The 50,000-nt window shown below is 63.8% G+C and carries 45 protein-coding genes, 2 tRNA genes and 2 rRNA genes (1 of these 49 cut by a window edge); 21 read left to right on the top strand and 28 right to left on the bottom strand.

What is annotated here, in order from left to right:
* The 6 genes from MXAZACID_RS14420 to MXAZACID_RS18855 all read left to right on the top strand — a co-directional run.
* Positions 1–354 (top strand): lysylphosphatidylglycerol synthase domain-containing protein (locus tag MXAZACID_RS14420; protein WP_008495203.1); only part of this gene is annotated, 354 nt, incomplete at its 5' end.
* A 4-nt stretch (positions 355–358) separates the two neighbouring features.
* The gene (locus MXAZACID_RS14425) at positions 359–1,216 is read left to right on the top strand and encodes an AI-2E family transporter (RefSeq protein ID WP_008495205.1); all 858 of its coding nucleotides are present in this window, start codon (positions 359–361) and stop codon (positions 1,214–1,216) included.
* Between the two features lie 345 nt (positions 1,217–1,561).
* Entirely contained in the window at positions 1,562–2,281 is a 720-nt protein-coding gene (locus MXAZACID_RS14430; protein WP_008495206.1) for a GntR family transcriptional regulator, read from the top strand.
* A 47-nt stretch (positions 2,282–2,328) separates the two neighbouring features.
* Positions 2,329–3,567 (top strand): MFS transporter, encoded by a 1,239-nt coding sequence (locus MXAZACID_RS14435; protein ID WP_039885414.1) that lies wholly within the window; start codon positions 2,329–2,331, stop codon positions 3,565–3,567.
* A 17-nt stretch (positions 3,568–3,584) separates the two neighbouring features.
* Positions 3,585–4,406 carry an amidohydrolase gene (locus MXAZACID_RS14440; RefSeq protein WP_168118444.1) on the top strand — a complete coding sequence of 274 codons (822 nt, stop codon included), beginning with the start codon at positions 3,585–3,587 and terminating at the stop codon, positions 4,404–4,406.
* 319 nt (positions 4,407–4,725) lie between these two features.
* Positions 4,726–4,986 (top strand): hypothetical protein, encoded by a 261-nt coding sequence (locus MXAZACID_RS18855; RefSeq protein ID WP_144052813.1) that lies wholly within the window; start codon positions 4,726–4,728, stop codon positions 4,984–4,986.
* Between the two features lie 5 nt (positions 4,987–4,991).
* Here the strand turns inward: MXAZACID_RS18855 and MXAZACID_RS14445 are convergent, their stop codons facing one another.
* The 4 genes from MXAZACID_RS14445 to MXAZACID_RS14460 are packed head-to-tail and all read right to left on the bottom strand — an operon-like array spanning position 4,992 to position 7,341.
* Positions 4,992–5,474 (bottom strand): DoxX family protein, encoded by a 483-nt coding sequence (locus tag MXAZACID_RS14445; protein ID WP_008495209.1) that lies wholly within the window; start codon positions 5,472–5,474, stop codon positions 4,992–4,994.
* Between the two features lie 20 nt (positions 5,475–5,494).
* Positions 5,495–6,205 carry a DNA-binding domain-containing protein gene (locus MXAZACID_RS17980; protein ID WP_168118445.1) on the bottom strand — a complete coding sequence of 237 codons (711 nt, stop codon included), beginning with the start codon at positions 6,203–6,205 and terminating at the stop codon, positions 5,495–5,497.
* Positions 6,189–7,034 carry a DUF692 domain-containing protein gene (locus MXAZACID_RS14455; protein WP_008495211.1) on the bottom strand — a complete coding sequence of 282 codons (846 nt, stop codon included), beginning with the start codon at positions 7,032–7,034 and terminating at the stop codon, positions 6,189–6,191. Before MXAZACID_RS14455 ends, MXAZACID_RS17980 begins: the two co-directional genes overlap by 17 nt.
* Before the next feature lies 1 nt (position 7,035).
* Entirely contained in the window at positions 7,036–7,341 is a 306-nt protein-coding gene (locus MXAZACID_RS14460) for a DUF2282 domain-containing protein (RefSeq protein ID WP_008495212.1), read from the bottom strand.
* Here MXAZACID_RS14460 and MXAZACID_RS18860 point away from each other — a divergent pair.
* The 3 genes from MXAZACID_RS18860 (at position 7,340) to MXAZACID_RS14475 (ending at position 8,934) form a co-directional block, all read left to right on the top strand.
* A complete protein-coding gene (locus tag MXAZACID_RS18860) occupies positions 7,340–7,669 on the top strand; it encodes a hypothetical protein (protein ID WP_144052814.1) in 330 nt (109 codons plus the stop codon). The two genes, MXAZACID_RS14460 and MXAZACID_RS18860, sit on opposite strands and share 2 nt — an antisense overlap.
* Before the next feature lie 61 nt (positions 7,670–7,730).
* On the top strand, positions 7,731–8,300 hold the full coding sequence (locus MXAZACID_RS14470; protein WP_039885417.1) for an RNA polymerase sigma factor: 570 nt from the start codon (positions 7,731–7,733) through the stop codon (positions 8,298–8,300).
* Positions 8,290–8,934, top strand: a complete 645-nt coding sequence (locus MXAZACID_RS14475) for an NrsF family protein (RefSeq protein WP_039885418.1) — start codon at positions 8,290–8,292, stop codon at positions 8,932–8,934. The genes MXAZACID_RS14470 and MXAZACID_RS14475 overlap by 11 nt, the downstream gene beginning before the upstream one ends.
* 144 nt (positions 8,935–9,078) lie before the next feature.
* Here MXAZACID_RS14475 and secA read toward each other — a convergent pair whose 3' ends face one another.
* Both secA and MXAZACID_RS14485 read right to left on the bottom strand, forming a co-directional pair.
* The gene (secA, locus tag MXAZACID_RS14480; RefSeq protein ID WP_008495215.1) at positions 9,079–11,760 is read right to left on the bottom strand and encodes a preprotein translocase subunit SecA; all 2,682 of its coding nucleotides are present in this window, start codon (positions 11,758–11,760) and stop codon (positions 9,079–9,081) included.
* An 84-nt stretch (positions 11,761–11,844) separates the two neighbouring features.
* Positions 11,845–12,696 carry a bestrophin family protein gene (locus MXAZACID_RS14485; protein ID WP_008495216.1) on the bottom strand — a complete coding sequence of 284 codons (852 nt, stop codon included), beginning with the start codon at positions 12,694–12,696 and terminating at the stop codon, positions 11,845–11,847.
* A gap of 98 nt (positions 12,697–12,794) precedes the next feature.
* On the opposite strand from MXAZACID_RS14485, the gene MXAZACID_RS14490 reads away from it, so the two are divergent.
* Positions 12,795–13,706 carry a peptidylprolyl isomerase gene (locus MXAZACID_RS14490; protein ID WP_008495217.1) on the top strand — a complete coding sequence of 304 codons (912 nt, stop codon included), beginning with the start codon at positions 12,795–12,797 and terminating at the stop codon, positions 13,704–13,706.
* A gap of 6 nt (positions 13,707–13,712) precedes the next feature.
* Entirely contained in the window at positions 13,713–14,942 is a 1,230-nt protein-coding gene (gene argJ, locus MXAZACID_RS14495) for a bifunctional glutamate N-acetyltransferase/amino-acid acetyltransferase ArgJ (RefSeq protein ID WP_008495218.1), read from the top strand.
* Positions 14,943–14,988: 46 nt separating this feature from the next.
* On the opposite strand, the gene MXAZACID_RS14500 is transcribed toward argJ, so the two are convergent.
* The 4 genes from MXAZACID_RS14500 to MXAZACID_RS14515 all read right to left on the bottom strand — a co-directional run bounded on the left by MXAZACID_RS14500 (position 14,989) and on the right by MXAZACID_RS14515 (position 20,069).
* Positions 14,989–16,401, bottom strand: coding sequence for an FAD-binding oxidoreductase (locus tag MXAZACID_RS14500; RefSeq protein WP_008495219.1), 1,413 nt, complete (start codon positions 16,399–16,401; stop codon positions 14,989–14,991).
* A gap of 47 nt (positions 16,402–16,448) precedes the next feature.
* Entirely contained in the window at positions 16,449–17,027 is a 579-nt protein-coding gene (locus tag MXAZACID_RS14505) for an SCO family protein (protein WP_008495220.1), read from the bottom strand.
* 136 nt (positions 17,028–17,163) lie between these two features.
* Positions 17,164–18,831: a M3 family oligoendopeptidase gene (locus tag MXAZACID_RS14510; protein WP_008495221.1), complete on the bottom strand. Its 1,668-nt coding sequence runs from the start codon at positions 18,829–18,831 to the stop codon at positions 17,164–17,166.
* A 2-nt stretch (positions 18,832–18,833) separates the two neighbouring features.
* Positions 18,834–20,069, bottom strand: coding sequence for a DNA recombination protein RmuC (locus tag MXAZACID_RS14515; RefSeq protein ID WP_008495222.1), 1,236 nt, complete (start codon positions 20,067–20,069; stop codon positions 18,834–18,836).
* An 84-nt stretch (positions 20,070–20,153) separates the two neighbouring features.
* Here MXAZACID_RS14515 and MXAZACID_RS14520 point away from each other — a divergent pair, with 84 nt between their 5' ends.
* Positions 20,154–21,044: an SPFH domain-containing protein gene (locus MXAZACID_RS14520; protein ID WP_008495223.1), complete on the top strand. Its 891-nt coding sequence runs from the start codon at positions 20,154–20,156 to the stop codon at positions 21,042–21,044.
* On the opposite strand, the gene MXAZACID_RS14525 is transcribed toward MXAZACID_RS14520, so the two are convergent.
* From MXAZACID_RS14525 to MXAZACID_RS14535, 3 genes are read right to left on the bottom strand one after another with little or no spacing between them, the layout of a single operon-like run.
* The gene (locus tag MXAZACID_RS14525; protein WP_008495225.1) at positions 21,041–22,624 is read right to left on the bottom strand and encodes an efflux transporter outer membrane subunit; all 1,584 of its coding nucleotides are present in this window, start codon (positions 22,622–22,624) and stop codon (positions 21,041–21,043) included. The genes MXAZACID_RS14520 and MXAZACID_RS14525 overlap by 4 nt on opposite strands.
* Complete coding sequence (locus MXAZACID_RS14530) at positions 22,621–24,183, bottom strand: DHA2 family efflux MFS transporter permease subunit (RefSeq protein WP_008495226.1); 1,563 nt, start codon at positions 24,181–24,183, stop codon at positions 22,621–22,623. Before MXAZACID_RS14530 ends, MXAZACID_RS14525 begins: the two co-directional genes overlap by 4 nt.
* Entirely contained in the window at positions 24,183–25,301 is a 1,119-nt protein-coding gene (locus MXAZACID_RS14535; protein ID WP_008495227.1) for an HlyD family secretion protein, read from the bottom strand. The genes MXAZACID_RS14530 and MXAZACID_RS14535 overlap by 1 nt, the downstream gene beginning before the upstream one ends.
* A gap of 295 nt (positions 25,302–25,596) precedes the next feature.
* Here MXAZACID_RS14535 and MXAZACID_RS14540 point away from each other — a divergent pair, with 295 nt between their 5' ends.
* Positions 25,597–26,238 carry a TetR/AcrR family transcriptional regulator gene (locus MXAZACID_RS14540; RefSeq protein ID WP_051060394.1) on the top strand — a complete coding sequence of 214 codons (642 nt, stop codon included), beginning with the start codon at positions 25,597–25,599 and terminating at the stop codon, positions 26,236–26,238.
* Positions 26,239–26,272: 34 nt separating this feature from the next.
* Here MXAZACID_RS14540 and MXAZACID_RS14545 read toward each other — a convergent pair whose 3' ends face one another.
* From MXAZACID_RS14545 to MXAZACID_RS14605, 14 genes are all read right to left on the bottom strand, one after another.
* Entirely contained in the window at positions 26,273–26,944 is a 672-nt protein-coding gene (locus tag MXAZACID_RS14545) for a CarD family transcriptional regulator (protein ID WP_008495229.1), read from the bottom strand.
* Between the two features lie 134 nt (positions 26,945–27,078).
* Positions 27,079–27,411 (bottom strand): ferredoxin FdxA, encoded by a 333-nt coding sequence (gene fdxA, locus MXAZACID_RS14550; RefSeq protein ID WP_008495230.1) that lies wholly within the window; start codon positions 27,409–27,411, stop codon positions 27,079–27,081.
* Positions 27,412–27,496: 85 nt separating this feature from the next.
* Positions 27,497–28,312 (bottom strand): hypothetical protein, encoded by an 816-nt coding sequence (locus MXAZACID_RS14555; protein ID WP_039885423.1) that lies wholly within the window; start codon positions 28,310–28,312, stop codon positions 27,497–27,499.
* A gap of 69 nt (positions 28,313–28,381) precedes the next feature.
* Entirely contained in the window at positions 28,382–28,654 is a 273-nt protein-coding gene (locus MXAZACID_RS14560; RefSeq protein WP_008495232.1) for an RNA-binding S4 domain-containing protein, read from the bottom strand.
* A gap of 1 nt (position 28,655) precedes the next feature.
* On the bottom strand, positions 28,656–31,205 hold the full coding sequence (locus MXAZACID_RS14565; protein ID WP_039885424.1) for a helicase-related protein: 2,550 nt from the start codon (positions 31,203–31,205) through the stop codon (positions 28,656–28,658).
* A gap of 45 nt (positions 31,206–31,250) precedes the next feature.
* Positions 31,251–33,041 carry a phosphoenolpyruvate--protein phosphotransferase gene (gene ptsP, locus MXAZACID_RS14570; protein ID WP_008495234.1) on the bottom strand — a complete coding sequence of 597 codons (1,791 nt, stop codon included), beginning with the start codon at positions 33,039–33,041 and terminating at the stop codon, positions 31,251–31,253.
* Complete coding sequence (locus tag MXAZACID_RS14575) at positions 33,028–33,309, bottom strand: HPr family phosphocarrier protein (RefSeq protein ID WP_008495236.1); 282 nt, start codon at positions 33,307–33,309, stop codon at positions 33,028–33,030. Before MXAZACID_RS14575 ends, ptsP begins: the two co-directional genes overlap by 14 nt.
* Before the next feature lie 7 nt (positions 33,310–33,316).
* On the bottom strand, positions 33,317–33,745 hold the full coding sequence (locus tag MXAZACID_RS14580; RefSeq protein WP_008495237.1) for a PTS sugar transporter subunit IIA: 429 nt from the start codon (positions 33,743–33,745) through the stop codon (positions 33,317–33,319).
* Between the two features lie 10 nt (positions 33,746–33,755).
* On the bottom strand, positions 33,756–34,655 hold the full coding sequence (rapZ, locus tag MXAZACID_RS14585) for an RNase adapter RapZ (protein WP_008495238.1): 900 nt from the start codon (positions 34,653–34,655) through the stop codon (positions 33,756–33,758).
* Positions 34,652–35,089, bottom strand: coding sequence for an HPr kinase/phosphorylase (locus MXAZACID_RS14590; protein WP_039885426.1), 438 nt, complete (start codon positions 35,087–35,089; stop codon positions 34,652–34,654). Before MXAZACID_RS14590 ends, rapZ begins: the two co-directional genes overlap by 4 nt.
* 79 nt (positions 35,090–35,168) lie before the next feature.
* On the bottom strand, positions 35,169–36,416 hold the full coding sequence (locus tag MXAZACID_RS14595) for a type III PLP-dependent enzyme (RefSeq protein ID WP_008495240.1): 1,248 nt from the start codon (positions 36,414–36,416) through the stop codon (positions 35,169–35,171).
* A gap of 404 nt (positions 36,417–36,820) precedes the next feature.
* On the bottom strand, positions 36,821–37,561 hold the full coding sequence (locus MXAZACID_RS14600) for a response regulator transcription factor (protein WP_008495241.1): 741 nt from the start codon (positions 37,559–37,561) through the stop codon (positions 36,821–36,823).
* Positions 37,562–37,663: 102 nt separating this feature from the next.
* Positions 37,664–37,855 (bottom strand): hypothetical protein, encoded by a 192-nt coding sequence (locus tag MXAZACID_RS19805; protein ID WP_144052815.1) that lies wholly within the window; start codon positions 37,853–37,855, stop codon positions 37,664–37,666.
* 64 nt (positions 37,856–37,919) lie between these two features.
* Entirely contained in the window at positions 37,920–39,341 is a 1,422-nt protein-coding gene (locus MXAZACID_RS14605) for a glycosyltransferase family 1 protein (RefSeq protein ID WP_008495242.1), read from the bottom strand.
* A 125-nt stretch (positions 39,342–39,466) separates the two neighbouring features.
* On the opposite strand from MXAZACID_RS14605, the gene MXAZACID_RS14610 reads away from it, so the two are divergent.
* Together MXAZACID_RS14610 and MXAZACID_RS14615 are read left to right on the top strand one after the other, a co-directional pair.
* Complete coding sequence (locus MXAZACID_RS14610; protein WP_008495243.1) at positions 39,467–39,967, top strand: DUF3617 family protein; 501 nt, start codon at positions 39,467–39,469, stop codon at positions 39,965–39,967.
* Positions 39,964–41,235, top strand: a complete 1,272-nt coding sequence (locus tag MXAZACID_RS14615; RefSeq protein WP_008495245.1) for an MFS transporter — start codon at positions 39,964–39,966, stop codon at positions 41,233–41,235. The genes MXAZACID_RS14610 and MXAZACID_RS14615 overlap by 4 nt, the downstream gene beginning before the upstream one ends.
* Here MXAZACID_RS14615 and MXAZACID_RS14620 read toward each other — a convergent pair.
* Positions 41,222–41,986, bottom strand: coding sequence for an MOSC domain-containing protein (locus tag MXAZACID_RS14620; protein ID WP_008495246.1), 765 nt, complete (start codon positions 41,984–41,986; stop codon positions 41,222–41,224). The two genes, MXAZACID_RS14615 and MXAZACID_RS14620, sit on opposite strands and share 14 nt — an antisense overlap.
* 131 nt (positions 41,987–42,117) lie before the next feature.
* Here MXAZACID_RS14620 and clpB point away from each other — a divergent pair, with 131 nt between their 5' ends.
* From clpB to MXAZACID_RS14655, 6 genes are all read left to right on the top strand, one after another.
* On the top strand, positions 42,118–44,697 hold the full coding sequence (gene clpB, locus MXAZACID_RS14625; RefSeq protein ID WP_008495247.1) for an ATP-dependent chaperone ClpB: 2,580 nt from the start codon (positions 42,118–42,120) through the stop codon (positions 44,695–44,697).
* Positions 44,698–44,738: 41 nt separating this feature from the next.
* Positions 44,739–45,329, top strand: a complete 591-nt coding sequence (locus tag MXAZACID_RS14630; RefSeq protein ID WP_008495248.1) for a cysteine hydrolase family protein — start codon at positions 44,739–44,741, stop codon at positions 45,327–45,329.
* 530 nt (positions 45,330–45,859) lie between these two features.
* Positions 45,860–47,344 (top strand): 16S ribosomal RNA (locus tag MXAZACID_RS14635).
* Positions 47,345–47,542: 198 nt separating this feature from the next.
* Positions 47,543–47,619: transfer RNA gene (locus tag MXAZACID_RS14640), tRNA-Ile, on the top strand.
* A 93-nt stretch (positions 47,620–47,712) separates the two neighbouring features.
* A tRNA-Ala gene (locus tag MXAZACID_RS14645) sits at positions 47,713–47,788 on the top strand.
* Positions 47,789–48,302: 514 nt separating this feature from the next.
* Positions 48,303–50,000, top strand: a 23S ribosomal RNA gene (locus MXAZACID_RS14655) (it continues 1,036 nt past the right edge of the window).
* Together the 16S and 23S rRNA genes with 2 tRNA genes alongside form the textbook arrangement of a ribosomal RNA operon.

Raw genomic sequence — 50,000 nt, forward strand, 5'->3', positions numbered from 1 at the left:
AGGCCGCGCCTGGCGCTAGCCGCCTTGATCCATTTCCTGGCCTGGTGCGCCGGGGCCGGCAATATCTGGCTGGCTTATCATTTTCTTGGCGCGCCGGTGAGCCCGGTGGCAGCGCTGGGTATTGAGAGCCTGCTGAGCAGCGTACTGGCGGTGGCTTTTCTGGTCCCGGCGGCGCTGGGGGTGCAGGAGCTGGCCTATATCGCCATTGGCGGCGCTTTTGGCGTGCCGCCGCATCTCTCCCTCGCCCTTTCCTTCATCCGCCGCGCGCGGGATATTCTGATCGGCGCGCCGGCATTGGCGATCTGGCAGGGGGTGGAGGCGCGGCGTTTGCGCCAGCAGGCGAAGGAGGCCTGAGCCGATGCCCGCCACCGACATGCGGGGGCTGGGATGGCTGCTGGCGGCAGTCGCGACCGCCGCGCTGCTCTGGACCTTGTCGGATGTGGTGATGCTGGTCTTCGCCGCGATCCTGCTCGCGGTGTTGCTGCGCGGCGCGGCGCTGCTTCTGGCCCGTTACACCCGCCTGCCGGTTGGCGGCGCTTTGGCAGTGATCATCCTGCTGCTGGTTTCTGTGTGCTGCGGGTTCGGCTGGTATTTCGGGCCACGCTTTGTCAGCGAGGGCCAGCAATTGATCCTCCAGATCCAGCATTATGTCGGGCATTTGCAACAGGATCAGGGCTTCTGGGGGCAGATGGCGCGCCGGGCGATGGCGGCCAAGGGGGATTTCGCCATCGCACCGCTGGCGCCGAAACTACTGACGATGACCTTTGGCACCGGCGGCGGTATCCTGCTGCTGCTGGCCACGACGCTGTATTTGGCGATTTCGCCGGATCTCTATCTGCGCGGCATCATCCGTCTGCTGCCTGTGCCCCGCCGCCGCCGCGCGGAGGACATCGCCTTCCAGCTCTGCCAGACGCTGCGCTATTGGATGCTCGGGCAGATGGTGGACATGGGCGTGGTCGGTGTCCTGTCGATGACCGGCTTGGCGCTGCTCGGCATTCCACTGCCGTTGGCGCTGGGGGTGCTGGCGGGGCTGTTGACCTTCGTGCCTTATGTCGGCGCCATCCTCGCCGGCATACCGGCGGTCATCGTCGCCTCTACTGTCGGGAAGCTAGAGCGTATTCCGTTCACGCTGGTGCACGGAATACGCTCTAGCTTTTTGTTTGAGCGAGCAACTTTATCCGATCAAACGAGTCCGTTTGATTGGATGTTGCTCTAGCAGCAAAGATTCCGCCGGCGTAAGCCGGTGTAGGGCTGCTGAAGCTGTCGAGAGAAGCTTCGTCTGGCTCGGCCGGTGTCGCCGCCTCGCCGAGGATTTCGAGGCAATTATCGCCAGTGCTACCGCATGGGGCTGCTCGCCCCATTCGCTTGCCGACAAGAAGGCTCACACAGGTTAGGCGTATTATCCTTCAGAGGCAGGTTCTGTGAGATTTTCGTAGTGCGCCAGATAGCGACGCCCGGCATGGGGCCAGGGGGGCGAGGAAGGTTGGGGCGTCTCATGAAGCCTATGGACGATGTCTGAAAAGTTGCATATATAGTTCTATATAGAACCAGAGGAAGCGCCGTGATTGATACGAGACTGCCTTTATATCAGCAGCTTCGCGACGATTTTCTGCACCGGATCCAGACCGGTGAATGGAGCCCAGATGCCGCCTTACCGAGTGAGAACGAGCTCTGCGAGAGCCTGGGCGTCGCGGTTGGCACGGTGCGCAAGGCGTTGGATGTCCTGGTTGCGGAGGGTGTGCTGGTGCGCCAGCAGGGCAGGGGAACCTTCCTGCGGCGCGCGAGCTTCGATGCGTCCCTGTTCCGCTTCTTTCGGCATGAGGACCGCGAGGGGCGGCGCCGCGTGCCTGACTCGCATATTCTCTCCCGGCGGGGCTTGCAGGCGGATGCGGGTCTGGCCGACTTGTTGCGGCTGGCGCCCGGTGAGCCCGTGCTGGGGCTGAACCGGCTCAGACGCATCGATGGCGAGGTCGTGCTGGTCGAGGAAATTCGCTTGCCCGCCACACGGTTTGCGCTGTTGGCCGATTTGCCGATCGAGGAATTCGGCCCGTTGCTCTATCCGCTTTATGAGCGCCTCTGCGGCCAGATCGTCACCTCCGCGCGGGAATCCCTGGCCGTGGCAACCGCCAATGCCGAAATCGCGGCGCATCTTGGCATCGCCCTCGGCAGCCCCATCGTGGAAATTGAGCGCTTGGCGCTGGATTGTACCGGGCAGCCGATCGAATGGCGGCGCTCCTGGGGGCGGGGGGACCGGTTCCGCTATCGCGTCGATATTCGCTGATCAAATTCATCTGAAACGGGCTGGTTAAAAAGCCCAAAGGGGGAAGCGTGGCTATTTTCATTTCAAAACTGACGCCTGTGGAGCGCCGTACATTCTGGGCCTGCTTTGGCGGCTGGGGGCTGGATGCGTTCGACTTCATGGTCTTTACCCTGGCGATCCCGGCGCTGATGACGGCTTTCCATGTCGGGCGCGCCGATATCGGCGCGCTGGGCAGTGCCGCCTTGTTCGCCTCGGCGTTTGGCGGATGGCTGGGGGGCGCCATTTCCGACAAGATCGGCCGGGTGAGGGCGCTGCAGGTGATGATCCTGTGGTTCTCTCTGGCCACGGGCCTGTCCGCCCTGGCGCAGAATTTCGACCAGCTGCTGGTGCTGAAAGCCCTGCAGGGGCTGGGCTTTGGCGGTGAGTGGGCCGCGGGGGCGGTATTGATGAGCGAGACCATCCGCCCGGCTTGGCGCGGCCGCGCCCTGGCCGGCGTTCAAAGTGCCTGGGCGGTGGGCTGGGGGGCCTCCGTTCTCGCCTATGGCGCCTGTTTCTATCTCTTGCCGGAAGCGCTCTCCTGGCGCGTGCTGTTTGGCATCGGCCTGCTGCCGGCGCTGCTGATCCTCTTCGTGCAGCGCGCCGTGCCGGAGCCCGTTCATCAGGCCGGGAAAGCCGTTCAGCCGATGCCCTTTCTGGGGATTTTCCGGCCGGAAGTGCTGCGTATGACGGTGCTGAGCTGCCTGCTCGCGGTGGGCGCGCATGGCGGCTATTATGCGTTGACGACCTTCCTGCCGACCTATCTGAAAACGTCTCGGCATTTGTCGGTGACGCATACGTCGCTGTATCTGGCGGTGATCATCGTGGCGTTCTTCTGCGGCTGCCTTGCCTCGGCGGCGCTGATCGACCGGATCGGTAGGCGGCGCAATATTTCGCTTTTCGCGGTCTGCTCGGCGCTCAGCGTGGCGCTGTATCTGCTGCTGCCGCTGAATGATACGGAAATGCTGATCATCGGCTTTCCGGTTGGCTTTTTCGCCGCCGGCATTCCCTCCAGCATGGGCGCCTTGTTCACTGAGCTGTTCCCGGCCGGCACCAGGGGGACGGCGGTTGGGTTCTGCTATAATTTTGGCCGTGTGGTCGCCTCCTTCTTTCCGTTACTGGTCGGTATCGTGAGTCGCTCCGTACCGCTCGGCACGGCGATTGGTGTGTCGGCGGCGGGGTGTTACGCGCTTGTGGTGCTCGCGGTGGCCATGCTGCCGGAAACCCGGCAGCGCGCGCTCGCCGATACGATCCCGGCCGAGGCCGATTGACCCAGGAGAAAATTGAAGTGCGGTTTGTTCACGGCGTCGATGCGCACGCCCATGTCTTCCATCGTGGCCTCAAATTGGCCGAAGGGCGCCGTTACGCCCCGATGGCCGATGCCACGCTGGCTGACTATCTGGCGTTTCTGGACCGGATGGGGATGGCGCAGGGCGTGCTGGTGCAGCCGAGCTTTCTGGGCGTGGATAACAGCTATCTTCTGGATTGTCTGGTCCAGTCCCAGGGGCGGCTGCGCGGGGTTGCGGTGATTCCCGAGGTGACGCCGGCATCGGCGCTTTCGGCGTTGTTCGCCGCCGGTGTGCGGGCGGTGCGCTTCAACCTGATCGGCCGGGCCTTGCCGGATTTCCGCAGTGCGGGGTGGCGCGCGCAATTGCAGCGTCTCGCCGGGGCGGGGCTGCATGCCGAAATTCAGTGCCGGGGCGAGGACGCGCTGGCGCTGCTGACGGCGCTGCTGGAGACGCTGCCGCACGTGGTGCTGGACCATTACGGCCTGCCGCCGGGCGGCGAGCCGGACCATGCCGTCGTGCGCCAAATCCTGAAGCTGGCGCAGACAGGGCGTGTCTATGTGAAAATCTCCGCTCCCTACCGGTTCCTGCCGCCGGGCGCCGCGGTGCGGACGCTGCTGCGCGCCTATTGGAAGGCGTTTGGCGCGGCGCGTCTGCTCTGGGGCTCCGACTGGCCGCATACGCAATTCGAAAATCGCGCCGACCCGCGGCGCAGCCTGGATGAGATTTGTGACGCCGTTGGCGCAGACAGCGCTGCACTGGCCGCACTGACGGCGACCACCGCGCGCGCCCTCTATGGTTTTGAACCGCCCGGCTTGGCCTGATACGTGTCTGCCGCGACCAGAGCGTCACGCCTGAAAGCCGCCTGCCTGGCTGAGAGCGAATCCTTGTATGAGGTCGTGCCCCAGGCCTCCTACACACCACCGGCAGCCGGGAAGGGGCTTGTGGCGGGGGCGTAGCATCCGTTCCGGCGTAATGGCTCGAACCGAGACGGAACTGCGTTCAAGCAAGAAGCGGCCGACTCCAGGTTTTTATCCGGGTGAGCAGGAGGTGGTATTTCTGGTGATCAGAAGGGCCAACAGGTGCAATTACTGCACGGCGCGCACAGCATGATCGCGGATAAGATGTCCAAGCTTCCCGCCGATGTTCCGGCGGCACTGCGCAGTGACGGCACAATCAACGATCCGAAACTGCCAGCATGCGCGAGATTCACGCAGCCTATTTTCGATATGCACGGTTTGTCAGCCCAAAAAAGATCTCGACGCCTTCCGCGCCGCCGGCTCTGCCGACCACCATGCGCGGGAAATTATTCTGGCCATGGCGGTGAAGACGCTGAGCAATTACGCCAATTACCTCTTCCATACCGAACTGGATGGAATGTTCGTTGGGTATCGCGTCGGCTGAATCCTTTACTCCGGCGCGCCTGGCGCGCGCCCCTGGCAGAAACGGGCAATCAGCGCATCAAGCGACAGCAGCCCGCCCCCTTGCGAAATCAGCACCAGCATCATCGCCGCCCATTGAATATGCGTAGGCCAGGCCTGGGGATAGACGAAAATCTCGATCACCGCCGTCATGCCCAGCAGCGCCAGCGCGGCGAAACGCGTGCCCAGCCCGAGCAGCAGCAAGGGCGGCAGCGCAACCTCCTGCGCCACCGCGAGGTGGGCGGCGAATGTCGGCGGCAGCAACGGCACCTGATAGGACGTGGCAAACATGTAGAGCGTGGTGTCCCAGTTCGCGAGATGGGTCTGGGCGGAGCTGAAAAACACGTTTGCCAGCGCCACGCGGGCGGTGAGCGCCACCAGCCAATAGGGTATTCTGCCGAGCAAATCGATGAGTTTCTGGATCAGGGCGACAGGCGCGAGCGCCCCGTTCCGCAACAGACCATGCGACATGATAGGGCCTCCTTTGACATTCATGATTGAGCGTCTCGCCAGAAGCTGAACAGGCCGAGGGTGAAGCACTGCGCCAGGGCGGAGGCGGCGTGATCTCCAGCATGGCTGGCGGCATCTTCCAGGGAGACTGCGCTGGCCAGCATGACGGCAAGCGAAAATGCCGTCTGGTCCAGCTCATGCATCTCGATCCCCTCCGGCCCGTGCAGCAGCGCGATCTGTTCGATATTGTCATCCGCCGGCGGGTGCTCCGCGCCGCTCAGCAACGCCGCCCAGAGCGGCCGCACATCGCGCCGCAAGGTTAGCAAGGACAGCGACGGGCGCGGGAGAAACACCAGCGTCTCGGGTGCGTTGGCGAGGCTGGCGGGGTCGAGCGGCGGCGCGTCCTGCGCGTGCAGCGCGCGATGCACAGACCAGTCCAGCCAGGCGAGGTCGGCTAGCTCTGGCAGGCGCGCCTGGGCGGCGCTGTCTGCCAGAAAGGCGGGGAAGGTGGCGCCGTAGCGGTGCAAATCCGCGTCGCGCGGCGGGTGCGTCAGACAAAAATCCGCCGCCAGGGCGTTGAAGGCGGCATCTCCGAGTAGCTTTTGCGTGGCGGGAAAGGCGAGGCGCAGAACCAACGCCAGATTGCCGCGCAGATTATTCCGGTACACCGCCAGCCCCGGCGCCGCGCCGGGCGCGGCGGGCGCCAACAACGCGGCCTGGAAGGCGGCCTGGCGTTCACGCAACGAGGGCATGCTGGCCCCCGCCACACGCCGCGAGCATTGACTGCGCCTGCGCCGCCTCGGCCAGCAGGGCGGACAAAGGCGGCAATCTGGCATCGCGCTCGATCATCACCGGGCGCGGGCCGATTATCTCCAGCGCGGTCTGGAACAGCGCCCAGACATCGCCGGCGACGGGGCGGTCATGCGTGTCCAGCAGCAGCCCCTCGGCCTCATCCTCGCCCGGCGCATGGCCGGCAAGGTGATATTCCCCCACCGCCGCGGCGGGCAGGGCGCGCAAATAAGCCCGCGCGTCCCAGCCGTGATTATGCGCGCTGACAAAGATATTGTTGATGTCGCAGATCATCCCGCAGCCGGTGCGCTGGCACAGGGCCGTCAGAAATTCCGGTTCGGGAATGCTGGATTCAGCGAATTGCAGACAGGTCGAAGGGTTCTCGACCAGGATGGGGCGGCCCAGCGCCTCCTGCCCGCGCAGCACGTTGCGGCAGACGACCTCAAGGCTCTCCTCATGCAAGGGCAAGGGCAACAGATCCGCCAGATGCGTGCCGCCGGCCCCGGTCCAGGCCAGATGCTCCGACAGCAAAGCCGGTTCGATCCGTTGCGCCAGCGCGCGCAGCCGGGCGAGATGCGCGGCATCGAGCCCCTCGGCACTGCCGAGGGAAAGCCCGACCCCGTGCAGCGAGACCGGGTAGTCAGCCCGGACCCGCTCCAGCGCCGCCGCCGCCGGGCCGCTCAGGTAATTCTCGCTATGCACCTCCACCCAGGCGATCTCCGGCCGGGAGGCCAGAAATTCCTGGTGATGAGGCAGGCGAAGCCCGATCCCGGCGGCGAGCGGCGCGCCCATTTCAGGCTTTGCCCGGGGTCAGGGAGCCGCCGGCGATCTTCTCGCAATCGCCTTGCGGCAGCAGCACGAAGGAGGCGGGGTCGCGCGCCATCGTCGCCTGGCCGGCACAGGAATGCGCCCCGGCGGCGCAATCATTCCGGCCGATGGCGTTGACGCCATAGCATTTCTGCAAATGCTCGGTGGCCATCTTCATCTTGTTGGCCTGCTGTGTGGGGGTCATGGTCTGGGCGGCGGCGATAACCGGCGCGGCGGCGGCCAGCCCGATGGCGGCGGTGAGAATTTTGGCGGTAACGAAACGGCGTTCCATGCGTATCTCCTGCTCTGCGCCGCCGGAGTGGCGGCTGCATGAGGTTGTTCGCAACCGGCGGCGAAAAGGTTACGCGCCCTCGGGAAAAATGATCTGGAGGTCTGGGGGCGGCGCGGTTGGAGCGGCAACGCCTCCAGCATTGACGCCAGGGGCGCGAAAATCCTCCGGCCATGAAAATATATTCAAGACCTCTGTAACCTTAGCGCGCCTGCGCACGAACAGTTCCGTGGCGGCATTCGGATGGTCCGGCGCCGCGCGCTTGAAAAGAAAATCCACGATGATGTTCAATGCCGCGGTGCGCGCGACACTGGCGCTGACCAATGAATAGGGCCCAAACGGATTGGCATATGAGCGTCCAGCCGGTAGCCTTACCCGCGGCAAGAGGGCGGATGGCAGAAGAAGACCCCAACTGGCGGATCTGGATGGCGGCGGCCCAGGCCGGAGACCAGCGCGCCTATGCCGCTCTGTTGGCTGCGGCGCTCCCTTGGCTGCGCCGGCGGGCGCGGGGGCGTTGGCCGGCCTCCAGCGCCGCCGACATTGAAGATATGGTGCAGGAAACGTTGCTTGCCCTGCACCAGAGCCGTCATCTCTACGACCCGGCCAGCCCCCTGCAGCCCTTCCTGTTCGGCATTCTCAAGCTGCGCGGCGCGGAGATTCGCCGCCGCCGCCATCGCCACGCCGGACGCGAGACGGCGCTTGAAGATATGCCAGCAGATACCGGCGCATTGATGACGCAGGGCACACAGGAACAAGATGTGGAACAGGCGGGGCTGCGAAAAGCGCTGGCCAGTTTGGGCGCGCGCGACCGGCAGGTGCTGGGGCTGCTTAAAATCCGCCAGCTTTCGCTGAAGGAGGCCATGGTTGAAACCGGGATGAGCGTGGCGGCGCTGAAAGTGGCATCGTTTCGCGCCGTGCAGCGGCTGAAACAGGCCCTGAAAGGGGGCACGGATGAAGAGTGAGGATTTAGTTGAGCGGTTGGCGCGGAACCTGGCGCCTGTTCGCCGGCTGCCGTCACCCGGTGCCTTGATGGCGCGCTGGCTGTTGGTCACGCTGCCGGTGTTGGCGGCCGTGACACTGATGATGAAGCTGCGTCCGGACCTTGCCGTCCTGCTCGTACAGCCGCGCTTCATGCTGACCGAAGGGCTGGCGGCGGCGACGATGTTGAGTTCCGCCTACGCCGCCTTCTGCGCCGGGCGGCCGGACCAGCCAGTGTGGAAACTTTTCATGCCCATGGCGGGTTTTCTCCTATGGCTGACTGCGCTGGGGCGGCAATGTTTCGTGCTCTCGGTGCAAACGGACGGTGCCGCGCTGGTGTTGCATGCCGACTGGCAGTGTGTGCCAGCCATCGCCATGACCGCGTTGGTCCCGGCCGCGGCGATGGTATGGCTGCTGCGCCGCAGCGCGAAATTCCGGCCGACTCATGCCTGCCTGTGCGGCACCCTGGCCGCCGCTGCCGCCGCCGAACTCGTACTGCCGCTGTTCCATGCGGCGGACACGATGATGACGCTGCTGGTCTGGCAGATGGGCAGTGTCGCGCTCTTCACCCTGCTCGGCGCACTGACGGTGCGGCTGGGATTGAATACCCTCGGATAGAGGTTCTTTCCCTTGGGAGGGAAGCGCCGTGGTAATGGCGCCGGTCTCTCCCGCGCGGGCCGACCGTTGATGGTTTCCTAACTATTTACAGCATCAAGCTTTTAGCTTGATGCTGTAAGTTTTGTTTTGGCGAGCAATATGTGTTTAGGCGCCGAGGCGCCCGTGGCAGTGCTTGTATTTCTTGCCGGAGCCGCAGGGGCAGAAGGCGTTGCGCGGGGTGGCGTTCCAGGTTTCGGGGCGGGCGGGGTCCACCTCGTCCGAGGAGAAGCCTTCCGCCACCGGGTCGCTCAGCGCCGGGGCGCCGGGGGCGGGGTGCAGCTCCTGCGTCGCCTCGGCCTGCGGCTCGGCCGGCATCTGCACGCTCACATGCGCCATCGCCACGCTGACGCGCTCCTTCAGATCGTCCAGCATCGCGGCGAACATCGAGAAGGCTTCGCGCTTATATTCATTCAGCGGGTCGCGCTGGCCATAGCCGCGCAGGCCGATGCCCTGGCGCAGATAATCCAAGCCCAGAAGATGCTCCTTCCAGACCGTATCCAGCGTCTGCAGCAGCACGGATTTCTCGATATAGGCGGTCAGTTGCGGACCGAAACCGGCGGCCTTGGCGGCGGCGGCCTCGGCGGCAGCCTGCTCGATGCGCTCGCGCAGATGCACCTCGTCGATGCCCTCTTCCGCCGCCCAGTCGGCGATTGGCAGATCCAGCGCCAGCACGCGGGCAATGTCCGCCGCCAGTTCCGTCGTCTGCCATTGCTCGGCAAAGGCTTTTTCCGGCACGCGGTTTTCGACCATCGCGGCGATGACATCGTTGCGCATCTCGGTGACGATGTCCGAGACATCCTCGGCGCGCATGAACTCCCGGCGCTGGGCGTAGACCTCCTTGCGCTGGTCGTTCATCACGTCGTCATATTTCAGCACGTTCTTGCGCATGTCGAAATTGCGGATTTCGACCTTCTTCTGCGCCTTCTCCAATGCCTTGTTGATCCAGGGATGGATGATGGCCTCGCCATCCTTCAGCCCCAGTTTCTGCAGCATGCCGCCCATCCGGTCGGAGCCGAAAATGCGCATCAGATCGTCTTCCAGCGACAGGAAGAAGCGCGAGGCGCCGGGGTCGCCCTGGCGGCCGGAGCGGCCGCGCAGCTGGTTGTCGATGCGCCGGCTTTCATGGCGCTCGGTGCCGATGACGAAGAGGCCGCCGGCGGCCTTCACCAGCGCGTGGTTGGCCTCGATCTCGGCGCGCAGGGCGGCGGGGTCGATATCCGGCTCCAGCGCCAGGCGCATCTCGTAATTGCCGCCGAGTTTGATGTCGGTGCCGCGCCCGGCCATGTTGGTGGCGATGGTGATGGCGCCGGGCGCGCCGGCCTGGGCGACGATCTTGGCTTCCTGCTCGTGGAAGCGGGCGTTCAGCACGCTGTGCTGGATGCCCTTGGCGGTGAGCAGGTTGGAGATGATCTCGCTCTTCTCGATCGAGGTGGTGCCGACCAGCACCGGCTGGCCGCGCTCCCGGCATTCCTGGATCAGGCTGGCGACCGCCTCATATTTCTCGGCCGCCGAGCGATAGACCTCGTCATGCTGGTCGTCGCGCGCCACCGGCACGTTGGTGGGGATTTCGACGACGCTGAGCTTGTAGATCTGCTCGAACTCGTCCGCCTCGGTCATCGCCGTGCCGGTCATGCCGGAGAGCTTGGGGTAGAGGCGGAAATAATTCTGGAAGGTGATGGAGGCGAGCGTCTGGTTCTCCTGCTGAACCTCAACCCGCTCCTTGGCTTCTAGCGCCTGGTGCAGACCATCCGAATAGCGGCGGCCTTCGAGCATGCGGCCGGTGAATTCGTCGATGATGACGATTTTGCCGTCGCGGACGATATAATCGACATCGCGGGCGAAGAGGGTGCGGGCACGCAGGCTTTGCTGGACGTGATGGACCAGGGCGACATTGCTGCGGTCATACAGCCCGCCGGTGAGCAGGCCGGTCTGCTGCAGCATCTCTTCGACGGTCTCGGCCCCCAGCTCGGTCATGTTCACCGTGCGGGCTTTCTCGTCCTTCTCGTAATATTCATGCTTGCCGTCCTCGGCGAGCTGGCCGCGGGCGAGGAAGGCCTCGACCACCGTATCCACCTGGGCGTAGAGGCCGGTGGGCTCATCCGAGGGGCCGGAGATGATCAGCGGGGTGCGGGCCTCGTCGATCAGGATCGAGTCGACCTCATCGACGATGGCGTAGAAGAAGGGCCGCTGGACCATGTCCTCCAGCCGGTACTTCATATTATCGCGCAGATAATCGAAACCGAATTCGTTGTTGGTGCCGTAGGTGATGTCGGCGGCATAGGCGGCGCGGCGGTGCTGCTCCTCCACGGCGGGGATGATGACGCCGGTGGACAGGCCCAGGAAGCCGTAGAGCTGGCCCATCTGCTGGGCGTCGCGGCTGGCCAGATAATCGTTGACGGTGACGACATGCACGCCCTTGCCGGCGAGCGCGTTGAGATAGACCGCCAGGGTGGCGACCAGGGTCTTGCCCTCGCCGGTCTTCATTTCGGCGATGCGGCCCTCATGCAGCACCATGCCGCCGATCAGCTGCACATCGAAATGGCGCATGCCGAGCACCCGGCGCGAGGCCTCGCGGACCACGGCGAAGGCTTCCTCCAGCAGCTCGTCCAGGCTCTCCCCGGCTTCGATCCGGGCCTTGAATTCGGTGGTTTTCGCGGCCAGGGCGGCATCGTCCAGCGCCTGCAGGGCGGGCTCCAGCGCATTGATGGCGGCGACCCGGCGCTTGAAGCTTTTCAGGGCGCGGTCATTGCTGGAGCCGAAAACGGCGCGGGCGAGGCTGGAGAGCATGATGGACAGAAAATCCGCACGGCTGATGATAAAGGACGAGCGTTGACATAGTCGCGGGGGCAGGCAGGGTCAAATAACCGCGCCTCAGAGCAGCACGAAATCCTTGGCCGCCAAGGGCTCCGGCGGGGTTTCGCCCAGCGCCTCGGCGACGGCGATCTCGATGGCGCGGACCATGGCATCCAGCGGCAGGCCGTTGGCGGTGTCGGAGAACGGGGCTTCCAGCTCCTCGCCCAGCGCATCCAGCCCCAGGAAGGAATAGGCCAGGGTCAGGCTGAGGACGGGGGTACAGATGCCCAGCGTGTCCACCATGCCGAAGGGCAGCAGGATGCAGAACAACCAGACCATCCGGTGCAGCATCAGCGAATAGGCGAAGGGCATCGGCGCCCCGCGCAGCCGCTCGCAGGCGCTCTGGATGCCGGCCATGGTGCCGAGATGGTCGGAAAACAGCCGGTAGGTGATGTCGGAGATCCGCCCGTCGCGCTGGCGGGCGCCGAAATGATGCGCCAGCTCGGTCAGCAGGCGGCCGGGCCTGGCCGGGGCGGTGCCGCGCAGCTCGTGGCGGAGCTGGCTGGCGAAGGCGGCGGTCAGGCGCGCGCCCTGGCGGTGCAGCGGGTCTTCCTCCGGCAGCAAAGCGGTGAGGTCGCGCAGAAAATTGCGTGAGGCGGCGATCAGCGCCCCCCATTGTTTGCGCCCCTCCCACCAGCGATCGTAACAGGCATTGTTCCGGAAACCGAGGAAGATCGGCACGCTGAGCCCCAGCATGGTGAATGGCGCTGGGCTGGGGACGCCGATCAGGCCGGGCCAGAGATGGTGCAGCCCCACGGCGAGGATGGCGATCAGCCCGATGAAGATCAGCCGGGGGGCGATGGTCGGCAGCACCGAGCCGCGCAGCAGGAAGATCAGGCCAAAGCCGGTGGGCCGGGGGCGGACAATCATGGCCGGCCTCCTACACCGGACGCCAGCCCGGGGCCAGTCTTGCCGGGCGCGGGGCTTTGGCTCATAGGAGCGGCATCGCAAAATAAGGTTTTCTATAGATGCGCCATTCGTCCACGCTCTCCGCTCTGGCTCTTGCGCTGGCCTTGGCCGCGCCGGCCGCGTATGCGCAAACCACCGCGCCCGCCGCGCCGGCTGCCGCCCCCGCCGCCCCGGCTGATGCCAACCCGGTGGTCGCCACCGTGAACGGCTCGCCGATCCATATGAGCGAAATCCAGGCCGACGCGCAGAGCCTGCCGCCGCAGGCCCAGCAACTGCCGCCCGAGCAGCTGTTGCCGATGCTCGTCAACCAGGAAATCGACCGCAAGGCGCTGCTGATCGCCGCCCAGAAGGAGGACCTGCAGAAGGACCCCGAGGTGGCCAAGCGCATGCAGGATGCCGCCAATATCCAGCTGGAAAACGCCTATGTGCAGAAGGCGGTCGCCGCGCAGGTGACCGACACCGCCGTGCAGGCCTATTACGACCAGCATTACGCCAACAAGCCCGGCCCGGAGCAGGTGGATGCCCGCCATATCCTGGTGAAGACCAAGGCCGAGGCCGAGGACATCATCAAGCAGCTCAACAAGGGCGCGGATTTCGCCAAGCTCGCGGAGAAGGACAGCATCGACCCCGGCGCCAAGAATGGCGGTGAGCTCGGCTGGTTCTCCAAGGATGAGATGGTGCCGGCCTTCGCCGATGCCGCCTTCGCGCTGAAGAAGGGCGAGTACACCAAGACCCCGGTGCAGACGCAGTTCGGCTGGCACGTGATCCTGAATGAAGGCCACCGCACCGCGCCGACCCCGGCGCTGGCCGATGTGCAGCAGGATATCCGCCAGAAATTGACCGACCAGGCGGTGCAGAACGTGCTGGATCAGGTGCGCGGCCAGGTGAAGATCCAGGTCTTCGGGCCGGATGGAAAGCCGGTGCCGCAGACCCCCGCCGCGCCCGCGGCCGGCGCCGACAAGAGCAAGTAAGCCGCGATGGCCGGCCAGCTGCCCGTCTCGCCCTTGGCGCTCCCGATGCCAAAGCTGCCGCCGATCGCCGGTGTGCGTCTGGCGACCGCGGAGGCGGGGGTTCGTTATAAAGGGCGAACCGACGTGCTGCTGGCCGAGCTGGCGGAGGGCACCAGCGTCGCCGGGGTGTTCACCAAAAATCTCTGCCCCGGCGCGCCCGTCACCTGGTGCCGGGAGGTGCTGCCCGGCGGCACTGCCCGGGCTTTGGTGGTGAATGCCGGCAATGCCAACGTGTTTACCGGCGCTGCCGGGGCGCGCGCGGTGGAGGCGACGGCGAAGGCCGCCGCCGCCACGCTGGGGGCGCAGACCGGCGAGGTGTTCCTGGCCTCGACCGGGGTGATCGGCGAGCCCTTGCCGGCGGAGCGGATCGTCGCGGTGATGGATCAGCTGAAGGCGGATCTGACCGAGGATCGCTTCGCCGAGGCGGCGAAGGCGATCATGACCACCGATACCTTCCCGAAAGGCGCCACCCGCACCGCCAAGCTGGGCGGCGTTGAGGTGCGGATCAACGGCATCGCCAAGGGGTCGGGCATGATCGCCCCGGACATGGCGACGATGCTGAGCTTCATTTTCACCGATGCCGCCATTCCCGCCAGCGCCCTGCAGGCGATGCTGAGCAAGAGCGTGGAGGGCACCTTCAACTGCGTGACCATCGATTCCGATACCTCGACCTCGGACACGGTGCTGCTGTTCGCGACGGGTGCCGCCGGCAACAAGCCGACCGAAGACCCCGGCCAGCTGGCGGATTTCCGCCGTGCGCTGCATGAGGTGCTGCATGAGCTGACGATGCTGGTGGTGCGCGACGGCGAAGGCGCGCAGAAGCTGGTGACGATCAAGGTCGAAGGCGCGGTGAGCCATGCCTCGGCGAAGAAGATCGCGCTCGCCATCGCCAACTCGCCGCTGGTGAAAACCGCCATTGCCGGTGAGGACGCGAATTGGGGACGGATTGTCATGGCGGTCGGCAAGGCCGGCGAGCCGGCGGACCGCGATAAGCTCGGTGTTGCGGTCGGCGGTGTCTGGATGGCCAAGGCTGGCGGCGTGGTGCCGGGCTATGACGAGACCCCGGTGGTGGCGCATATGAAAGGCCGCGAGATCGAGTTGGTGGTCGATATCGGGCTGGGCGAGGGCCATGCCACGGTGTGGACCTGCGACCTCACCCATGGCTATATCGACATTAACGGCTCCTATCGGAGCTGACACAGGGCCCCGCGAGGGGCCTTTTTTGTGAGATGTTGTAACCGGCTCAGCGCATCAGCCCTTCCATGCGCGCTGCCAGGGCCTGGGCGAGCTGGCGGCGCCAGGGCGGGCTGGCTGGGTTGGCCAGCACCTGGTCCTCATGGGTGAAGCTGGCGATGATGGCGTTATAGCCGAGCCAGCGCAGCGGCTCCGGCTCCCAGCTTCGCAAGGCCTGGCGCAGGGCGCGGTCCTGGATGACCCAGGGCTGGCGCGTCTCCGGTGTCTCCTGCCCCAGGATCAGGTCGGCCAAGGTGCGGCCACCGAGATTGGCGGCGCCGACACCCTCCCCGCCATAGCCGCCGGAGAGCGCGATGCGGTTGCGCCGGTCCAGCAGCATATGCGGCTGAAACCGCCGGGACATGCCGAGATTGCCGCCCCAGCGATGGGTGATTTTGGCGTCGCGCAGCTGCGGGAACAAATCGGTGAGCAGATGCCGACGCAGCCCCTCCTCGGCTGCGGTGAGGGTGAAATCCGTGCGCAGCTTGCCGCCGAAGCGGTAGCCGCCGCGCGCGCCGAAAACCAGCCGGTCATCCGCCGTGCGCTGGCCATAGGTCACTTGCCGGGAGAATTCGCTGAAGGATTGGCCGCGGGAAAGGCCGATGCCGGCCCAGATAGAGGCGGGCAACGGTTCGGTGGCGATGAGCAGGCTTTGCACCGGCAGCTGATACGCGCCCAGAGGCGGCAGGGTGGCGGCGTAGCCTTCCACCGCTGGGATCACCCAATCGGCGCTGACCTTGCCCTGCGCTGTTCGCACCTGGCCGGGTGCCCAGCCGGTGGCCGGCGTATGCTCATAAATCCGCACCCCCAGCCGCTCCACCGCCACGGCCAGGCCGCGCGCCAGCTTGGCCGGCTGGATGGTGGCGCAATGCGGGGTGTAGAGCGCGCCCAGCGCGCCGTGCAGCCGCAGCTGCTGGGAAAGCTCTTCCGGCGGCAGCCACCAGGCGTCCGACTCCTGATAGCCTTCAGCGTAAAGCTCGTGCAGCCAGCCGCGCAGCCGCGCTTCCTGCTCCGGATAGCGCGCGGCGCAATAGAGCGTGCCGCCTTTGCGGAAATCGCAGCCAATGGCTTCCTGGGCGGTGACGCGGCCAACCTCGTCCGGGATGGCGTGCAGCAGCGCCCAGCTTTCGCGCCGCTGCGGCTCGGGCAGATGGCCGACCAGCCGGTTCTCGCCCAGCACCGCCCCCATCACCCAGCCGCCATTGCGGCCCGAGGCCCCGAAGCCGGCGCGCCTGGCCTCCAGCACCGCGATGTTCAGATGCGGGGCGCGGGTTTTCAGGTAATAGGCGGTCCAGAGCCCGGTATAGCCGGCGCCGATGATGGCGATGTCCGCCACGATATCACCCGCCAGCGCCGGGCGCGGGGTGAGGGGTTCATCCAGCCCGTCCCACCAGAGGCTGATCCTGCGCCAATCTTCATCCATGCCGGCAAGCTAACAGAGAGCGGCCGGGATGGCATGACGCCGCAGCACTAACCTTGTGCGACCTCGCGCAGATCCCGCGCCACGCCCTCGATATCCGGCTTCGCCGTGTCCAGCCCGGCGATGATGAATTCCGGCGCGCCCTTGGCGTTGAACACATAGATCGCGGCGGAGTGGGTGACGGTATAGACCGGCGTTTTCACCACCGAGAACACCACCCGGTAGCGCCGCGCCAGATCATAGAGCTGGTCCGCGCTGCCGCGCAGCCCGATGACATTATCGCCGAACAAGGCCGCATATTGGTTGAGCACGCCCGGCGTGTCGCGGTCCGGATCGACGGTGACGAACAGAATTTTCACCTTCTCCGCCGCCGCGCCCATCGCCTTCTGCACACGCTGCAGGTTGTAGAGGGTGGTCGGGCAGACATCCGGGCAGTTGGTGTAGCCGAAATAAAGCAGGGTGACATCGCCCCGGAAATCCGCCGCCGTCACGGTTTTGCCGGTTTTCGTGTCGGTCATGGTGAAGGCGAGGTCGGGCACCAGCCCGCGCACATTCACATCCTGGACGGAGAGCTGATGATGGCAGGCGGCGAGAGCCAAGGGGCTGAGAAGCAGGGACCGGCGCAGCATGGGCATGTTCTGCGCCAGCCCCTGCCGCGTGGCAAGGCTGAGAGCAATAAGTGTTTATCTTGACGCGCCAGCGTCAAGATAAACACATGAACTTGCTTGCCAAACTATGAGCGAATGGGTGTGAACCCCTCTCGCGCTACAGATCGAGAACCATCTGCGCCGCCCGCACCGCCTCTTCCAGCGCGCCGGGCTGGAAGGGCGAGGTGAGCCCGGCCGAGGCCGCCAGTCCCAGAAACGGTTCCGAGCCGCCGCGCCCGCAGAGTGTGACGTAATCCTGCAAGGCGGCCGCGTAATCCGCCCTTGCCTTCACCCAGAATTGCAAAGCGCAGCATTCCGCCAGCGTGTAGTCGATATAGTAAAAGGGCGAGCCGAAAATATGGCCCTGCGCCTGCCAGCGCCCGCCTTGCGCCGGGTAGGCGAGATTCCCCCAGTCCCGCCAGGGCAAGTAAAGCGCTTCCAGCCGCTTCCACATTGCATGGCGCTCGGCTGGGGTGGCTTGTGGATTGGCGTAGATCTCGTGCTGGAAATGATCGACGCAGACGCCGTAGGGCAGGAAGGCGATGGACTGGATGAGATGCATGCGCCGGTAGCGCGCGGCGTTCTCCTCGCCGACCATCAGCCCGATATAGGGGTAGGCGAGATGCTCCAGGCTCATCGAATGGATCTCGGCGGATTCGTAGGTCGGCCAGAGATAGTCGAAGCTGGGCTGGGTGCGGGAGCGGTAATTCTGGAAGGCGTGGCCCATCTCGTGGGTGAATACGTCGATATCGTGATGGGTGCCGTTGAAATTCGCGAAGATGAAGGGCAGCCCGGCGACGGGGAACGAGGTGCAGAAGCCGCCGGGGGCTTTCGCGGGACGGTTATCGAGGTCGAGAAAGCCTTTCTCGTTCATCAGCCGGTAGAAGGCGGCCAGGTCTGGGTTCATGGCGTCGAACATCGCCTGCGCCTGGGTGCGCAGGAAGCTTTCATCGCCGGCGGGCTCGACATTGCCTTGCGGGTCCATCAGCGGCTCGTCCCAGGCGAACAGCCTGTCCCAGCCTTCCTGCGCGCGGCGGCGCTCGAAAAACCGGGCAACCAGCGGGGTGACGTGCTGGCGCACCTGGTCGCGGTAGGTGGCGACATCGGCGGCGGTGTAATCCACCCGGCGCATGCGCCGGTAGCCGAGTTCGGTGAAGCTGGAAAAGCCGAGTTTTTGCGCCATCCGGGTGCGCAGTTTGACCAGCTCGTCGTAAATCTCGTCGAAAGCGGCGGCGTTTTCCGCGAAGAAGCGCCAGCGTGCTGTCTCCGCTTTGTGGCGCATCTCCCGGTTCAGGCTCTGCTGGTAGGGGGCGAGGCCGGAGAGATTGGTGGTCTTGCCGTCGATCTCGATTTTCGCGGACGCCAGCAGCGCCACATAGCGCGCCTGCAATTTCGCTTCCGCCTGGAGATCGGCCTCGATCGCGGGGGAGAAGGTGGTGATGTCCGTCTCCCAGAGCCGCAAGGCGTGGGCGCCGGCCAGTTTTTCCACGCTGGCCCGGTCGGGGTGCGCCAGCAGCCGGGTTTTGAAGGCGGTTTCATGGCTGGTGATGACCGGGGCGATTTCGTCGCGATAATCCTGCGCGGCCTTGCGGGCTTCGTCCTGGGTGTCCTGCTCGAAGCGCAGATGGGTGAGCGCGCTCCATTGCTCGGCCGCGCGGCGGGCAGCTTCCCACTCGCTGATGGCGGTGGCGAGGTCCCCTTCATCCAGCCGCGCATTCAGCGCCGCGTAGGTGGCGGCGAGGCTCTCGCGGGTTGGTGTGGCTGCCTCAATGTCTGAAAATTTCATGCTCAATCCTCGCTCTCTTCGGAGAGGCCGAGCAGCGCCTGGGCACTGCCGGCCTCCACCACTTCCACGGTTTTCAGAACCCGGTGCATCACCCGCGTGCGGGTGCGCACCTTCTCGATATTATTGCTCATCGTGCTGGCATTGGCGGCGAGCTTGGCCAGGGCGTCGTCCATCTTCACCATCTCGGTCTTGGTGGCGCCGAGGATCTGGCCGATTTCGCCGGCGCGCTTTTCAAGGTCGAGCGTGACATGGCCGAGATGGATGGTCTGCAGCAAGGCCGGCAGCAGAGACGGGCCGAGCACGATGACACGCTCGCGGGCGCGAACATCGTCGATCAGGCCGGGAATGCGCGCCACCTCGGCGAAGAGCCCGTCAGAGGGCAAATAAAGCACGCCGAAATCCACGGTCTCCGGCGGGCAAATATATTTTTCGCGGATCTTGCGGGCCTCGCCGCGGATGCGCAGGGCCAGACCGTCGCGGGCAGCGCGCTCGGCCTCGGCATCCGCGCCATCGGCGGCGGTGAGCAGCCGGTCATAATCCTCGGTCGGGAATTTCGCGTCGATCGGCAGCCAGAGCAGCTCGCGCGAGGGCATGCGCAAGGCGAAATCCACCCGTTCGCGGGAGGTATCCTTCAGCGCGAAATTCGGCTGGTAGGTGCCGGGGGGCAAGATCTGCTCCAGCAACGCCGCCAGCTGCGCCTCGCCCCAGCCGCCACGGGTTTTCACGTTGGAGAAGAGCCGCTTGAGGTCGCCGACCTGCTTGGCGGCGGATTGCACCTCGCCCATCGCCTGCTGCACCTGGGCGAACTGTTCCAGCACGCGGGCGAAGGAGGCGGTCATTTGCTGCTCCACCGCCTCGTGCAGCTTTTCATTCACGCTGGTCTGGATGGCGGCGAGGCGGGTTTCGATGGTCTGGATGGTTTTCTGCGCCTCTTCGCCCGCCTGGCGGCGCAGCCCATCGATGGTGGCGGCGACATTCTGGGTGGCAGCGGCGATCTGCTCGAAGGATTTCGCCAGCGCATCGGTGGTGCCGCTCTGGATCGCCTGGGTGAGGCGGCCTTCCATGGCGGCCAGCGCCGAGCGGGTGAACTCCGCCTCGGCGCGGTTGCCGGCGAGGAGCTTGTCCAGCTCCAGCTTCAGGCGTGGTGGCGCGCCTAGCGCGGCGCGCCAGGCGAGCACGGCGAAAACCAGGGCGCCGAGGGCGGCGAGCAGAGCGAGGGCGGGGAGCAACGTATCCATACCGGCAGGCTAGCACCAAAGCCGCCCGAGTCGCAGGCGGGGCTATTGTCTGCTAGGCTGGGGCCAAGGTCGGAGGAGCTGGACATGAATAATGCCGTGACCGTCATTGCCGTTATCGTCGCGCTGGTCGGCGTCGCCATCAGCTATGTTTTGCATGCCTACAGCATCGGTGCTGTGTTCGTTGTCATCGCCGTCATTCTGGCGCTGACGCTGCGCACGGCGGCGGAATGGGAGCGCGCGGTGGTGCTGCGGCTGGGCCGCTTTGCCGGCGTGCGCGGGCCGGGGCTGTATTTCCTGATCCCGGCGATCGAGACCGTCTATGCCGTGGTGGATACGCGCCGGCAGAGCACCCGGATTTCCGCCGAGGATACGCTGACCGCCGATGCGGTGTCCGTGACGATGGATTCGATCCTGTTCTGGCGGGTGGTGGATGTGAAACGCGCCGCCACCGAGCTGACGGATTATCAGAACATGATTGCCCAGGTGGCGCAGACCTCGCTGCGCGAGGTGATCTCCGCCACCACGATGAGCGATATTCTCTCCAACCGCGAGGCGATGGATGAAAGGCTGCAAGCGCTCATCCGCCGCAAATCCGATGGCTGGGGGCTGGGGGACATCGCGGTGGAGATCCGGGATGTGAAAATCCCGCGTGAGCTGAACGATGCGATGAGCCGCAACGCCCAGGCGGAGAAAGAGAAACAGGCGCGGGTGACGCTGGCGAGCGCTGAGATCGCCATTGCCCAGCAGATTGTCGACGCGGCGCAGATCTATCAGGAAAACCCCGTGGCGTTGCAGATCCGCCAGATGGGGCTGATTTACGACATGAACAAGGATCGCGGGGCGACGATTCTGGTGCCGACGACGATGACCCAGGCGCTGGGCGAGGTGCTGGCGCTGAACGCCGCGGCCCAGCAGGCAAATGCCCAGCCGCAGCGCCAGGCAATGCCGCCCGCTGGGTCCGTGCCGCAGGCTTAGCGCGGGTCCGCCAGCGTATCCGCCGCACCCGGCGCAATCGGCGGGGCCGGGTTGATCGGCGGCGGCGTCACCGCCTGCTCGCTCTCCTGCCAGCCGCCGCCAAGGGCGGTGTAGAGCGTGGCGGCATCGACATCGAGCTGCGCCTGGGCCTGGATTTCCTGCTGGTTGGCGGACACCAGACTGTCCTGTGCCTGCAAGGCCGGGAGCAGGCTGGCGAGCCCATGCTGGTAGCGGCTTTGCGCCAGGTTGAAGGAAATCTGTGCGGCCTGGGCGGTGCCTTGCGCGTCGGTAAGCGCCTGCTGGTCCTCCCGGTAGGCGACCAGGGCATTCTCCACCTCCGCCAGCGCGTTCAGCACCGTGGCGCGATATTGCAGCGCCGCGTTGGCCTGGGAGATGCGCGCCAGCCGCAGGTTGGAGGAGAGCTTGCCGCCCTCGAAAATCGGCAGTGAGATCGAGGGGCCGAAAGCGTAGAAGAGATTGGCCCAGTTGGTGAGGTAGGAGGCATCCAGCGCGTGGAAGCCGACGCTGCCGGTCAGCGAAATATCCGGGTAGAAGCTGGCGACGGCAACGCCGATCTGCGCGGTGGCGGCGTGGAGATTATCCTCGGCCTCGCGAATATCCGGGCGGCGGCGCGCCAGGCTGGCGGGGACGCCGGTGCCGATCAAGGCGGGCGGCGTCGGCAAGGGTGTTGCCTGCGCCAGCTGCGCATCCAGCGCGCCGGGCGGCTTCCCGGTGAGGATGTCGATCTGCGTCATGTCCTGCGCCACCTGTTTGATGTAGGTGGGCAGTTTCGCCTGCTGGCCGAGATAGGCGGTGCGGGCCTGCTCGACATCGCTTTGCGGCGCGAGGCCATGGGCCGCCTGGCTCTGGGTAAGATGCAAGGTGAGTGCCGTGGCCTGGACGTTCTGCTGCTGCTGCGCCAGTGCGGCCTGGGCGGCGCGCAGCTGGAAATAGGCCTGGGCGATTTGGGATTCCAGCATCACCAGCGATTCCCGCGCCGCATCATTCGCCTCGTCGGCATTGGCTTTCGCGGCTTCCACCTGGCGGCGGACCTTGCCGAACAGATCCAGCTCCCAGCTGGAGGAGAGGCTGTAGGAATAGAGATTGATCGGCTGGCCCAGTGAATCCAGCGCGCTGCTGGCGCCATTGGTGAGGGTGGCGCCGCTGCCGGGCGAGATGCTGTTGGCCTGCTGCGCGAGCTGGTTCAGCTGGCTGTAGGCGCCGCCGGATTCCGCCAGGCCTTTCAAGCCTTCCTGCTCGCGCTTGAAGGAGCCGGTGGCGCCCAGAGTCGGCAGGCCGGCGGCGCGGCTGGTGACGACATTCTCATGCGCCTGCTCGACGCGCAGCAGCGCCTCCTGCAAGGAGGGGCTGCCGGCGATGGCATCGCGCATCAGGCTGGTGAGAACAGGATCGTTGAAGCCGGCCCACCAGTTCGGGTTAGGGGCGTTCCGCGCCACGCCGGGGGCGCTGTTATGGTAGGCGCTGCCGGCGGGCGGTGCCGGCGGCTGGAAATTCGGCCCCAGCGTGCAGCCGCCGAGGAGCAAGGCGAGGCTCAGAGGGAGGCGTTGGGTCTGTTTCATGAGGCCTTCTTCTTGCGGACTTGACGGGAGGACATCAGCAGCGCCGTGGGGATCAGCAGCAGGGCCAGCAGGCCAGTATACCAGAACAGATCGTTATAGGCGAGCACGGCGCGTTGGGTGGCCAGCATCTGCTCCACCTGCCCCGGTGCCGCGGCCAGGGCCTTGGCGAAGGCGGTGCCGTGATTTTGCATCGATTGCGCGATCTGGCGGAGCAGATTGTTGTAGGGCGTGGAGGCGCCGCTGAGATGATCGACCATATAGCTCTGATGGATCTGCTCGCGTTCGCTGACGATGGCGGTTGAGATGGAAATGCCGATGCCACCGAAGACGTTGCGGCTCATCGAGAACAAGGCCGCGGCGTCGCCGTTCATTTCGCGCGGCAGGGTGTAGTAGGCGGCGGTGCTGATGGGCACGAACAGGAAGGCGAGCCCGGCGGTTTGCGCGGCGCGCATTTCCACCAGCCGGTCGAAACTCTCCTGCGGGATCAGATGCATCGAGTAGAACAGCGCACTCGCCAGCACCAGCCCGCCAAAGGCGATGATGAACTTCACCGGAATCACCTTCATCAAACGTTGCACGATGGGGATCAGCATGATGATGACGACCGCACCGGGGGCGAGCACCAGACCGGAGAGCGTGGCGGTGTAGCCAAGTTCGATCTGCGCGAATTGCGGAATGACGACGGCCGAGGAATAGAGCACCAGCCCCATGATGCCGATCTGGGTGAAGCCGAAGGCAAAATTGCGATCCTTCAGCACCCGCAGATCCACAGCCGGATGTTTCGTATAAAGCAGGTAGAGGCTGCCGAAAATGAAGGCGAGGGCGGAGATGCCCAGCATGACGGCGATGAAGTGCGAGCCGAACCAGTCATAATCCTCGCCGCGATCAACCGCGACTTCCAGGCAGCCCAGCGCCAAGGCGATGAAGATGGCGCCGATATAATCGAACGGCGGGGCGGTTTCCTTGTCGCGCTTCACCTCGTCGGAATCCTGCACGAAATTCATCACGCCGAGAAAGGTGAAGATGCCGACGGGAACATTGATGAGGAAGATCAAATGCCAGCTATAGGTGTCGGTCAGCCAGCCGCCGAGCAGCGGGCCCAGCACCGGGGCGACGACGATGGCGACGGCGGAGAGCGAAAAGGCGGCGGCGCGCTTTTCCGGCGGGAAGGCATCGAGAATGATGGCCTGTTGCAAAGGCTGCAGGCCACCGCCGAAAAATCCCTGAATGGCGCGAAACAGCAGCAGCTGGGTGAAGCTGATTGCCAGCCCGCAGCCGAGCGAGGCGAGGGTGAACACGCCGATGCAGATGAGAAAGAAGCGCTTGCGCCCGATGCGCCGTGAGAGCGAGCCGGACAGAGTGAGCACGATGGCGTTGGCGACCAGATAGGTCGTCAACGCCCAGGCGCTGTCATCGTTGGAGACGGAGAGCGAGCCGGCGATGTGGGTGAGCGAGACATTGACGATGGTGGTGTCCAGCACCTCCATGAAGGCCGCCAGCGTGACGATGAGCGCGATCACCCACGGGTTGGCCGAACGCGTCTGCGCGGCCCCGGGCATTATTCATGCACCGTGGGGGTCACGGAAATGCCGTAGGGCAGCACCGGCATGTTCGCCGGCATGCCGCTATCGATGACGATCTTCACCGGCACGCGGCGCACGATTTTCACGAAATTGCCGGTGGCGTTTTCGGCCGGGAAGGCGGTGAACACGGCGCCCGATCCCTGCTGGATGCTCTGCACATGGCCATGCAGGGTGATCGATGGGTAGGCGTCGATGCCCATGGTCACCTTGTCGCCGATCTTCATGTGGGCGAGCTGGGTTTCCTTGAAATTCGCGGTGACCCAGAAATCCTTGGTCACGATGTAGAAAATCTGTGTCCCCGCCTGCAGATAGGTGCCGAGCTGGATATTGCGTTTGGTGATCCAGCCATCCTGCGGGGCGCGGATATAATTGTAGGACAAAGCGGTTTTGGCGGCGCGCAGATTGGCCTGCGCCTGCGCCACATCGGCCTCGCGCTGCGCCACCTGCTGCTGGGCGGTGTCGATATTATCCTGCACCAGAGCGGCGGTTTTCAAATTTGCGTCGGCCTGCTTCACCTGCGCCTCGGCGCTGGCGAGCTGGGTGTTGCTCTGGTCGATATCGGTCTGGGCGGTGGCGCGCTGGTCCACCGAGAGCTGGCGGCGGTAATTGCGCTGCGCGTCCAAGAGCTGCGCCTTGGCCTGGGCCAGCTGCGCCTGCGCGGTTTCAAGCTGGGCCGGAGCGCGAACCTGTTCCTCCCTCAGATTGACTTGGGCGGCGGTGAGATTGGCGTTGGCGAGCTGGAGATTGGCCTGCGCCTGGGCCAGCTGCGCCTCATTCGCGCGCGGGTCCACCACCGCCAGCAAATCACCTTTATGCACATAGCTGTTGTCATTGACATAAAGCGCGGTGACGTAGCCGGAGGTGTTGGTGGCCATGGAGACGGCGTTGCCATCGGTATAGGCGTCGTCGGTGGAAACCTCGCCCATCGTCGCCAGCCAATAGATGATGCCGGCGATGACCACCACCACCAGCAGGATACCGGCGATGATCAGCGGCAGCTTGCTGCGCGGCTTCTGCTCGGTGTTGGCGTCATTCTGCTGCGTGGGGGCCGGTTTATCCTGGCCCTGATCCGTCTGCCCATTTTCGTTCGCCACCTGCTGCTCCGTAATTTCGAGACGGTCTCTAATAGTAGCGCGAGAGGGGTTTGCACCTCCTCGCTCTACTCATGGTTTATCGAGCAATTTCATGTGTTTATCTTGACTCTGCCGCGTCAATCTAAACACATATTGCTCTAGCTTTCGACAATAATGTACTGTATCAGACAGTACATTTCTTGTCGATGAAGGGAAGCCGCCTTGGTGGCGATCTGCATGAGAGATATGCAGCCCTGGCCTGCATGAAACCCCGCCTTGTTTTACGATGCTGTAATGCGCTGTTTATGGGATGATGATGCAGGACGAACGCGTTGAAAAAGACCCTCACGATGCGGCGGCCCGGCCCCGGCTGGAGGCGCGGCGGCGGGCTTTTCTGGATGCCGCGGCCCAAAGCTTTCTGGAAAAAGGCTATGCCGGCACCACGCTTGATGATGTGATCGCCCGCTCAGGCGGGTCGCGGCAGACGCTGTATCAGCTGTTTGGCGGTAAACAGGGGCTGTTCGAGGCGCTGGTGACGGAGCGGGTGCGCGCCATTTTCGGGGATTTCGAAGGCGATGAACTGGATGGGCGGCCACCAGAAGACGTGTTGCCACCATTGGGGGTGAGATTTCTGACCACCATCACCTGCCCCGCGGCTTTGGGCATGTACCGGCTGGTGTTCGCCGAGAGTGCGGCGATGAAGGAGGTGGGCGAGGCTTTCTGGCGGGCCGGGCCGCAAGCGCTGCGCAGGCTGCTGACAGGCTATTTCGCCGGGCAGGTGAAACGCGGCACACTGCGCCTGACGCGCCCGGATTACGCGGCCTCCGCCTTTGCCGGCATGCTGATCGGCAATTTGCACACTGAATGCGTGCTGGGCTTGCGTGAAACCCCTGGCCCCGAGGAGATTGAGGAACGCGTGAAGGAAATTGTCAGATTATTCCTGGATGGCGCGCGCTGAGCCAATGGAAAAGGGGCCTCGCGGCCCCTTTTCCTTATTCCGATTTCAGATGCGCCAGCAGCTTCTCGATGGCCGTGGGCTTATCCACCTGCTCGAGCGCCGCGTACTCGGCGGCCAGGCGGTCCAGCGCGGATTCATAGATCTGCCGCTCGGAGAAGGACTGGTCCGGCTGGCCGGCATTGCGGTGCAAATCGCGCACCACTTCGGCGATGGCGGACGGGTCGCCGGAATTGATCTTCGCCTCATATTCCTGGGCGCGGCGTGACCACATGGTGCGCTTGATGCGGGCCCGGCCCTTCAGCACCGCCAGCACCTCGTCGAAGCTCTTCTTGGAGGTGAGCTTGCGCAGGCCGGCGGTGCGCGCCTTGGTGGTCGGCACGCGCAGGGTCATGCGGTTTTCATCGAAGGTGATGCAGATCAGCTCCAGCGTATGGCCGGCGATCTCTTCCACCGCGATGCGGTCCACCTTGCCGACGCCATGGGTCGGGTAGACGACATAATCGCCTTCCTTGAAGATTTCCGCCTTGGCCGGGGCACGGGGCGGGGCCAGCGGGCGGATCGGCCCGGCCGGCACGCCGCCATGCATCACCACGGCGGGCTGGGTCTCGGCTTTCGGGGTTTCGGGGGTGGGCGCCGCGGCCACGGCTTCGTCCTGGTCGGGTTTCGCGGCCTTCCTGGAAGCGCCGCTCTTCTGCTTATCCGTCATCACCACTCCGCTGGGAGGCGCTCGCCAGAGGGCGCCGCCAAAATATGAAGGCCGGGTGCGGCCGCCCGCACCCGGCTGACATGGAACATCCATACCATAAATTCAGCCGCCCGTCACCCGCCGGGCGGAAGCGCTCAGGGCGTGCCCGGCTCCAGCGACAGCAGCGCCTCTTTGCCCGGCTTGTCCTTCCACTCATTGGCGTCGGCCGGCGGGGTGCCCTTGCGGGTGATGTTCGGCCAGCTCTTGGAGAGTTCGCGGTTGCGCTCCAGCCAGGCCATGGCGCGGTCGTCGCTATCGGGCAGGATCGCCTCGGCAGGGCATTCCGGCTCGCAGACGCCGCAATCGATGCATTCATCCGGGTTGATGGCCAGGAAGTTCTCGCCGACATAGAAACAGTCGACCGGGCAGACTTCGACGCAATCCATGAATTTGCACTTGATGCAGTTCTCTGTGACCACGTAGGTCATCGGGTACTCCTGAAAGCTTGCGTAAGAATTTTGCTCCCCTATGCGCGTGGGAGGGGAGGGTGGTCAAGGTTCGGCTTAGCTGTTGTCAGGCAAGGGGAGATTCCAGTCCTGCCTGGGAACGATGCCGTGCGGGTTGAGATAGGGCCGCAGTTTCGACCAGGGAATGAGGTCGAATGCGCCCGCGCCGCCATCTTCGGCGCCAAAAAAATTCCGCGTAGGAGTAGATGAACCCGAGTCCGTTACGGGCCACGACCCAATGGCCTGGATCGGCGACATTCAGCGGTCGCAGAGGGACAGCCGGCGTCCCGTTGGCGTTTCGATCGGCGTCCAGCAGCGTCGCGAGGGGGTTTTGCCAGGCTGTGCCGGGGGCAAACACATCGCTTGCCTTGAGGCGGCGCCGCGCATCGACGAGCCAGTTGAAGCCCCAATAACGCCCCCCTCCATGGAGGGCGCCATGGCGGTATCTGTCATTCATGCAGGCCATCGAGATCACGCCCGGCAGCATGCCGCCAGTATCGGGAGATTTGCCATCGACGGGCGGTGGCTCGCCGGTGGGTTGGCAAACCAGGGTTATATCTGTGTCAGGGGCGGATTTTTGGGTATTGTCTGAGGGGCCGTTCCACCATTTCGGTAGCATAGTCCTGATTTCCGCGTTGAAGGCGTTCGCGTCTTGTGTCAGCGGAGACGCGATGAGCGGGTAGGTTTTGCTGAACTCGACGGCATCGCCGAACCCGGTATCGACACCAGCGCCCAAAGGGTGATTTTGCTGCTGTTCGATGATCACGAGTTTATAGCCGGCACCATCGTCAACGGCGCTGGCGCCGGGTGACGTCCGCGCCTCGGCGCTGGCGGAGATCAGATACAGACCCAAAACCAGGCTAACGCGGAAGCGGCTGACCATGATGACCCTGCGGAGAATGCGGGCGAATTATTATTCTGCTGCGACGGATCCGTACAACGCGAAACCGCCTTACCCAATCTCTCGATAAAGCGCCTGCGCCAGCGTCGCGGCGCCTCGTCGTTCGGGGAGGAGCAGGATCTCCACCACCTTTACCCCTTGCGGCAGCGCCAGGGTGAGAACGTCACCCGGGCGGAGTTTGGCGTGGGGTTTGTCGGTGGGTTGGCGGTTGATGCGCACCCCGCCTTGATCCACCAGCGCCTCCGCCACCGACCGGGTTTTGCAGAAGCGCGCGAAAACCAGGAACTTGTCCAGCCGCAGCCAGTCTGTTCCTGGGTCCGTCAAATCAGCGCCGCGCCAGTTTCAGCGCCGCCAGGGCAGCGAAGGGGTTGTCGGCGTCGATCTCCACCGGCTTCTCCGGCTTGGGCTCGCGGTTCGGCCGCGCGGCCTGGGCGGCCGGGGCGTTGCGCTGCGGGGCCGCCTGGTGATGGTCCTGCTTGCGCCGGCCCAGCATCGCCGGGGCGGGCGGGCCGTAATATTTTTCGCTCGCCTCGGCGGCGGGGAAGAGGCGGAAGCCCAGCACGTTCAGGGTCGGGCCCAACTGCTCCGGCTTCAGCCCCATGCGGCTGCCGAGATTGGGCGGCAGCAAAATCTGGCTCTTGCGCATCAGATAATGCAGCTCGCGGGTGACGCGCTCGACCACGTCTAGACGGATCATGATGTCGCCGGCGCGGACCCAGCCCATCGCCAAAGCGAATTCATTGCTCCAATTCTCCGGCATCGGCGCGCAGACCAGGCCGGGGGTGGGCAGCTCGGGCGGGTTGCGGTCGTACCACACGCCCCAGAAGAGGGCGCGCAGACGGGCCGCGCCGGGCTTCAACGCGGCGGGCAGATACATGGCGAAGCGCCCCATATCGATGCCGAATTTCTTCGCCTCCTGGCGCAGCTCCGGGGTGAAGGGCTCGGGCGGCAGCACGCCGCCGGACTCAGAGAGACGATGGACGATGCCGCGCAACGGGGCGGGCGGGTTTTCCATGGCCTTCAGCAGCGCGCCCAGGCGCTTCTCGGTCTCCGCCGCCAGCCAGGTGGCCAGACGGGTCCGGATTCGCTCGCGCGCCAGCCCGTCCAGGAATTCCGAATGCAGCACCTCGACGCCAGGCTTGAGGAAGATCTCGGTTTTTTTCAACCGGGCGATCTTCACCCCGTCCCAGACGAAATGCCGGTCGTCCGAGAGGCTGATCGCCTCGTCGGCGGCGGTTTCGGCCGCCAGGATGCGCCTTGGCATCTCCTGGGCCAGTACCCGCCGGGCGGCGCGCAGCAGGATCTTCTTCTCAGGCCCCTGCGTCGCGGGATCAGGATGGAACAGAAAGCCTTCGATGCGGCCGACCTCATGGCCTTCCACGCTCACCAGACCATCCGGTGCCACGATGGCCTGCAGCTCCTCCGCCTCAGCCTCTTCCAAACGTCTCGTCAAATGTGCCGCCCTCTTATCAACAAACCGGGTCATCAATTTCACATGCAGCGTATCGGATAACCGATCCTCGACCGCCCGGGCCCGCATGGCCCATGTGTCGGCATCCTTCATCCAATCCGCCCGCGCCGTTATATAGGCCCAAACGCGCACGTCCGTCAGCCTCTGCATCAACGTGTCGATATCGCCGTCCAGACGATCGAGATTTTCGATCTCGCGGGCGACCCAATCCTCCGGCAGATGCTCCTTGGCCAGCAGGTGGGTGAATACCTTGGCGACCAGCTTGACATGGGTATCGGTGGCGAGTTTGCGGAAATCCGGGATCTGGCAGGCTTCCCATAGCAGGCGGGTGGCGGCGCGGCCCTGGGCGCGGCGCTGGATGTCGCCATCGCGGGTCAGCGCGTCCAGCGTTTGCACATCCGCCGCCTCATTGCCGCGCACCAGCCCCTGGCGATTTGAGGGCAAAGTGAGGCTGGCCAGCAGCGCCTGCGGGGAGGCGAAATCCAGCGCGCTGTTGCGCCAGAAAATCTGCTCCAGCTTCTCGAATTCGTGGGACTCCACCTGCTCGGCCACCTCTTCCGAGAGAGGCGGGCAATCGGCCGTGGTGCCGAATGTGCCATCGCGCATGCCGCGCCCGGCGCGCCCGGCGATCTGTGCGACTTCCGAGGGGGTGAGCAGGCGGGGCTGGCGGCCATCGAATTTGCGGATGCCGGCGAAGGCGACATGGTTCACATCCATGTTCAGCCCCATGCCGATCGCATCCGTGGCGACCAGGAAATCCACTTCCTTGTCCTGGTAGAGCGCCACCTGGGCGTTGCGGGTGCGCGGGCTGAGGCGGCCCATCACCACCGCGCAGCCGCCGCGCCGGCGGCGCACCGCCTCGGCGATGGCGTAAACTTCGGCGGCGGAGAAGGCGACGATGGCCGAGCGTGGCGGCAGCCGGGAGAGCTTGGCGGCCCCGGCGAAGCTGAGCTGGGAGAGGCGCGGGCGGGTTTCGATCTCCACGCCCGGCACCAGCCGGCGCATCAGCGGCGCAATGGTGTCGGCGCCCAGGAACATCGTCTCCACCAGCCCGCGCGCATGCAGCAGACGGTCGGTGAAGACATGGCCGCGGTCAGGGTCGGCGCAGAGCTGGATCTCGTCCACTGCCAGGAATTCCACCTTGCGGTCCAGCGGCATCGCTTCCACCGTGCAGGAGAACCAGCGCGCCCCTGGCGGCACGATCTTTTCCTCGCCGGTGATCAGCGCCACGGCCTTGATGCCTTTGGCTTTCACCATGCGGTCGTAATTCTCGCGGGCGAGCAGGCGCAGCGGGAAGCCGATGATGCCGGTGGCGTGGCTGAGCAGACGCTCGATCGCGAGATGCGTCTTGCCGGTGTTGGTGGGGCCGAGCACGGCCTTCACCCGGGGTTGGAAGCCGGACATGAAATTCAAATGACCGTGCGGGCGCGGCTTTGCAAGCGGGGCCGCTCAGCCGCCCTGGGCGCGGGCGAGGATTTCGCGCACCGCCTTGGCGTCGGGCGCCGCCAGCGCCTGGTTGGCCAGCTCTTCGCAGGCGAGCAGGGTGGTGGCGCGGATGGCCTGTTTCACCAGCGGCACGGCGTTGCCATGCATCGAGAACTGGCGCAGCCCGAGCCCGAGCAGTAAAGCGGTGGCTGCCGGACGCGCCGCCAGCTCTCCGCACAGCGAAACCGGCACGCCGCCGGCGGCGGCGAAGCTGGCGGTGAGATGCAGCAGCCGCAGCACAGCGGGCTCCAGCGGATCATAAAGCTTCACCGCGCCGGGCGAGGAACGGTCCGCCGCCAGCGTGTACATGGTGAGGTCGTTGCTGCCGATGGCGAAGAATTCCGCATGCTTGGCCAGCAAAGGCGCGGCCAGGGCGGCGGCGGGGGTTTCCACCATGATGCCGAGTGGCGGCATCGCCTCGGGCAACGCCACCGCCTTGCGCCGCTTCAGCCGCCGCCAGACTCGGCGCATCACCTCGCGCGTGTCGATGATTTCCTGGGCCACCGTCACCATCGGCAGCATGATCCGTACCGGACCGGCAATGGCGGCGCGCATGATGGCGGCGAGCTGGGTTTCCAGCAGATCCTCGAATTGCAGCAAGGCCCGCACCCCGCGCAGCCCCAGCGCCGGATTCGGCTCGGGATGCTCGGGCAGCAGGCGGGAGAGCACGTCGATCTCCTTGTCCGATCCCCAATCCAGCAGCCTTATGGTCACCGGCTCGCCATCCATCGCCTCGATGATGTCGCGATAGATGCGGAACTGCGTCTCCTCGTCCGGTGCGCTTTCGCGGTTCATGAACATGAATTCGGAGCGCAGCAGCCCGATGCCGCGCGCCCCGGAGTCGGCGATCATTTTCAGCTCGAAGGGCAGTTCCAGATTGGCCTGCAGCTCGATCTGCACGCCGCAGCGCGTCTGCGCGGGCAGATGCTGCAGCCGGGCCAGGCTGCGCCGCGCGCGGGTCTGCGCGGCGAGCTTTTTGCGCGCGGCATCGAAGCTGGCCTTGCCGGGGTTGAGGATGACATCGCCGGTTTCGCCATCGATGATGGCAAAGCAGCCGGGGGCGGCCTTGTCCAGCAGCCCTTCGACGCCGAGCACGGCGGGCAGGCCCAGCGCGCGCAGCATCACCGCCGTATGGCCGTCTAGCCCGCCTTCGGCCGTGACGATGCCGGCGAAGCGCGTCGGCTGGATCAAGGCGGCTTCTGCCGGGCGTAGATCCTGGGCGGTGAGGATGCTCCCTTGCGGCAACCCCTCGAAGGAGCGGAAAGGCTGGCGGGTGAGGTTGCGGATCAGCCGGCGGGCCAGCTCCTGCACCTCGTCCGCGCGGCGGGTGCGGCTGGCCTTGTCGCCACCGGCCTGGCTCATGATCAACGCTGCCTGCGCCTCGGCCTCCTCATGGGCGGCGGCCTCGGCGCCAAGTTCGCCCTCCTGGATGCGCGCCTTGATGCCGCGCATCAGCCGCGAGGCGCCCAGCATGTGCAGATACACATCCAGCAGCGGGGCGATTTCGGCCTGGCTGTCCTTGGGCATCGCCGAGAGGCGGGATTTCAGCTTCTGCAGCTGCTTGCGCGAGCGCGCCACCGCGTCTTCCAGCCGTTCCAGCTCGGCCGGGATCGATTCCGGGGCGGGTTTGTCGCGGCAGATCGTGAGCGCCGGCTCCGCCGCCTCATGCAGCGGGCCAATGGCGATGCCGGCGGAAACCGGCTTGCCCTGCAGCCGCTTCTCCTTGGGCGCGGCGGGCTTTTTAGTCGCTTTCATGGAAGCCGGCCTCGATCAGCGCCGTAATGGCGTCGAGCGCTTCCCGGGCGTCGAATCCCTCGGCGGAGAGGGTGACGGAGCTGCCGATTCCAGCCCCCAGCATCATCAGCCCCATGATCGAGCGGGCGGAGACGGATTGCCCGTCCTTCGCCACTTCCACATTGGCGGAATATTGCTCGGCCAGCGTCACCAGCTTGGCGGCGGCGCGCGCATGCAGGCCGCGCCGGTTGACGATGCCGATTTCGGCGGTGATCACGGAGCCGTCCATTTTATTGTTACTCCGCCGCGTTGCAGGTGGCCGCCGGGGCCTGGGGCTGCAGATCATGGCCGTTGCAAATATATTTCTTGCCGGCCGCTTCGGCGATCTGCACCGTCTCGGCCAGGGTCATCTGGCCGCGGATCTTGGCCAGCTTGACCAGCATTGGCAGGTTCACCCCGCCGAGGATTTCGATGTTGGGCTGCGCGCACATCGACATGGCCAGGTTGGAGGGGGTGCCGCCGAACATGTCGGTGAGCAGGATGACGCCGTCGCCATTATCCACCTCGGCGATGCGTTTGGCGATTTCCGCCTTCTGGCCCTCAAACGCCGCATCGGATTCGATGCAGACGGTCGCCAGCTGCGCCTGTTTGCCGACGACATGCTCCATGGCGTCGCGCATGGCCAGGGCCAATGTGCCATGGGTAACGATAACAAGACCGATCATAGGTTCTCGCTCAGCCCTTCCCCGGATCAACCGAGCCTTCGCGCAGGCTGAGAAATTTCGGCGCTTCCCGGTGCGTGACACCGATCCGCCAGCCCGCCTGGGCCAAAGGAATATTCAATTTTTCGACCATATAAACCGATCTATGTTGTCCACCGGTACATCCGACACAGATTGTTGCATATTTCTTTCCTTCCTGCACGAATCTCGGCAGTAAAAATGTGATGAGGTTCAAAACTTTCTCGAAGTATTCCGCAAAATCAGCGTCTTCTTCGATGAATCTCCCAACTTCCGGGTCCAGCCCTGAAAGTGGTTTCAGATGTGGGACGTAATGCGGATTCTTTAAGAAGCGCGCATCGAAGATCAGATCTGCTTCCGGCGGCAGGCCGACGGCGTAGGAGAAGGAGACCAGCGCCACGGTCAGGCCGGGATTGGTGGCGCCGAAGCGGGCCTCCACCAGATTGCGCAGCTTGGGCAGCGGCAAAGCGGAGGTATCCAGCAGCCAGTCGGCGGCGCGGGCGAGTGGGGCGGTGAGCTCGCGCTCCAGTGCGATGCCCTCGGCGATGGCGCCGGTCTGCGCCAGCGGATGGCGGCGGCGGGTTTCGGAATAGCGGCGCAGCAATACGTTATCGCCGGCGGTTGTATAGACGAGGGACGGGTCCAGCCGGTCATGCTGGCGCAGCTGCTTCAGCGCTTCCAGCACGTTTTCCGCCGAGAAGCCGCGCGAGCGCGCATCCACGCCGATGGCGAGATTCTGCTCGGCTTGGCTGGTGAGGGTCTCCAGCGTGTCCAGCGGCGGGTTGTCCACCGTCTCGAAGCCGAGATCTTCCAGCGTTCTCAGCAGAGAGTTCTTGCCTGCGCCCGAAAGACCGGTGACCAGCACCACCTGCAGCTTGTCGGGCGCCGTGCTCATGCCGCGAAGGCGCCTTTATGCTGGCTCACGCGCCCGCACGCGGCTTCCAGGGCCAAGGCAGCGCGCGCGGCGGCGGAGGGAAAAGAGGCATCGAGCGTGATTTCCGGCAGGTCGAGCTGGGCATGGCGGCGCGGGGCCGGCAGGCGCTCCGCCGGCGCCGCGCTGAGGATCACCGCCAGCCGTAGTTTCGCAGGGGCGACGAAGGGGAGATGAAACAGGCCGAGGCCGCGAACTTCCAGCAAACCGGCCAGGCCCGGTGCGGGGCTTGCCATGCCGTCCTCCACGAGGACCTGATCATCCCCGACCAAGGTAAAGCCCTGGTCAATCAGACGCAGCAACAGGTCGGATTTCCCCGCGCCGGATGGCCCGAGGAGCAATAAAGCGTCTCCGCCTGGCTGGCCTTGCCGGGCGGCACAAGAGGCGTGCAAAAGCATGGTAACGCGACTGTGGCAAAGTTTGGGCAGACGCGAAAGGCTTGACAGATGAGTGCCAAGCCGCCGTAGCCGCGCGAGGTTACTCCTCCGGCGGCTCGTAGCCTGCGGTTTCCAGCATCGCGCGGTCACGGACCTCGACCAGCGCGGCGCGGTCGAAGCCGTTGAAGGCGGTGCGCAGGCAGGCCCCGTAAGCGCCGAGCTGGCCGATTTCGATCCAGTCGCCCTCCGCCACGTCGCCGGGCAGCAGGAAGGGGCCGTGCATCACATCCAGCGAATCACAGCTCGGGCCGAAAAAGCCGAATGGCATGTCCGGCGCGCCGTGGCTGGCGCGGGCGCGCAGCAGGCGGGTGGGGAAGCGAAAGCGCAGCGCCCCGGCATCCGCGAGGGCGCCATAGACGCCATCATTGATGTAGAGCATCTCGCCACGGCGCAGCTGCACCTGCACGACCACGGAGGCGCCGCCACCCACTAGCGCGCGCCCGGGCTCGGCCCAAAGCTTCAGCCAGGGCATCTCCAGCGCGTCATAAGCGGCGTCGATCTCGGCCATGAAGGCGCCGAGGGGGGGCGGGTCCATGTCCGGATAGGCGACCGGGAAGCCGCCGCCGACATCGAGCACATCCACGCGCACGCCGGCGGCGCGGATTACCTCGCCGGCCAGCTGCATGGCATCGCGCCAGGCCAGCGGGTCCAGGCATTGCGAGCCGACATGGAAGGCGAGGCCGAGCTTGCCCGCCAGTGGTCGGGCGGCGCGCAGGAGAGTGATCGCGCTGTCGATATCCGCGCCGAATTTCTTTGACAGATTGATGGCGGCACCGGTCTCGGGCAGGCCGAGGCGGATGAACAGGCCGGGCTTGGTCTCGGGCTTGGCGGTCTCCGGACGGTTCAGCTCATCCATGATCTTGGTGAGCTCGCTCTCCGAATCTAGCACGAAATCGCGCACGCTGTGCAGCATCCAGGCTTCGCGGATGGCCGCACGGGATTTCACCGGGTGCATGAAATGAATCTCCGCACCGGGGAAGAGGCGGCGGACCAGTTGCACCTCGGAGATGGAGGCGCAGTCAAAATGGCGGACGCCACCATCCCATACGGCGCGCAGAACAGCCGGTTCCGGGTTGCACTTCACGGCATAGAGCACGTCGCCATTGAAGGCGGTGGCGAAGGAGCGGGTGCTGGCGCTGATCACGTTCGGGCGCACGCAATGCAGCGGCTCCTCAGGGCGCAGCGTTTTGACCATCTCATTGACGGTCGGCAGGAGTTTCACGTCGCCACGGAGCGAGATGTGGCGGTGCAACGGGCCCACGGCCGCGCGGTTTTCGATCAGGCTCATAACGGAAAGTCCCCGGCATGCGACGGCAGGCACTATAGGCCCACCAAAAATTGAAGCGAAAGGAAATCCAGGGAGCGGCAGTGGTTAAAAGCCGTCAACGCCTGAATTCAGACGGTTCGATCAGATGCTGGTCTGAGGACTTCGCATCACGATATTCCGCTCTAAAAGCAACATCAAAACTCTCCCAATTGATCCCGGCTTCCGGGGAAACCGACTCTCGACCTACCAGGATGCGTCTCGTCGTTACTGTACCTGGATTGCCAGGTTCGCGGCACGTGCGATGCATCGGACAAACCCCAAGTTGGGTTGAACGAATAATGCTCTAAGCCATTCGGCTCGGCGCGAGTTATGCTATTTTTGCATGCGAACTAGGAAAGAGGGGCGGCATTTTGCCGGCCAATGAATCAGGCCACAACGCGCGGCTGCATCGGGTTGGGTGGGGTGGGCAGGTTCTCCTGTACGGACGCGCTCTGGCGATGGTCGATCGCCATATAGCCGCGCCCCCAGTTGGTTTCGATGAAATCATCCACACCCAGCGCCTGCAGTTTCTTGCGGATCTTGCAGATGAATACATCAATAATTTTCGGGTTCGGCTCGTCCAGCCCACCATAGAGATGATCGAGAATGGCTTCCTTGCTCAGCACAACGCCTTTGCGTAGAGCGAGGATCTCAGCGATCTGATATTCCTTCTTGGTCAGCGTCACCGGCTTGCCGTTGGCGTAGATCTTCTTCGCGTTCATGTTGATCTCAACCTGGCCGATGCGCAGCGCGTTTTCCTGGAACCCGCGGGAACGGCGCACGAGATTCTGCACCTTGATGAAAACCTCCTCGTGCGACAGCGCGTCGACGATCAAATCATCCGCCCCTGTTTGTAGCACCCGCAGCCGAACGGCCTCGCTCATGCCGCGAGCGACCGCGATGACCGGCGCGCGCACGCGTGCCAGACGCAGCTTGCGAACCAGTTCCAGGTCACCCAGCCTGGTTTCCGACAAGCGCAGCAGAATGGCGTCGTAATCATAAAACTTGACCAGATCGAGAGCCTCCTCCGGATCGCTGGTCTCGTCGACGATGGCCATGCGCGAGCGGAGAAAGGCAGTAAAAAGATCTTTTTTATTCGATATCGTCTCAAAAGAGAGTATCTTCATGGCTGCCTCCGTTGTGTTCGCCGAACGAATACAACCAAGAGGGGTAATCGTCAATAATTTTATTTAATAATCCATCATAGCGTGCAAAAAGTAAGACGAAGTTTATAAAATTGTTAACGTCTGGTTGTGTTTCCCAGGCGTTATAGCGGTAATATGATTTATCAAAGGTTTGCGGACGGTCATTTCGGGCGATGCCTGTGCCAAAAAAACAGCCGCCTTGAGGCGGCCGTCATGAAATTGAGGATAAGCCTCAGCGAGATACATGTCTGTCCGATGCGCCAGCGTCAGGATCAAGGCTGGCGTGGCACGCCCGGAAAAAGCCGTAGCGTTCCAGCGGCGCCGCCATGTTTTCCGATATTTACAGGGGGTTGCCGCGGCGGTTGAGGATGTGGATCTGCGCGCTGGCAGTGGTCTGTTGCGGCTGGCATTGCGCCAATAAAGCCGCTGCCGTGTTCTGCCAGGCGGGCGGGATGAAGCCCGCTTCAATCTGCGCCTGGGCCTGGGCGACGAGTTCAGGGTGATCGATCCAGGAGCGGATGAGCGCTTCCGCCGCGCTGAGATCACCGGGGTCGAAATAGCCGCAGAAAGGGCCGCCGGCTTCCGGAATGGCCGAGCTGCCGGAGGCCAGGACCGGTTTGCCGTAACAGAGCGATTCCGTCACCGGCAGGCCCCACCCTTCATAGAAGGATGGGTAGAGGGTGAACAGGCAGTGCTGATAGAGCGCCGCGAGCTGCGTTTCACTGGGTTGATCGACGAACAGGATGCGGCCGTCCAGATAGGCGGAATTCTCCAGCTGCTGCATCAGATCCTTGGTCAACCAGCCTTCCTTGCCGGCAAACACCAGGAGAGGCACGCCATTGGCCGGTGGGGTGTGCAGCAATTGCCGCCAGACTCGCAGCATGCCGCCATGATTCTTGCGCGCCTCGATGGTGCCGACCATCAATATGTACGGGTCGGGCAGCGAGCGCGCCAGCCTCGTGCCGATGATCCTGCCGGCGCCGCCGGGCGGCAGGCGTGATTGTGGCGGAACCCGGCGATGGCGCCGCTCCAGGCTGGCTTGCAGATCCGTCAGCGTGTTCTGGGAGATCGCGAAAATGGCATCGGCGCGGGGCACCTGCTCGTCCAGCCAGAGGGAGAAATCCCGTACCATCGATTGGGTACACCATTCCGGAAACAGATCCGGGATCATGTCATGCGCGAACAGGCCAAGGCGCGCCCCTGCGGCGGTCAGGCTGTTGAGAAAGCCCGGTGCGTAGGGGCGCTCCCAGGAGGCGCCGAGGTGGATCAGCCAATCGCCAGCACCAAGGGTGATTGGTGGTGTGTCCGGGGCAGGCGAGGGCGTCGTCGTTGGGGGGGGCGGCGCCGGCGGGCTGAGTGTTGCAAAGCCCGCCCGCGCCAGGGCTTTAAGCGCGGCGGTACCGGCCAGGCCTGCCCGGTAGAGCTCGCCAAGCGGGAGCCGGTAGGCGGGCGGCAGGTGGCGCGCCGCTTGGTATAGGCGTCCGGGTTTCGGTGCTTTGGCGGTGGGCGAGGGTGGTGTCATTTCCGGGGCGGGTGGTTCCTGGTCCGCGGTGGCGCGGATACGTGCTTCCAAAGCCGCGAAATTCACCGCCAGCAGGCGGGTGCCGCGCTCATTGCGCCGGCAGAAGCCGATATCGAAGCTGCTGCCTTGGAGTTGGGCGGCGGCGGCGCAGGTTTCGAAGCTGAAGCGCTGGATCCCGGTGGGACGGCGCGCGCTTTGGAAGAAATTGATCAGGTCTTCGACATCGAACCAGATGGTCATTGTTCCGCCCCTCGGATTTAGTTTCACATTAGTATCGTTTTAGTAAATTATCTATCCCAGCTTGTCGTGCGTGCTGACCTATCCGGCCATTGCGCCGGCCATCGCGGCCCGGTAATTTGCCGGTCATGACGAAAAATCTGGCGCGTGGCTTGGTTGTGGCGTTTTGCTTGGGCGGTCTGGCGCAGGCAGCGGAGTTGCCGTCCCGCGCGGCGGGGCTGTGGCAGAGCACAACCAACGTGACCGGCCCGGGCGGCGCGCCGATGGCGAATGCCCAAGGCGTGGTGACGCTGACCTGCGTGGACCCGGCGACCGACCGGAAATTCCTGCTTTCCGGCCAGAGCCGTTGCAGCCAGCTCAGCATCACCGGCGCCGGCGCGGCCTACACGATTTCGGGCACCTGCGTGCAGCCGGCAGGGACCGTGAAGATCCATGAGACGCTGACCTATGACAGCAATAAATCCGTGCAGCTGAAGGCGGATTTCAGCACCAGCTCGGGTGAGATGTCGATGGTCTCCGATCTGCAATGGCAGGGCCCGTGTCCGGCCGGGATGGCGCCGGGGGATGAGGGCAGCATGCGCGACGGCGTCTTCGTCAAGGCGGGCAATATCAACGACCACGCGCCTTGAGCGGACAGGCCGGCCGGGGCTCGTTCAGCCGTCCGGATTTCGGGCGGCTCGGCATCATGGCGGTGCTGGGGTTTTCCTCCGGCCTGCCCTGGGCGCTCTCCGGGCCGACCCTGCGCTACTGGATGTCCGGCGAGCACGTGCCGCTGGGGATGATCGGGCTGACGGCGAATATCGGCCTCGCTTATCTGCTGAAATTCGTCTGGGCGCCGTTTTTCGATGAGGCGAAGCCGTTTTTCTTCGGGCGGCGGCGCGGCTGGCTGATCCCGGTGCAGATCGCGCTGGCGCTCGCCATCGCGGCGCTGGCGCTGAGCGATCCGGGGCAGGATATCTGGTTGACGCTGGGGCTGGGGGCGCTGGTGGCGTTTCTCTCCGCCAGCCAGGATATCATCATCGATGCCTGGCGGATCGAGGCGTTTGCGCCGAATTTGCAAGGGGCGGCCTTGGCCTGCGAGGTCTGGGGCTGGCGGGTGGCCTATCAGGTTTCGAATGCCGGGGTGATCGCGCTCTCCATCGGGCTGGGCTGGCATGGGGCGTTCGGGCTGATGGCGGTGCTGGCACTGCTGGGGCCGCTGGCGGTGCTGTTCGCACCGGAGCCGCAAGTGGCGCGCGAGGTGCATCCGGCCGGGCTGGCGTCGCGCTTCACCCAGGCGGTGCGCGAGCCATTGCAGGAGTTTCTCGGCCGGCGCGGGATTGCGGTGATCATCGGCTTCATCGTGCTGTTCCGGCTCGGCGGCGCGCTGGGCGGGACGATGCTGGCCCCCTATTATACCGCTCTGGGGTTCGATCGCGCCCATATCGCGGTGGCGAACGGGCCGTTATCGCTGGTCTGCGGCATTGCCGGCACCGGGTTGGGTGGCTTGCTGGTGATGCGGATCGGCGTCGGGCGGGCGCTGCTGTTCACCGCCTTGCTGCAGGTGGCCGCGCTCTGCCTCTACCCGGTCTTGGGGCTGTATCCGCATTTGCCCTATATTCTGCTGATCATCTCGGCCGTGGAGGCGTTCACCGACGCGTTTTCGGATACCGCCTTCCTCTCTTATCTGTCTGGCCTGTGTCACCCGGAGCATACCGCCACACAATATGCGCTGCTCTCCTCGCTGGCGCCGCTGGCGCTGCATACCATCGCCGGCGCTTCCGGCTTCCTGGCGGCGCGCACCGGGCTGGTGAGCTTCTTCGTCATCTGCGCCTTCGCGGCGCTGCCTGGCATCGCGCTGCTGCTGGTGATTTTGCGCCTCTATCCGCCGAAGGAAACCCGGCTCAAAGCAGTCTGAGCCTGTCGCCGGGGCGGATCACGCCGCCCTTGGTTACTTCCGCGAAAATCCCCAGCTCGATATGGCCGAAATGGGTTCGTAGCTCCTTCACCGGGTTGGCGTCGCGCGCCGCGGTGTCCGGGTTGACCATGGTGGCGGCGCAGCGATCGATGCGCTCCTGCACCACTATCTCCACCTCGCCGATGGCCAAGGTGCGGCCGAGCCAGGTGAATTCCTCCCAGGGTTTGGGGCCCTCCAGATAGAGATTGGCGCGGAAGCGGCGGGCATCGCGCGGGGCGCCGACGGCCTCTTCCAATGCGGCCAGGGAGGCTTTGCCGATCAGGCTGATCACCTGGGTCTTGTGGTCACAGAAACTATGGCCGGGGAAGAAATGGAAGCGCGGCGCCTGGCCCTCGCTGCCATAGCGCGCCTCCTCGCCCAGGAAGGCGGTGAAATAGGCGGTGAGGGCGGCCTGGCCGTCCGGGGTGAGCGGCGAGGCAGTAAGGGGGCCGTCTGGTCCTTCGATATGCAGCATCTGGGTGGCGTCGTCGAAGCGCGTCCGCAGCAAGGCGGCTTTAGGGTTCTTGGCCAGGCACATGAAATTCATCTTGGAGATCCAGGCCGGGTTCGCCTCGTCCAGCACGGCGTCGCCCTGCTTCAGCGCGAAGGCCCGGTCCCAGGGGATGCAGCGTCCTGGCGAGAGCTGGGCGGCAGGCAACGTCTCCGGCGTCAGGCCCTTGACCGGGTAGCGATAGAGTGCCGCGATGTGCATTGAATGACCCCAAAAATCCACTTGAGACAGATCATGGCGTCGCCCATATTGGGTTGGCAAGGTCGCGTTGCCTATTGAGGGGCGGGGCCTGAACGTTGCCTGGGATGCAGGGACGATGAAGGAGCAAAAAGATGGATTTTGAGAAATTCACCGAGCGTGCGCGGGGCTTCGTACAAGCGGCGCAGACCATCGCGATGCGTGAATATAATCAGCAGATCACGCCGGAGCATCTGCTGAAGGCGTTTCTGGATGATGAGGAAGGCGCGGCCAGCGGTCTGATCCGCATTGCCGGGGGCGATCCGCAGGCGGCCAAGCAGGCGGTGGATGCCGCCGTGGCGAAATTGCCGAAAGTGCAGGGGGCCGGGGCTGGCCAGCCGAATGTGACGCCGGATCTGGTGCGCGTGCTCGATGCCGCCCAGCAGGCCGCGCAGAAGGCTGGCGACAGTTTCGTGGCGCAGGACCGGATGCTGGTGGCGCTGGCCGCGGGCGAGACTGCCGCCGCCCGGGCCTTGAAGACCGCCGGCGTTTCCGCCCAGGCGCTGGAGAAGGCGGTGGCCGATATGCGCAAGGGCCGCAAGGTGGACAGCGCCACGGCCGAGCAGCAATTCGACGCGCTGAAGAAATACGCCAAGGACGTGACGCAGTTGGCGCGCGAGCAGAAGCTCGACCCGGTGATCGGCCGCGACGAGGAGATCCGCCGCGCCATCCAGGTGCTGGCACGGCGCACCAAGAACAACCCGGTGCTGATCGGCGAGCCGGGCGTGGGCAAGACCGCCATCGTCGAGGGGCTGGCGCTGCGCATCGTCAATGGCGATGTGCCGGAGAGCTTGCGCAATAAGCGCGTGCTGGCGCTGGATCTCGGCGCGCTGGTGGCGGGGGCGAAATTTCGCGGCGAGTTCGAGGAGCGGCTGAAAGCCGTGCTGAAGGAGATCGAGTCCGCCGAAGGCGAGATCATCCTGTTCATCGATGAGATGCATACGCTGGTCGGCGCCGGCAAGTCCGATGGCGCGATGGATGCCTCCAACCTGCTCAAGCCTGAGTTGGCCCGCGGCGCGCTGCATTGCGTCGGCGCCACCACGCTCGATGAATATCGCAAATATGTGGAGAAGGACGCTGCCCTGGCGCGGCGCTTCCAGCCGGTGTTCGTAAGTGAGCCGAGTGTTGCCGACACCATCTCCATCCTGCGCGGTATCAAGGAGAAATATGAGCTGCATCACGGCGTGCGCATCGCGGATAACGCTTTGGTTGCCGCCGCGACACTCTCCAACCGCTACATCACCGACCGGTTCCTGCCGGACAAGGCGATCGATCTGGTGGATGAGGCGGCCTCGCGCCTGCGCATGCAGGTGGACAGCAAGCCCGAGGCGCTGGACGAGCTGGACCGCCGGCTGATCCAGCTGAAAATCGAGCGCGAGGCGCTGAAGAAGGAGACCGACACAGCCTCGCGCGAGCGGCTGGAGAAGCTGGAATTCGAGCTGGGCGAGCTGGAAGAGCGCTCCGCCGAGATGACCGCCAAATGGCAGGCCGAGAAGGCGCAGCTCACCGACGTGCAGAAGGTGAAGGAGCAGCTGGAGCAGGCCCGCAACGAGGTGGAGCTGGCGCAGCGCAAGGGCGATCTCGGCAAGGCCTCAGAGCTGCTCTATGGCCGCATTCCCGAGCTGGAGAAGCAGCTTGCCGCCCAGCAGGACGGGCAGATGGTGAATGACGCGGTGACGGAAGATTCCATAGCCGCCGTCGTCTCCCGCTGGACCGGCGTGCCGGTGGAGAAGATGCTGGAGGGCGAGCGCGCCAAGCTCTTGCGCATGGAGGATGATCTGCGCCACCGGGTGGTGGGGCAGGAGGCGGCTTTGGTCGCGGTCTCCAACGCCGTGCGCCGGGCGCGTGCCGGGCTGCAGGACCCGAACCGGCCGATCGGCTCCTTCCTGTTCCTGGGGCCCACCGGTGTCGGCAAGACCGAGCTGACCAAGGCGCTGGCGGAGTTCCTGTTCGACGATGAGCGGGCGATGGTGCGCATCGACATGAGCGAGTTCATGGAGAAGCATGCCGTCTCCCGGCTGATCGGCGCGCCGCCGGGCTATGTCGGCTATGATGAGGGCGGCGTGCTGACCGAGGCGGTGCGGCGGCGGCCTTATCAGGTCGTGTTGTTCGACGAGGTGGAGAAGGCGCATGAGGACGTGTTCAACGTGCTGCTGCAGGTGCTCGACGATGGCCGGCTGACCGACGGCCAGGGGCGCACGGTGGATTTCAAGAACACCATCATCGTGCTGACCTCCAATCTCGGCTCGGACATTCTGGCGGCGCAGACCGAGGGCGAGGATGTGCGCCTGGCCGAGGCCGGGGTGATGGCGCGGGTGCGCGAGCATTTCCGCCCGGAATTCCTCAACCGCCTGGATGAGATCGTGCTGTTCGGCCGGTTGCAGCGGGCGGATATGGGGGCGATTGTCTCGATCCAGCTGAAACGGCTGGAGGCGCTGCTGGCGGAGCGCAATATCCGGCTGGAGCTGGACCAGTCCGCGCGGGATTGGCTGGCCGAGGCGGGGTATGACCCGGTCTACGGTGCGCGACCGCTGAAGCGCGTGATCCAACGCAACCTGCAGAACCCGCTGGCCGGGCTGATCCTGGAAGGGGCGGTGAAGGATGGAGAGAGCGTGAAAGTGTCCGGCTCGCCGGATGGTTTAGTGATCGGCGGTCATCTCGCCGAAGCGGCTTAAGTGCTAGGCTCCCCGGAAGGTTATATTTCCGGGGAGTTTTTATGTCCGACACCGCGCTGCTCGTCATTGACGTTCAAAATATTTACGCCATGCCCGACTCGCCGCTCTGCGTGCCGGGCATCCAGGCGTCGCTGAGTCGGATCAACCAGCTGATCGAGGCATTCGGCGCGGCCGGCAAGCCGGTGATCTATGTACGCCATGTTCACCGCGCGGACGGGCGCGACGCTGGGCGGATGTTTGATTTCGGCGGTACAGCTGAGCCGGTAAGTTTCGTCGAAGATACACCCGAGGCCGATTATGTGGACGGGTTGAAGCAGTTGCCGGCGGCGCTGCATATCACCAAGCACCGCTATTCATGCTTCGAGGGCACCGCGCTGGAGGTAATTCTGCGCAGTCTGAACGCCGGCCGCGTGGCGATCTGTGGTTATATGACCAATTTCTGCTGTGAAACCACGGCCCGTGCCGCGCATGACAAGGATTACTTCGTGGATTTCATCGCCGATGCGACGGGGGCGCCGGACCTCGGGGCGGATTATCGCCAGGAGGCGATCATTCAGGCGGTGACCGCGACGCTGGGGGCGGGCTTTGCCCGGATTTTCACGACGCAGGACTATCTCCAAGCCATGCGTTGAACGCATAGCTATTTTTTTGAAAGATTTTCCGGGGATTTATACCCCGGGTCGAGAGGGAGGTGAGGGAAAGCCTGGGATTTTCCCGGTTTTCTGGGCTGATGAATGTGCGTTGACAGTTGCGGTGTGTCGGCGTTAGAAGCCCCTCCACCGACGGGCGCTGCGGACTTGATCTGAGGCGCTTGGACGGGTAGATTGGATGGCCTTGCTACGAACCTTTTGGTTCGCAGGTTGAGATTTTCCTCTCTAGCTCTTTGACAATTGCATAGGCTGGGAAGGGATACGCTGGTGGCGTTTCTGGGGATTGGTTTACTGATCTCTGCTGGGTGATTTGGTTCATCTGGGTGATGATATGAGGGGCGGGATTAAGTTTCTGTTTTTGCCTCTGTCGTTATGGAAGCGTGGCTGGAGTATTTCTTTTGAAATTACGTACAGAAACGCTTCGAATATTCTTGGTCTTTGACTGAGAGACGACATGTTTGAGCAGGGCTTTTTTCATTTATATTTAGTGCCGGTTAGGCGCTGGGTAGGATGAACTTGAGAGTTTGATCCTGGCTCAGAGCGAACGCTGGCGGCATGCTTAACACATGCAAGTCGCGCGGTCAGCAATGGCAGCGGCGGACGGGTGAGTAACACGTAGGAATCTATCCCAGGGTGGGGGACAACAGCGGGAAACTGCTGCTAATACCGCATGATACCTGAGGGTCAAAGGCGCAAGTCGCCTTGGGAGGAGCCTGCGTCTGATTAGCTTGTTGGTGGGGTAAAGGCCTACCAAGGCGACGATCAGTAGCTGGTCTGAGAGGATGATCAGCCACATTGGGACTGAGACACGGCCCAAACTCCTACGGGAGGCAGCAGTGGGGAATATTGGACAATGGGCGCAAGCCTGATCCAGCAATGCCGCGTGTGTGAAGAAGGTCTTCGGATTGTAAAGCACTTTTGGCAGGGACGATGATGACGGTACCTGCAGAATAAGCCCCGGCTAACTTCGTGCCAGCAGCCGCGGTAATACGAAGGGGGCTAGCGTTGCTCGGAATGACTGGGCGTAAAGGGCGCGTAGGCGGCATGTACAGTCAGAAGTGAAATTCCTGGGCTCAACCTGGGGACTGCTTTTGATACGTGCAAGCTAGAGTGAGGAAGAGGGTTGTGGAATTTCCAGTGTAGAGGTGAAATTCGTAGATATTGGAAAGAACACCGGTGGCGAAGGCGGCAACCTGGTCCTTAACTGACGCTGAGGCGCGAAAGCGTGGGGAGCAAACAGGATTAGATACCCTGGTAGTCCACGCTGTAAACGATGTGTGCTGGATGTTGGGGAACTTAGTTTCTCAGTGTCGTAGCTAACGCGATAAGCACACCGCCTGGGGAGTACGGCCGCAAGGTTGAAACTCAAAGGAATTGACGGGGGCCCGCACAAGCGGTGGAGCATGTGGTTTAATTCGAAGCAACGCGCAGAACCTTACCAGGATTTGACATGGGGAGGACCGGTACAGAGATGTACTTTTCCCGCAAGGGACCTTCCGCACAGGTGCTGCATGGCTGTCGTCAGCTCGTGTCGTGAGATGTTGGGTTAAGTCCCGCAACGAGCGCAACCCTTGCCTTTAGTTGCCATCATTTAGTTGGGCACTCTAGAGGAACTGCCGGTGACAAGCCGGAGGAAGGTGGGGATGACGTCAAGTCCTCATGGCCCTTATGTCCTGGGCTACACACGTGCTACAATGGTGGTGACAGTGGGAAGCTAGGTAGTGATACCGTGCTGATCTCTAAAAGCCATCTCAGTTCAGATTGTACTCTGCAACTCGAGTACATGAAGGTGGAATCGCTAGTAATCGTGGATCAGCATGCCACGGTGAATACGTTCCCGGGCCTTGTACACACCGCCCGTCACACCATGGGATTTGGTTTGACCTTAAGTAGGTGCGCTAACCGCAAGGAGGTAGCCTACCACGGTCGGGTCAGAGACTGGGGTGAAGTCGTAACAAGGTAGCCGTAGGGGAACCTGCGGCTGGATCACCTCCTTTCAAGGATATGATCCTGAGCATTGGTTGGCTTTGGCTGACTGATTTGGGATTTTCCTGAAAAAAAGACCTGGATCGGATGATCTAGGCAACACATCCTGTCCGGATGTTGTCATGAAGCGCCATCAACGTATCCCTTTCCTGTAACAGCGGCGATGTCGGCCTTTGGGTCGATATCAACCGATGCGGACTTTAGATCTCGGGCTAGTAGCTCAGTTGGTTAGAGCACACGCTTGATAAGCGTGGGGTCGGAGGTTCAAGTCCTCCCTGGCCCACCATGATTGGTGGTGGTGTTCGTGAGGATGCCATGCCTGCCGATGACGAAGCAGCTTGCTGCGAAGTCTGAATCGGCCAGGCCAGTTTAACTTGCTGGGGATGTAGCTCAATTGGTAGAGCACCTGCTTTGCAAGCAGGGGGTCGTCGGTTCGATTCCGTCCATCTCCACCAGATTTTGGTTGGTTTTGGGTGTAGGGCCTTGAGTGGCCTTGCGCGGATGTCTGTTACAGGTAAGCACGAGTTTCGAGCTGATTTACCTTGTTCCTGAAAAGGTCAAGGCGAAGAGGCTTGGATGTTTGTTCCCAGCTGCAATGTCGGGAACGAATTTGTTCTTTGTCATGGTGAATAGGTTTTGGTGCATCTGGATGCGCGCATTGGTTTTTGGGGCTTTGGCCTTGAGGATCGGTCCGGGCTTCTTGTGTTGGGTTGTCTGACCCGTGGACGGTGAAAGCCGGAAGCGAGACACAAGATGGTTCGAGTGTTCAGTGCATGTGTGATCTCATCTGCCTAACAGTCAAACGCTGTTGGACGTTGGGTTTGCTCGATGAAGCGATTTTGGTTTTTGCCGTACCTAGCGGTGGAGCTGAAAGAGCGGAGGGTGAGCCGGAACGCCGATGGATGGTTCCTGTTTATGGTGGGTAGCGCGTTATTGTGTGTTCAATGCGATGACGTGTGGTGAGAACGAATTGAACGACAAAAGGGCATTCGGTGGATGCCTTGGCACCAGGAGGCGATGAAGGACGTGGCACGCTGCGTAAAGCTTTGGGGAACCGCGAGCAGGTTTTGATCCAAAGATATCCGAATGGGGAAACCCCTCCGCAAGGAGATCTCTATCTGAATACATAGGGTAGAGAGGCAAACCCGGGGAACTGAAACATCTCAGTACCTGGAGGAAAAGACATCAATTGAGATTCCGCTAGTAGTGGCGAGCGAACGCGGAGCAGGCCAGTGCCTCAAATGACGTTAGCAGAACGGTCTGGAAAGTCCGGCAATATGGGTGATAGCCCCGTATGCGAAGACAACATTTGAGGACTTGAGTAAGGCGGGGCACGTGAAACCCTGTCTGAACATGGGGGGACCATCCTCCAAGCCTAAATACTCCCTGGTGACCGATAGTGAACAAGTACCGTGAGGGAAAGGTGAAAAGCACCCCGACAAGGGGAGTGAAATAGACCTGAAACCGGATGCCTACAAGCAGTCGGAGCACCTTTTGGTGTGACGGCGTACCTTTTGTATAATGGGTCAGCGAGTTTCTGTTCGCGGCAAGCTTAAGTCGTTAGACGTAGGCGCAGCGAAAGCGAGTCTGAATAGGGCATTCAGTCGCGGGCAGAAGACCCGAAACCAAGTGATCTAGCCATGGCCAGGCTGAAGGTGGGGTAACACCCACTGGAGGGCCGAACCCACGCCTGTTGAAAAAGTCGGGGATGAGCTGTGGCTAGGGGTGAAAGGCCAATCAAACTTGGAGATAGCTGGTTCTCCGCGAAATCTATTGAGGTAGATCGTCGTATGTATGCCCTGGGGGGTAGAGCACTGGATGGGCTAGGGGGTCCCAAAGACTTACCAAACCTAACCAAACTCCGAATACCCAGGAGACTTGTACGGCAGACAGACGGTGGGTGCTAAGGTCCATCGTCGAGAGGGAAACAGCCCAGACCACCAGCTAAGGTCCCCAAATTATGGCTAAGTGGGAAAGGATGTGGGAATTCCAAAACAACCAGGAGGTTGGCTTAGAAGCAGCCATCCTTTAAAGAAAGCGTAATAGCTCACTGGTCTAATAGAAATCCTGCGCCGAAAATGTAACGGGGCTCAAGCCATATACCGAAGCTGTGGGCGTGATTTATCACGCGGTAGCGGAGCGTTCTGTAGGCCTGCGAAGGGATACGGGTGACCGGTCCTGGAGGTATCAGAAGTGCGAATGCTGACATGAGTAGCGACAAACAGTGTGAGAAACACTGTCGCCGTAAGTCCAAGGGTTCCTGCGCAAGGTTAATCCGCGCAGGGTGAGCCGGCTCCTAAGGCGAGGGCGAAAGCCGTAGTCGATGGGAAACAGGTGAATATTCCTGTGCCTGCTAGAAGTGACGAATGCGAGATGTTGTCAGGTCTTATTGGATTGATCTGGCTTTTTAAGCATTCCAGGAAATAGCTCTAGCATATAGACCGTACCCTAAACCGACACAGGTGGACTGGTAGAGTATACCAAGGCGCTTGAGAGAACTATGCTGAAGGAACTAGGCAAATTACTCGCGTAACTTCGGGATAAGCGAGACCCAATTGTGGGCAACCATGATTGGGTGGCACAAAAGAGGGGGTAGCGACTGTTTAGTAAAAACACAGGGCTGTGCGAAGTCGAGAGACGACGTATACGGTCTGACGCCTGCCCGGT

It is taken from the genome of Acidocella sp. MX-AZ02, assembly GCF_000306035.1.
Taxonomy (GTDB): domain Bacteria; phylum Pseudomonadota; class Alphaproteobacteria; order Acetobacterales; family Acetobacteraceae; genus Acidocella; species Acidocella facilis.

What these genes read in the sequence shown, in the direction of transcription:
- MXAZACID_RS14425 (WP_008495205.1), top strand. Translation starts at nt 359, where the DNA reads ATGCCCGCCACCGACATGCGGGGGCTGGGATGGCTGCTGGCGGCAGTC.
- rapZ (WP_008495238.1), bottom strand. Translation starts at nt 34,655, where the DNA reads ATGAGCACGGCGCCCGACAAGCTGCAGGTGGTGCTGGTCACCGGTCTT.
- ptsP (WP_008495234.1), bottom strand. Translation starts at nt 33,041, where the DNA reads ATGAAAGCGACTAAAAAGCCCGCCGCGCCCAAGGAGAAGCGGCTGCAG.
- MXAZACID_RS17980 (WP_168118445.1), bottom strand. Translation starts at nt 6,205, where the DNA reads ATGCCCTCGTTGCGTGAACGCCAGGCCGCCTTCCAGGCCGCGTTGTTG.
- MXAZACID_RS18860 (WP_144052814.1), top strand. Translation starts at nt 7,340, where the DNA reads ATGCGTATCTCCTGCTCTGCGCCGCCGGAGTGGCGGCTGCATGAGGTT.
- MXAZACID_RS14470 (WP_039885417.1), top strand. Translation starts at nt 7,731, where the DNA reads ATGGCAGAAGAAGACCCCAACTGGCGGATCTGGATGGCGGCGGCCCAG.
- argJ (WP_008495218.1), top strand. Translation starts at nt 13,713, where the DNA reads ATGGCCGGCCAGCTGCCCGTCTCGCCCTTGGCGCTCCCGATGCCAAAG.
- MXAZACID_RS14580 (WP_008495237.1), bottom strand. Translation starts at nt 33,745, where the DNA reads ATGATCGGTCTTGTTATCGTTACCCATGGCACATTGGCCCTGGCCATG.
- MXAZACID_RS14630 (WP_008495248.1), top strand. Translation starts at nt 44,739, where the DNA reads ATGTCCGACACCGCGCTGCTCGTCATTGACGTTCAAAATATTTACGCC.
- secA (WP_008495215.1), bottom strand. Translation starts at nt 11,760, where the DNA reads ATGCTCTCCAGCCTCGCCCGCGCCGTTTTCGGCTCCAGCAATGACCGC.
- MXAZACID_RS14590 (WP_039885426.1), bottom strand. Translation starts at nt 35,089, where the DNA reads ATGCTTTTGCACGCCTCTTGTGCCGCCCGGCAAGGCCAGCCAGGCGGA.
- MXAZACID_RS14455 (WP_008495211.1), bottom strand. Translation starts at nt 7,034, where the DNA reads ATGGGCGCGCCGCTCGCCGCCGGGATCGGGCTTCGCCTGCCTCATCAC.
- MXAZACID_RS14475 (WP_039885418.1), top strand. Translation starts at nt 8,290, where the DNA reads ATGAAGAGTGAGGATTTAGTTGAGCGGTTGGCGCGGAACCTGGCGCCT.
- MXAZACID_RS14605 (WP_008495242.1), bottom strand. Translation starts at nt 39,341, where the DNA reads ATGACCATCTGGTTCGATGTCGAAGACCTGATCAATTTCTTCCAAAGC.
- MXAZACID_RS14510 (WP_008495221.1), bottom strand. Translation starts at nt 18,831, where the DNA reads ATGAAATTTTCAGACATTGAGGCAGCCACACCAACCCGCGAGAGCCTC.
- MXAZACID_RS14500 (WP_008495219.1), bottom strand. Translation starts at nt 16,401, where the DNA reads ATGGATGAAGATTGGCGCAGGATCAGCCTCTGGTGGGACGGGCTGGAT.
- MXAZACID_RS14600 (WP_008495241.1), bottom strand. Translation starts at nt 37,561, where the DNA reads ATGAAGATACTCTCTTTTGAGACGATATCGAATAAAAAAGATCTTTTT.
- MXAZACID_RS14490 (WP_008495217.1), top strand. Translation starts at nt 12,795, where the DNA reads ATGCGCCATTCGTCCACGCTCTCCGCTCTGGCTCTTGCGCTGGCCTTG.
- fdxA (WP_008495230.1), bottom strand. Translation starts at nt 27,411, where the DNA reads ATGACCTACGTGGTCACAGAGAACTGCATCAAGTGCAAATTCATGGAT.
- MXAZACID_RS14515 (WP_008495222.1), bottom strand. Translation starts at nt 20,069, where the DNA reads ATGGATACGTTGCTCCCCGCCCTCGCTCTGCTCGCCGCCCTCGGCGCC.
- MXAZACID_RS14610 (WP_008495243.1), top strand. Translation starts at nt 39,467, where the DNA reads ATGACGAAAAATCTGGCGCGTGGCTTGGTTGTGGCGTTTTGCTTGGGC.
- MXAZACID_RS14620 (WP_008495246.1), bottom strand. Translation starts at nt 41,986, where the DNA reads ATGCACATCGCGGCACTCTATCGCTACCCGGTCAAGGGCCTGACGCCG.
- MXAZACID_RS14485 (WP_008495216.1), bottom strand. Translation starts at nt 12,696, where the DNA reads ATGATTGTCCGCCCCCGGCCCACCGGCTTTGGCCTGATCTTCCTGCTG.
- MXAZACID_RS14445 (WP_008495209.1), bottom strand. Translation starts at nt 5,474, where the DNA reads ATGTCGCATGGTCTGTTGCGGAACGGGGCGCTCGCGCCTGTCGCCCTG.
- MXAZACID_RS14505 (WP_008495220.1), bottom strand. Translation starts at nt 17,027, where the DNA reads ATGCTGCGCCGGTCCCTGCTTCTCAGCCCCTTGGCTCTCGCCGCCTGC.
- MXAZACID_RS14555 (WP_039885423.1), bottom strand. Translation starts at nt 28,312, where the DNA reads ATGGTCAGCCGCTTCCGCGTTAGCCTGGTTTTGGGTCTGTATCTGATC.
- MXAZACID_RS14530 (WP_008495226.1), bottom strand. Translation starts at nt 24,183, where the DNA reads ATGCCCGGGGCCGCGCAGACGCGTTCGGCCAACCCGTGGGTGATCGCG.
- clpB (WP_008495247.1), top strand. Translation starts at nt 42,118, where the DNA reads ATGGATTTTGAGAAATTCACCGAGCGTGCGCGGGGCTTCGTACAAGCG.
- MXAZACID_RS14545 (WP_008495229.1), bottom strand. Translation starts at nt 26,944, where the DNA reads ATGACGGATAAGCAGAAGAGCGGCGCTTCCAGGAAGGCCGCGAAACCC.
- MXAZACID_RS14565 (WP_039885424.1), bottom strand. Translation starts at nt 31,205, where the DNA reads ATGTCCGGCTTCCAACCCCGGGTGAAGGCCGTGCTCGGCCCCACCAAC.
- MXAZACID_RS18855 (WP_144052813.1), top strand. Translation starts at nt 4,726, where the DNA reads ATGTTCCGGCGGCACTGCGCAGTGACGGCACAATCAACGATCCGAAAC.
- MXAZACID_RS14595 (WP_008495240.1), bottom strand. Translation starts at nt 36,416, where the DNA reads ATGAGCCTGATCGAAAACCGCGCGGCCGTGGGCCCGTTGCACCGCCAC.
- MXAZACID_RS14460 (WP_008495212.1), bottom strand. Translation starts at nt 7,341, where the DNA reads ATGGAACGCCGTTTCGTTACCGCCAAAATTCTCACCGCCGCCATCGGG.
- MXAZACID_RS14540 (WP_051060394.1), top strand. Translation starts at nt 25,597, where the DNA reads ATGCAGGACGAACGCGTTGAAAAAGACCCTCACGATGCGGCGGCCCGG.
- MXAZACID_RS14520 (WP_008495223.1), top strand. Translation starts at nt 20,154, where the DNA reads ATGAATAATGCCGTGACCGTCATTGCCGTTATCGTCGCGCTGGTCGGC.
- MXAZACID_RS14525 (WP_008495225.1), bottom strand. Translation starts at nt 22,624, where the DNA reads ATGAAACAGACCCAACGCCTCCCTCTGAGCCTCGCCTTGCTCCTCGGC.
- MXAZACID_RS14575 (WP_008495236.1), bottom strand. Translation starts at nt 33,309, where the DNA reads ATGGACGGCTCCGTGATCACCGCCGAAATCGGCATCGTCAACCGGCGC.